The organism is Streptomyces sp. NPDC001514 (genome assembly GCF_053597075.1).
The window spans coordinates 55,933-113,399 of sequence record NZ_JBSFHO010000009.1; the positions used below are offsets into that span (position 1 = coordinate 55,933).

The 57,467-nt window shown below is 70.8% G+C and carries 51 protein-coding genes (2 of these 51 only partly in view); 42 read left to right on the forward strand and 9 right to left on the reverse strand.

The annotated features are described in order from the left end of the window. Together ACWCXB_RS12400 and ACWCXB_RS12405 are read right to left on the reverse strand one after the other, a co-directional pair. Positions 1–2,505, reverse strand: partial view of a tetratricopeptide repeat protein gene (locus ACWCXB_RS12400; protein ID WP_450721841.1) — the 5' portion only. The gene continues 396 nt to the left of window position 1, outside the view; 2,505 of the gene's 2,901 nt are visible here — the first part of the coding sequence; its start codon is at positions 2,503–2,505; its stop codon lies beyond the left edge, outside the window. After that, positions 2,502–4,346, reverse strand: coding sequence for an HSP90 family protein (locus ACWCXB_RS12405; RefSeq protein ID WP_450721843.1), 1,845 nt, complete (start codon positions 4,344–4,346; stop codon positions 2,502–2,504). The genes ACWCXB_RS12400 and ACWCXB_RS12405 overlap by 4 nt, the downstream gene beginning before the upstream one ends. 171 nt (positions 4,347–4,517) lie before the next feature. On the opposite strand from ACWCXB_RS12405, the gene recG reads away from it, so the two are divergent. The 8 genes from recG to mutM all read left to right on the forward strand — a co-directional run bounded on the left by recG (position 4,518) and on the right by mutM (position 12,126). Then, positions 4,518–6,701: an ATP-dependent DNA helicase RecG gene (gene recG / locus ACWCXB_RS12410; protein ID WP_450721844.1), complete on the forward strand. Its 2,184-nt coding sequence runs from the start codon at positions 4,518–4,520 to the stop codon at positions 6,699–6,701. After that, the gene (rsmD, locus tag ACWCXB_RS12415; RefSeq protein WP_450722082.1) at positions 6,685–7,362 is read left to right on the forward strand and encodes a 16S rRNA (guanine(966)-N(2))-methyltransferase RsmD; all 678 of its coding nucleotides are present in this window, start codon (positions 6,685–6,687) and stop codon (positions 7,360–7,362) included. The genes recG and rsmD overlap by 17 nt, the downstream gene beginning before the upstream one ends. Before the next feature lie 26 nt (positions 7,363–7,388). Next, the gene (gene coaD / locus ACWCXB_RS12420) at positions 7,389–7,868 is read left to right on the forward strand and encodes a pantetheine-phosphate adenylyltransferase (protein ID WP_450722084.1); all 480 of its coding nucleotides are present in this window, start codon (positions 7,389–7,391) and stop codon (positions 7,866–7,868) included. 156 nt (positions 7,869–8,024) lie between these two features. Beyond that, on the forward strand, positions 8,025–9,074 hold the full coding sequence (locus ACWCXB_RS12425; RefSeq protein ID WP_450722086.1) for an ATP synthase F0 subunit B: 1,050 nt from the start codon (positions 8,025–8,027) through the stop codon (positions 9,072–9,074). 117 nt (positions 9,075–9,191) lie between these two features. Beyond that, positions 9,192–9,830 (forward strand): YceD family protein, encoded by a 639-nt coding sequence (locus ACWCXB_RS12430; protein ID WP_450722088.1) that lies wholly within the window; start codon positions 9,192–9,194, stop codon positions 9,828–9,830. Between the two features lie 2 nt (positions 9,831–9,832). Then, on the forward strand, positions 9,833–10,006 hold the full coding sequence (rpmF, locus tag ACWCXB_RS12435) for a 50S ribosomal protein L32 (RefSeq protein ID WP_026165248.1): 174 nt from the start codon (positions 9,833–9,835) through the stop codon (positions 10,004–10,006). A 19-nt stretch (positions 10,007–10,025) separates the two neighbouring features. Further along, positions 10,026–10,835 carry a ribonuclease III gene (rnc, locus tag ACWCXB_RS12440; RefSeq protein WP_450721846.1) on the forward strand — a complete coding sequence of 270 codons (810 nt, stop codon included), beginning with the start codon at positions 10,026–10,028 and terminating at the stop codon, positions 10,833–10,835. A gap of 388 nt (positions 10,836–11,223) precedes the next feature. Continuing rightward, entirely contained in the window at positions 11,224–12,126 is a 903-nt protein-coding gene (gene mutM / locus ACWCXB_RS12445) for a bifunctional DNA-formamidopyrimidine glycosylase/DNA-(apurinic or apyrimidinic site) lyase (RefSeq protein WP_450721848.1), read from the forward strand. Here the strand turns inward: mutM and ACWCXB_RS12450 are convergent. Together ACWCXB_RS12450 and ACWCXB_RS12455 are read right to left on the reverse strand one after the other, a co-directional pair. Next, positions 12,039–12,488, reverse strand: a complete 450-nt coding sequence (locus ACWCXB_RS12450; RefSeq protein ID WP_450721850.1) for a winged helix-turn-helix transcriptional regulator — start codon at positions 12,486–12,488, stop codon at positions 12,039–12,041. The two genes, mutM and ACWCXB_RS12450, sit on opposite strands and share 88 nt — an antisense overlap. Positions 12,489–13,147: 659 nt before the next feature. Next, a complete protein-coding gene (locus tag ACWCXB_RS12455; protein WP_450721852.1) occupies positions 13,148–13,987 on the reverse strand; it encodes a CAP domain-containing protein in 840 nt (279 codons plus the stop codon). Between the two features lie 143 nt (positions 13,988–14,130). On the opposite strand from ACWCXB_RS12455, the gene ACWCXB_RS12460 reads away from it, so the two are divergent. The 4 genes from ACWCXB_RS12460 (at position 14,131) to ACWCXB_RS12475 (ending at position 20,633) form a co-directional block, all read left to right on the forward strand. Then, on the forward strand, positions 14,131–14,412 hold the full coding sequence (locus tag ACWCXB_RS12460) for an acylphosphatase (protein ID WP_450721854.1): 282 nt from the start codon (positions 14,131–14,133) through the stop codon (positions 14,410–14,412). Positions 14,413–14,806: 394 nt separating this feature from the next. Then, positions 14,807–15,025 (forward strand): hypothetical protein, encoded by a 219-nt coding sequence (locus tag ACWCXB_RS12465; RefSeq protein ID WP_093653542.1) that lies wholly within the window; start codon positions 14,807–14,809, stop codon positions 15,023–15,025. A 192-nt stretch (positions 15,026–15,217) separates the two neighbouring features. Continuing rightward, positions 15,218–18,988, forward strand: coding sequence for a chromosome segregation SMC family protein (locus tag ACWCXB_RS12470; RefSeq protein ID WP_450721856.1), 3,771 nt, complete (start codon positions 15,218–15,220; stop codon positions 18,986–18,988). 223 nt (positions 18,989–19,211) lie between these two features. Continuing rightward, complete coding sequence (locus ACWCXB_RS12475) at positions 19,212–20,633, forward strand: sugar porter family MFS transporter (RefSeq protein ID WP_450721858.1); 1,422 nt, start codon at positions 19,212–19,214, stop codon at positions 20,631–20,633. A gap of 40 nt (positions 20,634–20,673) precedes the next feature. Here ACWCXB_RS12475 and ACWCXB_RS12480 read toward each other — a convergent pair whose 3' ends face one another. Then, a complete protein-coding gene (locus ACWCXB_RS12480) occupies positions 20,674–21,645 on the reverse strand; it encodes an LLM class flavin-dependent oxidoreductase (protein WP_450721860.1) in 972 nt (323 codons plus the stop codon). Between the two features lie 372 nt (positions 21,646–22,017). Between ACWCXB_RS12480 and ftsY the strand changes: the two genes are divergently transcribed. Further along, positions 22,018–23,235: a signal recognition particle-docking protein FtsY gene (gene ftsY, locus ACWCXB_RS12485; RefSeq protein ID WP_450721862.1), complete on the forward strand. Its 1,218-nt coding sequence runs from the start codon at positions 22,018–22,020 to the stop codon at positions 23,233–23,235. Between the two features lie 461 nt (positions 23,236–23,696). Here ftsY and ACWCXB_RS12490 read toward each other — a convergent pair whose 3' ends face one another. Then, on the reverse strand, positions 23,697–24,362 hold the full coding sequence (locus ACWCXB_RS12490; protein ID WP_450721864.1) for a bifunctional DNA primase/polymerase: 666 nt from the start codon (positions 24,360–24,362) through the stop codon (positions 23,697–23,699). Between the two features lie 439 nt (positions 24,363–24,801). On the opposite strand from ACWCXB_RS12490, the gene nsdA reads away from it, so the two are divergent. From nsdA to ftsH, 6 genes are all read left to right on the forward strand, one after another. After that, entirely contained in the window at positions 24,802–26,277 is a 1,476-nt protein-coding gene (nsdA, locus tag ACWCXB_RS12495) for a transcriptional repressor NsdA (RefSeq protein ID WP_450721866.1), read from the forward strand. Between the two features lie 390 nt (positions 26,278–26,667). After that, positions 26,668–28,026 carry an ammonium transporter gene (locus ACWCXB_RS12500; RefSeq protein ID WP_450721868.1) on the forward strand — a complete coding sequence of 453 codons (1,359 nt, stop codon included), beginning with the start codon at positions 26,668–26,670 and terminating at the stop codon, positions 28,024–28,026. Further along, on the forward strand, positions 28,023–28,361 hold the full coding sequence (locus tag ACWCXB_RS12505) for a P-II family nitrogen regulator (protein ID WP_101390346.1): 339 nt from the start codon (positions 28,023–28,025) through the stop codon (positions 28,359–28,361). Before ACWCXB_RS12500 ends, ACWCXB_RS12505 begins: the two co-directional genes overlap by 4 nt. A 14-nt stretch (positions 28,362–28,375) precedes the next feature. Beyond that, positions 28,376–30,826, forward strand: coding sequence for a [protein-PII] uridylyltransferase (locus tag ACWCXB_RS12510; protein ID WP_450721870.1), 2,451 nt, complete (start codon positions 28,376–28,378; stop codon positions 30,824–30,826). A gap of 110 nt (positions 30,827–30,936) precedes the next feature. Further along, a complete protein-coding gene (ffh, locus tag ACWCXB_RS12515; protein ID WP_450721872.1) occupies positions 30,937–32,490 on the forward strand; it encodes a signal recognition particle protein in 1,554 nt (517 codons plus the stop codon). A 209-nt stretch (positions 32,491–32,699) separates the two neighbouring features. Then, positions 32,700–34,613, forward strand: coding sequence for an ATP-dependent zinc metalloprotease FtsH (ftsH, locus tag ACWCXB_RS12520; RefSeq protein WP_450721874.1), 1,914 nt, complete (start codon positions 32,700–32,702; stop codon positions 34,611–34,613). Between the two features lie 91 nt (positions 34,614–34,704). On the opposite strand, the gene ACWCXB_RS12525 is transcribed toward ftsH, so the two are convergent. Beyond that, positions 34,705–35,553 (reverse strand): SAM-dependent methyltransferase, encoded by an 849-nt coding sequence (locus ACWCXB_RS12525; RefSeq protein WP_450721876.1) that lies wholly within the window; start codon positions 35,551–35,553, stop codon positions 34,705–34,707. Between the two features lie 211 nt (positions 35,554–35,764). Here ACWCXB_RS12525 and proS point away from each other — a divergent pair, with 211 nt between their 5' ends. The 18 genes from proS (at position 35,765) to ACWCXB_RS12615 (ending at position 50,857) form a co-directional block, all read left to right on the forward strand. Continuing rightward, positions 35,765–37,180, forward strand: a complete 1,416-nt coding sequence (proS, locus tag ACWCXB_RS12530; protein WP_450721878.1) for a proline--tRNA ligase — start codon at positions 35,765–35,767, stop codon at positions 37,178–37,180. Between the two features lie 240 nt (positions 37,181–37,420). Further along, positions 37,421–38,050, forward strand: a complete 630-nt coding sequence (locus ACWCXB_RS12535; protein ID WP_450721880.1) for a hypothetical protein — start codon at positions 37,421–37,423, stop codon at positions 38,048–38,050. A 228-nt stretch (positions 38,051–38,278) separates the two neighbouring features. Continuing rightward, on the forward strand, positions 38,279–38,722 hold the full coding sequence (gene rpsP, locus ACWCXB_RS12540) for a 30S ribosomal protein S16 (protein ID WP_450721882.1): 444 nt from the start codon (positions 38,279–38,281) through the stop codon (positions 38,720–38,722). A 2-nt stretch (positions 38,723–38,724) separates the two neighbouring features. Then, a complete protein-coding gene (locus tag ACWCXB_RS12545; RefSeq protein WP_040247777.1) occupies positions 38,725–38,961 on the forward strand; it encodes an RNA-binding protein in 237 nt (78 codons plus the stop codon). A gap of 138 nt (positions 38,962–39,099) precedes the next feature. After that, positions 39,100–39,648, forward strand: coding sequence for a ribosome maturation factor RimM (gene rimM, locus ACWCXB_RS12550; RefSeq protein ID WP_450721884.1), 549 nt, complete (start codon positions 39,100–39,102; stop codon positions 39,646–39,648). Continuing rightward, positions 39,648–40,469 carry a tRNA (guanosine(37)-N1)-methyltransferase TrmD gene (gene trmD, locus ACWCXB_RS12555; protein ID WP_450721886.1) on the forward strand — a complete coding sequence of 274 codons (822 nt, stop codon included), beginning with the start codon at positions 39,648–39,650 and terminating at the stop codon, positions 40,467–40,469. The genes rimM and trmD overlap by 1 nt, the downstream gene beginning before the upstream one ends. Before the next feature lie 130 nt (positions 40,470–40,599). Further along, positions 40,600–40,950: a 50S ribosomal protein L19 gene (rplS, locus tag ACWCXB_RS12560; RefSeq protein WP_450721888.1), complete on the forward strand. Its 351-nt coding sequence runs from the start codon at positions 40,600–40,602 to the stop codon at positions 40,948–40,950. Between the two features lie 72 nt (positions 40,951–41,022). Beyond that, positions 41,023–41,811, forward strand: coding sequence for a signal peptidase I (lepB, locus tag ACWCXB_RS12565; protein WP_450721890.1), 789 nt, complete (start codon positions 41,023–41,025; stop codon positions 41,809–41,811). Then, entirely contained in the window at positions 41,804–42,925 is a 1,122-nt protein-coding gene (lepB, locus tag ACWCXB_RS12570; RefSeq protein ID WP_450721892.1) for a signal peptidase I, read from the forward strand. Before lepB (ACWCXB_RS12565) ends, lepB (ACWCXB_RS12570) begins: the two co-directional genes overlap by 8 nt. Continuing rightward, positions 42,837–43,883, forward strand: a complete 1,047-nt coding sequence (lepB, locus tag ACWCXB_RS12575) for a signal peptidase I (RefSeq protein ID WP_450721894.1) — start codon at positions 42,837–42,839, stop codon at positions 43,881–43,883. Before lepB (ACWCXB_RS12570) ends, lepB (ACWCXB_RS12575) begins: the two co-directional genes overlap by 89 nt. Before the next feature lie 87 nt (positions 43,884–43,970). After that, complete coding sequence (gene lepB / locus ACWCXB_RS12580) at positions 43,971–44,720, forward strand: signal peptidase I (RefSeq protein WP_450721896.1); 750 nt, start codon at positions 43,971–43,973, stop codon at positions 44,718–44,720. Then, positions 44,713–45,315, forward strand: a complete 603-nt coding sequence (locus ACWCXB_RS12585) for an NUDIX hydrolase (RefSeq protein WP_450721898.1) — start codon at positions 44,713–44,715, stop codon at positions 45,313–45,315. Before lepB (ACWCXB_RS12580) ends, ACWCXB_RS12585 begins: the two co-directional genes overlap by 8 nt. A 55-nt stretch (positions 45,316–45,370) precedes the next feature. Continuing rightward, positions 45,371–45,679 (forward strand): DUF2469 domain-containing protein, encoded by a 309-nt coding sequence (locus ACWCXB_RS12590; RefSeq protein WP_003965949.1) that lies wholly within the window; start codon positions 45,371–45,373, stop codon positions 45,677–45,679. Positions 45,680–45,763: 84 nt separating this feature from the next. Then, positions 45,764–46,141, forward strand: a complete 378-nt coding sequence (locus ACWCXB_RS12595; protein WP_450721900.1) for a YraN family protein — start codon at positions 45,764–45,766, stop codon at positions 46,139–46,141. Then, positions 46,141–47,772, forward strand: coding sequence for a YifB family Mg chelatase-like AAA ATPase (locus tag ACWCXB_RS12600; protein ID WP_450721902.1), 1,632 nt, complete (start codon positions 46,141–46,143; stop codon positions 47,770–47,772). The genes ACWCXB_RS12595 and ACWCXB_RS12600 overlap by 1 nt, the downstream gene beginning before the upstream one ends. A 166-nt stretch (positions 47,773–47,938) precedes the next feature. After that, positions 47,939–49,108 carry a DNA-processing protein DprA gene (gene dprA, locus ACWCXB_RS12605; RefSeq protein WP_450721904.1) on the forward strand — a complete coding sequence of 390 codons (1,170 nt, stop codon included), beginning with the start codon at positions 47,939–47,941 and terminating at the stop codon, positions 49,106–49,108. Positions 49,109–49,366: 258 nt separating this feature from the next. Continuing rightward, complete coding sequence (gene whiG, locus ACWCXB_RS12610) at positions 49,367–50,203, forward strand: RNA polymerase sigma factor WhiG (protein WP_450721906.1); 837 nt, start codon at positions 49,367–49,369, stop codon at positions 50,201–50,203. 93 nt (positions 50,204–50,296) lie between these two features. Continuing rightward, entirely contained in the window at positions 50,297–50,857 is a 561-nt protein-coding gene (locus ACWCXB_RS12615) for a TetR/AcrR family transcriptional regulator (RefSeq protein WP_450722090.1), read from the forward strand. Between the two features lie 11 nt (positions 50,858–50,868). Here ACWCXB_RS12615 and ACWCXB_RS12620 read toward each other — a convergent pair whose 3' ends face one another. Beyond that, positions 50,869–51,687, reverse strand: a complete 819-nt coding sequence (locus ACWCXB_RS12620; protein ID WP_450721908.1) for a M23 family metallopeptidase — start codon at positions 51,685–51,687, stop codon at positions 50,869–50,871. A 259-nt stretch (positions 51,688–51,946) separates the two neighbouring features. On the opposite strand from ACWCXB_RS12620, the gene rpsB reads away from it, so the two are divergent. The 5 genes from rpsB to ACWCXB_RS12645 all read left to right on the forward strand — a co-directional run bounded on the left by rpsB (position 51,947) and on the right by ACWCXB_RS12645 (position 56,600). Next, positions 51,947–52,825, forward strand: coding sequence for a 30S ribosomal protein S2 (gene rpsB, locus ACWCXB_RS12625; RefSeq protein WP_450721910.1), 879 nt, complete (start codon positions 51,947–51,949; stop codon positions 52,823–52,825). A 95-nt stretch (positions 52,826–52,920) separates the two neighbouring features. Beyond that, the gene (tsf, locus tag ACWCXB_RS12630) at positions 52,921–53,757 is read left to right on the forward strand and encodes a translation elongation factor Ts (RefSeq protein WP_450721912.1); all 837 of its coding nucleotides are present in this window, start codon (positions 52,921–52,923) and stop codon (positions 53,755–53,757) included. A 158-nt stretch (positions 53,758–53,915) separates the two neighbouring features. Beyond that, entirely contained in the window at positions 53,916–54,698 is a 783-nt protein-coding gene (gene pyrH / locus ACWCXB_RS12635; RefSeq protein ID WP_450721914.1) for a UMP kinase, read from the forward strand. Between the two features lie 202 nt (positions 54,699–54,900). Further along, positions 54,901–55,458 (forward strand): ribosome recycling factor, encoded by a 558-nt coding sequence (frr, locus tag ACWCXB_RS12640; protein ID WP_450721916.1) that lies wholly within the window; start codon positions 54,901–54,903, stop codon positions 55,456–55,458. Next, complete coding sequence (locus ACWCXB_RS12645) at positions 55,458–56,600, forward strand: phosphatidate cytidylyltransferase (RefSeq protein WP_450721918.1); 1,143 nt, start codon at positions 55,458–55,460, stop codon at positions 56,598–56,600. Before frr ends, ACWCXB_RS12645 begins: the two co-directional genes overlap by 1 nt. Positions 56,601–56,709: 109 nt before the next feature. Here ACWCXB_RS12645 and ACWCXB_RS12650 read toward each other — a convergent pair whose 3' ends face one another. Continuing rightward, positions 56,710–57,467: the 3' portion of a hypothetical protein gene (locus ACWCXB_RS12650; RefSeq protein WP_450721920.1), read on the reverse strand. Its footprint extends 58 nt past the window's final position; 758 of the gene's 816 nt are visible here — the last part of the coding sequence; its start codon lies off the right edge, out of view; its stop codon occupies positions 56,710–56,712.

The window sequence follows — 57,467 nt, forward strand, 5'->3', positions numbered from 1 at the left end:
ACCCGCCTCCGGCCCCGCCTGCCCCTCACGGACCGCGATCCACGCCCGCACCCGCAGGGCCCGTACGACCCCGTGGACGTCGCCCACCTCACGCCAGAGCGCGCACGCGCGCTCGTACGCGCGGTCGGCCTCCGCGTTGAGCCCGGCCCGGTACAGCGCCTGGCCCGCGAGGGTGGCGAGCATCGCGTGGTCGCGCTGCTCGGGCCAGCCGCGGGCGATGTCGGCCGCCTTGAGCCAGTGCTCGGCCGCCTGCCGCGGCTCCCCGAGCTCGGTCAGGCAGTCGCCGAGCCACCACAGGGTCTGGACGACCATGCCCTCGCCGTGGTCGTCGACCGTCAGATCTGGAAGCACGGCTTCCAGAACGGCCGCCGCCTCCTCCGCACGGCCCGCACGCAGCAGCCAGCCGCCCAACTGGTGCCGCGCCCAGGCGCCGATGCCGACGCTCTCCCCGGCCTCGTCGGCCCAGTGCGCGGCCTCCAGCGCGTGCTCGGCCGCGTCCCCGAACAGGCCCGCGGCGCCGAGGACTTCGGCGAGCTGGAGGTGCAGCCGGGTGCGCCCGCCCGCCTCGACGTACGCGGCGCCGTGCTCCAGGGCGGCCCGGGCGGCGCGCTCCGCGGTGTCCAGGTCGCCGAGATGGCGGGCCACCGCGACGAGGCGGGCCTCGGGGTCGACCGAGTACCAGGGCAGCCCGGCCGTGTGGAAGAGCTCGGCCGCTGCCGCGTACCGCTCGGCAGCGGCCGCGATCTCGCCGCGGTGCGCGGCGAGATCGCCGAGCATGGCCTCTGCCTCGGCGATGCGGTCGGCGACCCTCGGGTCCGCGCGGTGCGGCCCGGCGAAGTCGAGGAGGTCCGCCACGGCCTGCTCCAGCGCCTCGCCCCGCTCGTCGGATCCGTCACCGTCGCGCAGCCGCTCCAGATGGATCCGGGCGCGGTTCAGCACAGCTCCGGCGGCCTGGCGCACGCCGGTCGCGCCCTCCGCGTACAGCGCGAGCGCACGGGCGACGGGCGCCTCGACGGCCGCGAGGGCCCCCTCCGGGTCCCCGCCGCACGCCGTCGCGTACGCGCCGCGGGCCAGCGCGGCCGCGGCCTCACCCGGGTCGCCCGCGCGCTCGTACCGCTCGGCAGCCGAGCGGAAGAGCCGGACGGCCTCCTCCGGGTCGGTCCGCGGCGACATGGCGCGGTGGTCGTCGATCTCGGCGAGCGCCAGATCGTCCAGGTCCCCGTCCCCGTCCCCGGCCGCATCGGCGACGGCCTCCCACGCGGCGTCCGCGTCCGGGTGCAGTGCGTCGGACAGCCGCCGCGCCTCGGCGACGAGCTGCTCCAGACCACCTGGTTCCACGGGACGCGGGGGCGCGGGTGCGGGTGCGGGCCGCTCCGCAGGAGCGGAAGATGTCAGCCGCACCGCCCGTACACCCAGCGGCAGCCGCTCCACGAGCGGCTGCTGCCCGAGCCGCTCCCGTACGAGCGTGCTCACCGCCGCCGACCCGTTGCGCGCGTCGAAACGCGCGGCGATCGCGAGCGCCTCCCCGCGCGCGTGCTCCGCGAGCGTCCGCGCCGTCCAGGCTGTCCCGGCGGGCCCCGGCACGGTCTGCTCGCCGTGCCCGAGGGTCACGAGCCGGTCCATCAGCAGTGCGGTGACGGCGAGATGGTCCATCAGGGAATCGGGGTCGCCGCTGTCCGTGAAGTACGCGGGCCGGTCCGAGAGGATCTCCAGGGCCCGCGCCTCATTGCCGGTGAGCGCGCAGAACTCGACATGCATCGCGACCCAGCCGCGCATGCTCTCCATGGGGCGGACCATGCGGTAGCCCCGCAGATGATGGGCGCGTGCCTCCTCCGCGCGGCCGAGTCGCAGCAGCGGCAGCAAGGAGGCGGCCAGCACGGCGTGCGGCTCGTGCGCGCACGTGTACTGGCCGGCCAGGACCGGACGCCACAGCTCCAGCGCCTTCTCGTCGTGCCCGAGACGGGCCTGCCAGGAGCCCTGGTCGTGCAGCTCGCACGCATGGCAGTCGGCCATCCGGTCCCGGTCCGCGGCCAGCCACGCCGCGTACGCCCGCTCGGCGCGCTCCAGGTCGCCGATGTGCCGGGCGAGGCAGAACTCGCCCTGTCGCACGGCCCGTTCGGAGTGCCCGGCCAGCCGGTAGCGGTGCTCCATCTCGCCGAGCCACTTCTCCATGGAGGCGAGCGGGATGTGCGGCTGGTCGAGCATGTCCGTGGAGACCCACTTGAAGTACCAGTGCAGCGAGTGGGCCGCCTGCTCGTCGAACTCCCCGGGCTGCTCGTCCCACAGCCGCAGCAGCCGGGCGAACGGCACGAACAGCTTGTCCCGCTCCGAGCTGTAGTTGTACGCCTGGAGGAGATGCGAGAGGGCCTCGACGAGCAGGGGCGTGTCACCGGTCTGCTCGGCCTCGGCGAGCAGCCGCTCCGCGCGGGCGTTGCGCGCGGCGCCCTCCGGCGCCCGGTAGTTGTCGTGCAAGGCCTGCCGTATCGCGGCGAAGTCGTGGCTCATCGGCTCTCCTCCTCCGGGTCGGTCTCGTGGTGGGTGGCCCATTCGAGCAGGCCGATGAACGCGCGGTTGAGCAGGGCCGAGTCTCCGGGGCGCAGCGGACGCTGCGCCATGAGCAGGGCCTGCCCGTAGAGCGACTCGACGGCCGTGCCCGCGAGCTCCGGGTCGTCGAGAGCGCTGATCCGGCGGACCAGCGGGTTGAGGTGGTTGAGGACGAGACGGGCCCGTGGCGCGCTGCCCCGCAGCGAGCCGAGGATGCCCGCCCACAGATCGTCCGCCTGCTCCTCCGCCTCCGCGCGGGCCTGCTCATGGCGGGCCGCCCGGTCGTCGAGGTGCAGTGCGGGCACGGTCAGGGGGTGGAAGGAACGCAGGGACACATCACAGCCGAGTGGGTCCAGCGTGGCACGCGCCACTGACAGGAAGCCCGCGAGCGCCAGTTCGTCGGCCGGGTCGACCGCGTCGAGGTGTGCGGTGACGGTGTCCGCGTCGAGTTCGGCGACCGCCGTTCCGGGGCGGACCGAGGGAAGCCGCTCGACGAGCTCGGAGTCGTACGTGTAGCCGCCGTTGATGACGCCGATGCCCTGCGCGGACGCGATAGGGGCGACCTGCCGGTACTCCTCGACGGTTCGCGTGAAGTGCACCATCCGGTGCCGCTGGGCGAACTCCTCCAGCGACAGGCGCCCGTCGGTCGTCTCGAACGGCAGCCACGGCAGCATCGTGCGCAGCATGTCGTTGTCGTGCCGCGCCAGCGATTTCACGCCCAGGTGGTGCACCGACAGGAACTGCGCGAGCCGTTCGGGATCGCCCGCCGCAAGACCGGTCAGCCAGTCGCGCATACGGGCCCCGAGCGCGTCCCGTACGGCGGCGAGGGTCTCGTCCGCGTACAGCGACTCGCGCGACGCCGTGGGCCGCAGGCTGTCGGTGTCCAGGACGCAGCGTACGAAGAACGCCCAGTCGGGCAGGAGTTCGTCCGCGCGGTCGGTGAGCAGCATTCCCTTGAGGTGCACACGGTGCCCCGCGCGCTGCGCGGGACTCACTGCCGAAGGCAGGACGTAGGCGACGCCCCGGACGCCGGCGAGCGGCAGATCCAGGTCGATCGAGTCGAGCGGAGTGAACCCGAAGAGGTCATGGCAGTGGCGGGCGAGCGCGACGCGGCGCGCGGCCGGGCTCGGGTACGGCCGGTCCCACGGCGCCGGCAGCTCGGTGACGGGCTCCTCGCCGACGCGGACGTCGTACGGCAGGAGGGAGCCGAAGTCACGTGCGAGGGCCCGTACGCGGTCCTCCGTCAGCCAATCGCCGCTGCCGGGGCGGGCGGTGAGGTACACGGTCGTCCCGGGCTCGGTGCGGGCGTCGTCCGGGAGCGTACGCACGGTGTACGAACCGTCGTCGCGCGCCGCCCACTCGACGGGGCGCGCATCCGGTGTCCGCGCGGAACGGCTGACCACCCGTATCTCCGCCGCGACGACGAAGCAGGCGAGCAGCCCGATCCCGAACTGGCCCAGGAACTCGGCCCGCGCCGACTCCAGGCCGCCGTCCCGCTTCGAGCTGCGACCGATCGTGGCGAGGAGGCTGTGCACGTCCGCCTCGGTCAGGCCGATGCCGCTGTCCTCGACGCGCAGCGTGCCTCCCCCGGCGTACAGCCGCACCCGGGCGGGCGCGTCCGGCTGCACGGAGCGGCGTGCGGTGATGGCGTCCACGGCGTTCTGCAGCAACTCGCGCAGATAGACCTTGGGACTGGAGTAGAGGTGGTGGGAGAGAAGATCCACCAGGCCGCGCAGATCGACCTGGAAGGTATGAGGAGTGGTCTCGGACGTCTCGGAAGTCTCAGAGGTCTCAGCAGTCATCGTCGCTGCGCCGGTGGGGGGACGAGCGGCGGCGCGGGTCGGGCGATCCCGTTACGTCGGTGATCGCGGCGTGGGAAGGCGGGGGAGACCGCGCCATCCTAGGGGTCGCGGCACCGTTGCGACCAGCGGATATCGATCGGTGCGCGACGGTTGTCGGTGAGGTGGTGTGCAATGGATCGCGTGTCCGCGCTCGACGAACCCCTCAAGAAGACCCTCGGCCCCGCGACCGCGAAGGTCATGGCCGAGAACCTCGACCTGCACACCGTCGGTGATCTGCTCCACCACTACCCGCGGCGGTACGAGGAGCGGGGCCAGCTCACCCGGCTCGCGGATCTGCCGCTCGACGAGCACGTCACGGTCGTCGCCCAGGTCGCGGACTCCCGCGTGCTCACGTTCAACGCCGGGCGCGGGCAGCGGCTGGAGATCACCATCACCGACGGCAGCGGCCGGCTCCAGCTCGTCTTCTTCGGCCGGGGCATCCACAAGCCGCACAAGGACCTTCTGCCCGGCAGCCGCGCGATGTTCGCCGGCAAGGTGTCCATGTTCAACCGCAAGTTGCAGCTCGCCCACCCCACCTACGAGCGGCTGGACGCGGACAGCGGCGACGGGGCGGTCAGCGCGTTCGCCGGGAAGCTCATCCCGATCTATCCGGCCTGCAAGGGCCTGGAGTCGTGGAAGATCGCCAAGGCCGTCGACGCGGTCCTTCCACAGGCGCAGGACGCCCTCGACCCGCTGCCGCCCGCGCTGCGCGAAGGCCGGGGTTTCGTTCCCCTCCCCGAGGCACTGCTCAAGATCCACCGCCCGCAGACCAAGGCGGACATCGAGGACGCCAGGCAGCGCCTCAAGTGGGACGAGGCGTTCGTCCTCCAAGTCGCCCTCGCCCGGCGGCGTTACGCGGACACGCAGCTCCCCGCGGTCGCCCGCAGGCCCGTCCCCGACGGCCTGCTCGACTCGTTCGACGCCCGGCTGCCGTTCACGCTCACCGAGGGCCAGCAGAAGGTCTCCGCGGAGATCTTCGGCGACCTGGCCACCGAGCACCCCATGCACCGGCTGCTCCAGGGCGAGGTCGGCTCCGGAAAGACCATGGTCGCCCTGCGGGCCATGCTCGCCGTCGTCGACGCGGGCGGCCAGGCCGCGATGCTGGCACCCACCGAAGTCCTCGCCCAGCAGCATCACCGCTCGATCGTCGAGATGATGGGCGACCTCGCCGAGGGCGGCATGCTCGGCGGCGCCGAGCAGGCGACCAAGGTGGTGCTGCTCACCGGCTCCATGGGCGCCGCCGCCCGCCGCCAGGCCCTGCTCGACCTGGTCACCGGCGAGGCCGGGATCGTCATCGGCACCCACGCGCTCATCGAGGACAAGGTGCAGTTCCACGACCTGGGGCTGGTCGTCGTCGACGAGCAGCACCGCTTCGGCGTGGAGCAGCGCGACGCCCTCCGGGGCAAGGGCAAGCAGCCCCCGCACCTGCTGGTCATGACCGCCACGCCCATTCCGCGGACGGTCGCGATGACGGTCTTCGGCGACCTGGAGACCTCCGTACTGGACCAGCTGCCCGCCGGACGCTCCCCGATCGCCACCCATGTGGTCCCCGCAGCGGACAAGCCGCACTTCCTGGCGCGGGCCTGGGAGCGGGTGCGCGAGGAGGTCGAGGGCGGCCATCAAGCGTACGTCGTGTGTCCTCGCATCGGTGACGATCAGGACGAGCCCAGGAAGAAGTCCGCGGAGGACGAGGCCGAGAAGCGGCCCCCGCTCGCCGTCCTGGACGTCGCCGAGCAGCTGACGGCGGGCCCCCTGAAGGGCCTGCGGGTGGAGGTGCTGCACGGTCGGATGGCGCCGGACGACAAGGACGACGTCATGCGCCGCTTCGCCGCGGGCGATGTGGACGTGCTGGTGGCCACGACGGTCATCGAGGTCGGTGTGAACGTGCCGAACGCGACCGCGATGGTGATCATGGACGCCGACCGCTTCGGTGTCTCGCAGCTGCACCAGCTGCGTGGCCGCGTCGGGCGCGGCTCGGCCCCCGGGCTGTGTCTCCTCGTCACCGAGATGCCGGAGGCGAGTCCCGCCCGGGCCCGGCTGGCCGCGGTCGCCGCCACGCTGGACGGCTTCGAGCTGTCCCGTATCGACCTCGAACAGCGCCGGGAGGGCGATGTGCTGGGCCAGGCACAGTCCGGCGTCCGCTCCTCGCTGCGGGTCCTCGCGGTCATCGACGACGAGGAGGTCATCGCCGCCGCACGCGAGGAGGCCGTGGCGGTCGTCACCGCGGACCCGGAGCTGAAGGGGCTTCCGGAGCTGCGGACGGCCCTGGACGCGCTCCTCGACAAGGACCGCGAGCAGTATCTGGACAAGGGCTGACGCGCCCGCCGGTGGATATCGTGGAGGTGACCGGCCCGCATCGAACGGGACCGAACGAACGGCTAGAAGGACTCAGATGACCCGCGTGATCGCCGGCGCGGCCGGCGGACGTCGCCTGGCCGTGCCGCCGGGCAACGGCACCCGCCCCACCTCCGACCGGGCGCGCGAGGGCCTGTTCTCCACCTGGGAGGCGCTGCTCGGCACGCTGCAGGGCATCCGGGTCGCCGACCTGTACGCGGGCTCGGGAGCCGTCGGCCTGGAGGCACTGTCGCGCGGTGCGTCCCACGCGCTCCTCGTCGAGGCCGACAACCGCGCCGCCCGCACGGTCCGGGAGAACGTACGGACGCTGGCCCTGCCCGGTGCCGAGGTCCGCACCGGCCGGGCGGAGCAGATCGTCCAGGGACCGGCGCCGACGGCCCCGTACGACATCGTGTTCCTCGACCCTCCGTACGCCGTCACGGACGACGATCTTCGCGAGATTCTCCTCACACTCCGCACCCGGGGCTGGCTCGCGGAGGATGCCCTCGTCACCGTGGAGCGCAGCACCAGAGGCGGGGAGTTCGTCTGGCCGACGGGCATCGAGCCACTGAGGGCCCGTCGCTACGGCGAAGGGACCCTTTGGTACGGTCGCGCCGCCTCTACGTGCGAAGACGCACCATGACCGGACCGGAGAGCGAGGGACTTCAGTTGCGCCGCGCCGTCTGTCCGGGGTCGTTCGACCCCATCACCAATGGACATCTCGACATCATCGCCCGCGCCTCCAAGCTGTACGACGTCGTGCACGTCGTGGTGATGATCAACCAGTCCAAGCAGGGACTGTTCACGGTCGACGAGCGGATCGAGCTGATCCGCGAGGTCACCGCGGAGTACGGGAACGTCGAGGTGGAGGCCTACCACGGCCTCCTCGTCGACTACTGCAAGCAGCGGGACATCCCCGCCATCGTCAAGGGCCTGCGCGCCGTCAGCGACTTCGACTACGAGCTGCAGATGGCCCAGATGAACAACGGCCTGTCGGGCGTCGAGACGCTGTTCGTGCCCACCAGCCCGACCTACAGCTTCCTGTCGTCCTCCCTGGTCAAGGAGGTCGCGGCATGGGGCGGTGACGTCTCCCACCTGGTTCCGCCGCCGGTCCTCGAGGCCCTGAAGGGCCGGCTTCCGAAGAAGTGACCGAGGAGGTGACGTCGGATGTCGCGCCGGGCGCCGCGTCGGACGTCACCTCCTGACTGACCGTCACCCGGTGTCGGGAGGGCTCCGACTGCCCGTACAGTCGTCCCGTCCGTCTCCAAATCGGCTGTAGTGACTGTAGAGAGTGGCGAGCACACGGTGGACGTGCAGAAGAAGCTCGACGAGATCGTCGAGGCGGTCGGGAACGCCCGGTCCATGCCCATGTCGGCCTCCTGCGTGGTCAACCGCGCCGAGCTGCTCGCGATGCTCGAAGAGGTACGGCAGGCCCTGCCCGGCTCGCTCGCCCAGGCGCAGGAGCTGATCGGCGGCCGGGAGCAGCTCGTCGAGCAGGCCCGCCAGGAGGCCGAGCGGATCATCGAGGCCGCCCACTCCGAGCGCGGCTCGCTGGTCTCCGGCACCCAGATCGCCCGGCAGTCCCAGGAGGAGGCCGACCGCATCCTCGCCGAGGCCCGCCGGGAGGCCGAGGAGATCCGCGCCGAGGCCGACGACTACGTCGACTCGAAGCTCGCGAACTTCGAGGTCGTCCTCAACAAGACCATCGGCTCGGTCGACCGCGGCCGCGAGAAGCTGCTCGGCCGCGGTCCTGGCCTGGACGAGCAGGGGTATGCCGATGAGGACGCCCCCGAGTACAGCGCGGACCCCCAGACGCTGATCCAGCGGGCCGACGAGTACGTCGACGCCAAGCTGGGCGCCTTCGAGGCGGTGCTCTCCAAGACTCTGGAGGCTGTGGGCCGCGGCCGGCAGAAGCTGCACGGCCGCATCGCCACCGACGAGCTCGGCGCGCACATGGCCGCCCAGGACGCGGCCGGGATGCAGCACACGAGCGACGCGGACTATCTCGCGGGGCTTGCGGAGCTGGCGGACCCGAACCCGGAGCCGCAGCCCCAGCACCAGCCCCTGCAGCAGCCGCAGCACGCCCAGCCGGTCCCGGCCCAGGCTGACCCGTACACGTACCAGCCGCAGGACGTGTACGCGTACCAGCAGGATCCGTACGCGTACCAGCAGCAGGGGTACGAGCAGGGCTACGCCTACCAGCAGCAGGACCCGTACGCGTACCAGCAGCAGGCCGAGCACCAGCCTCAGCACCAGCCCCAGGTGCAGACGCAGCCGCAGCTCGACGAGACCAGCTTCTTCGACACGAGCATGATCGACCTGGAGCAGCTGCGCCGCTACGAGCAGGGCCGCTGACCGGATTGGGCCTACAGCGAACGGTCCAGTATCCTGGCTCTTCGGTCGCGCGTGCGCCGCATTCGATGCTGCGCTGATTTCGCGGCCCCCCCACACGATCCGAAAGCAGGAAGAACCCTGAACGCCCGCCTCGACCACCGCAACCCACTCGTGTTCGACACGCACGAGCTGGGTCGGCGGCCCGGTGCGCTCCAGCGGCTCTCCCGCTCGGTCGCGGCCCCCAAGGACTTCGGTATCGAAGGGGTCGTCGGTGTGCCCGAGGGCGCGCCGATGGAGCTGGAGCTCCGTCTCGAGTCGGTCATGGAAGGTGTGCTCGTCACAGGCACCGCCCGTGCGACGGCCGAGGGGGAGTGCGTAAGGTGTCTGGAGCCGCTGCACCAGGAGGTCGCGGCGGACTTCCAGGAGATGTTCTCGTACCCTGACGCCGACGACCGGGGCCGCCCCAAGGCGGAACCTGTCGACGACGCCGAGGACGACGAGGACAGGCTCTTCCTCGAGGACGGCTTGCTCGGCCTCGAACCCGTGCTGCGGGATGCGGTGGTGCTCGCACTGCCGATGCAGCCGGTGTGCCGGGAGGACTGTGCAGGCCTGTGTCCCGAATGCGGGATCAACCTGAACGAAGACCCGGACCACCATCACGACGCCGTCGACATTCGTTGGGCGGCACTGCAGGGACTCGCCGGTTCACTCGGAACCGATGAGAAGGACAACATGAGCGGCGCCGAAGCGGGCGTCGACGAGAAGCAGGAGAAGTAGCCGTGGCTGTTCCGAAGCGGAAGATGTCGCGCAGCAATACGCGCCACCGCCGGTCGCAGTGGAAGGCTGCGGTCCCCACCCTGGTTTCGTGTGAGCGTTGCCAGGAGCCGAAGCAGCAGCACATCGCGTGCCCGAGCTGCGGCACCTACAACAAGCGCCAGGTCCTCGAGGTCTGAGCGGCTGGTGAGAGGCTCCATGTCTGACGCCGGCAACAGTAAGCAGGCAGACAACGCAAGCGCAGCCTCGTCCCACACGCTTCTGGAAGGGCGGCTCGGGTATCAGCTCGAGTCCGCCCTTCTGGTGCGTGCACTGACCCACCGTTCGTACGCGTACGAGAACGGCGGCCTGCCCACCAACGAGCGGCTCGAGTTCCTCGGGGACTCGGTGCTCGGACTGGTGGTCACGGACACGCTCTACCGCACCCACCCCGACCTGCCCGAAGGCCAGCTGGCCAAGCTGCGGGCCGCGGTGGTCAACTCGCGTGCGCTGGCGGAGGTCGGACGTGGCCTCGACCTGGGCTCCTTCATCCGGCTCGGCCGGGGTGAAGAGGGCACGGGCGGCCGGGACAAGGCGTCCATCCTCGCCGACACCCTGGAAGCGGTGATCGGCGCGGTCTATCTCGACCAGGGCCTCGACGCGGCGTCCGAGCTGGTGCACCGGCTCTTCGACCCGCTGATCGAGAAATCCTCGAACCTCGGCGCAGGCCTGGACTGGAAGACCAGCCTCCAGGAGCTGACCGCGGCCGAGGGTCTGGGCGTGCCCGAGTACCTGGTCACCGAGACCGGTCCGGACCACGAGAAGATCTTCACTGCTGCCGCCCGCGTCGGTGGTGTCTCGTACGGCACCGGCACCGGCCGCAGCAAGAAGGAAGCGGAGCAGCAGGCTGCGGAGTCCGCGTGGCGCGCGATCCGCGCCGCCGCGGACGAACGCGCCGCGGCGGCGAAGGCCGCCGCCTCTGAGGCCGAAGGGCCCGCCGACACCCCTTCGCCCCAAACGACAGCCTGACGACACACCGCTCCTGCCCCTCGCCGCGCTCTGCGCGGCGGGGGGTTCTTTCCTTTCCGGCCGACCGGCTCGCCCCGCCCCGAATCGGGGCTTCGCCGCCGGACCCTGGGGCGTGCCCGGTTACCGGCGAGCGGGCGGGAGTGTCCGTCCTCGAACGCCGGACGGGCTGGGAACGGGCGGAGCCCCCCGAGAGGACGGCGTCCGGGGCGGAGCCCCCCACGCGGCGGAGCCGCAGATCGACACCGCGGGAAGGGGCGGGGCCGTGTCCATGTGCGGCTCCGCCGCGTGGGCCCGCCGCAGGCGCCCAAGGCACAGCCCCCGGCCCCGCACGGGCGGCGCCCGGAGGTAGGCTGCGGGCGTCGTTCCGTAGCTCCTCCGGAGGAGACCCGTGCCCGAGTTGCCCGAGGTTGAAGTCGTGCGGCGAGGCCTCGAGACCTGGGTGGCCGGCCGGGTCGTCGCGGAGGTGCAGGTCCTGCATCCGCGGGCCGTACGCCGACACCTCGGCGGCGGGGAGGACTTCGCGGCGCGGCTCAAGGGCCATCGGATAGGGGCCGCACAGCGGCGGGGCAAGTACCTCTGGCTGCCGCTGGAGGACAGCGGCGACGCGGTGCTCGGGCATCTGGGCATGAGCGGGCAGCTGCTCGTCCAGCCGGAGGCGGCCGCCGACGAGAAGCATCTGCGGATCCGGGTCCGGTTCGCCGACGACCTCGGCACCGAGCTGCGCTTCGTCGACCAGCGCACCTTCGGCGGTCTTTCGGTGCACGACACCACGCCCGAAGGTCTCCCGGAGGCCATCGCCCATATCGCGCGGGACCCGCTCGACCCCGAGTTCGACGACGACGCGTTCGTCACCGCACTGCGCCTGCGCCGCACGACCGTGAAGCGCGCCCTGCTCGACCAGTCGCTGATCAGCGGCGTCGGCAACATCTACGCCGACGAGGCCCTGTGGCGCGCCAAGCTGCACTACGACCGGCCGACGGCGACGCTGACCCGGCCCCGGTCCGCCGAGCTCCTCGGGCATGCTCGTGACGTCATGAACGCCGCCCTCGACGCCGGCGGCACCAGTTTCGACAGCCTCTACGTCAATGTGAACGGCGAATCGGGGTACTTCGACCGCTCCCTGGACGCGTACGGCCGCGAGGGCGAGCCGTGCCGCCGCTGCGGCACCCTGATGCGGCGGCGCCCCTGGATGAACCGGTCCAGCTACTTCTGCCCGCGCTGCCAGCGCCCGCCGCGCGTCGCATCGTCACCCACGCGTGTCGCGTCGCCACACCCGCGCACCGTGTCGTAACGATCGCGCGCGGTCAGCACCTCGGGCATGCGGCTCTCCACGAGCTGGATCAGGCCCAGCAGCCGCTCGGCGACATCCCGCCCGAGCGGCGTCAGCTCGTAGTCGACCCGGGGCGGATTCGTCGGCTGTGCCTCGCGGTGCACCAGCCCGTCCCGCTCCAGGGCCTGCAGCGTCTGCGACAGCATCTTCTCGCTGACGCCGTCGACGCGCCGCCGCAGCTGGTTGAAGCGGAAGCCGGACTCGTACAGAGCGCCCAGCGTCAGGCTGCCCCACCGCCCGGTCACATGCTCCAGCGTGCCGCGCGACGGGCACTGCCGGTCGAACACGTCGAAGGCGAGGTCGTCGTCCACGACAGCCACCATACGCCTGCGCTTACTGGAAGTTAGTGGTCGGGAAGACGTGGCCATGACAGCGCAACTTGTTGACCTGCGGTGATCTCGTGACTGGTTGTCGGCATCTGTCACCACTGGCCACCCTCGCACCGCCCCGAGACGGTCCGGACCGAAGGAGTGTTGGACGAGGTGAGACCCCGACCGGGTGCCCGGTCGGCGTCTCGTGCCTTACTTGCCCGGGTCGTCCGCCCAGCGAATGAAGTAATAGGGCCCGTAGAGCAAGCACAGGACCAGGACGGCGATCCCCGCCGTCAGCACGATGATCGTGATCTTCCATCGTCGTGACATGTCCATCCCTCCCCTCTGAGTGCCCATTGTGTGGTAGCCACTTCAGTCTCGGAAGCAGGGAATCCGCCCCACTGCCGTCCGGTTTCCACGAGTCCTGAGGGCCTGTCGCTGAATCGGAATCGGTTCAACGATCGGCAGTGGCGCCCGGCAGTCCGCGCCGCTGGTGTGAGTAGTGGGCGGGACAACGGCATGCACGCGTTACGGCACTTCTATGCGTCCGTGCTCCTGGACGCGGGGGAGAGCGTCAAAGCCCTGGTGGACGCAGTCTGGGCCGCTTCGGGCGCCAATGGTGGCCCCGAAACGGCCCAGGAAGGTTCACAGGTCGCTGACCTGCGGAAATCTCAGAAGCCGAAGTCCTGGGTCCACCACGGACCGCCGTCCGCGAAGTAGACACCCACGCCCATCGTCCGGTAGTCGCAGTTGAGAATGTTCGCGCGGTGGCCGTCGCTGTTCATCCACGACCGCATCACCGTCTCCGCGTCGGCCTGCCCACGGGCTATGTTCTCCGCGGCCATCCCGGTGACTCCGGCCTGCGCAGCCCGGTCCCACGGGGTGTCGCCGTCCAGGTCGGTGTGGTCGAAGAAGCCACGGGTCGCCATGTCCGCGCTGAACGAACCGGCGAGCGCCGCCAGCGACGCATCGGCGCGCACCGGGCTGCAGCCCACCTTGGCGCGCTCCTCGTTCACGAGCCTCAGCACCGCCGCCTCCGCTGCAACCGCGCCGGTCGGGGCCTTGGACCTGGGCGGCTTCGGGGGAGTGGCCGGGGCCTTGCGCTCCGGGGCCTTGGTCTGCTGGGCCGGCTTCTCCGGCGTCTTCTTCGCCGGGGCGGCGGGCTTCTTCGTCCCGGGCGCCGTCGTCTTCGGCTTCGACGGAGTCGCGGACGCCTTGCCGGACGTCGAGGACGCGCCCTTCGACGCCGAGGCCCCGGCGGTGGGGCTCACGCTCGCCGACGGACGGTCGGAGGGCGTGGCGGAGGCGCCGCCCTGCGCGCTCAGCTGTCCGGAGGCCGACTCACGCACCTGCTGACCGCTGGTGCTGCTTCCGCCCATGACGAACTTCTCGCCGCCCGGCAGCAGACCGGAAGCCACGGCCACGGCGCCCACCGCCATGGCGGCGGAGGCTCCGAGCAGTCCGGTACGTACGGGCACTGCAGCCCGCTTCTTCCGGCGGTGGCGTCCCATCCGCTCGCCCTTTCTCTATTCGACTTCACACTCGATGACAGAGGGACTCACCCGAACGAGTGAGGCCCATTGCGTCGCGACTGTACGCGAAGAGTCGGGAGGGCGATGTGATCCGAAAATAATTGGTCGGTTAGCTTGCGCGCATGAATGAACATGCACGGCTCACCGCCTGGGTACGCGGCCGAGTACAGGGAGTGGGCTTCCGTTGGTTCACCAGGGCAAATGCTCTGGAGATCGGCTGCCTTCACGGCTTTGCACTCAATCTCGACGACGGCAGAGTGCAGGTTGTGGCAGAAGGGCCACGTGAGAATTGCCACCGTCTGCTGGACTGGCTCTGCTCGTCCGACACGCCCGGCAGGGTCGACGGTGTCACCGAGATCTGGGGCACCCCGCGAGGGGGGTATGACGGGTTCGCGATCCGCTGAGCGAGAGCCCCGGGGAGGCCCGTGCGGGCGGCCACACGGTGTGTTCAGATGACTGCCGACAGCACGCGTGTTCGGGGGAAACGGCCTGGTGGTTGCCAATGACGGTCTTGCCGTGCCAGGCTGCGGAAGGAAGGATGATCTCCACGCCCCCAGGGCCCCGCTGGAGCGCCGCCGCCGTCACTTCGACGGCCGTGAGCCCCCGGGCTGTCCGTTGATGCGGGGCGTGATCGTGTTGACCGTCAAACTTTTTGGTGAGACGCTGGAAGCCCCGCGCACCTTAGCTGTTTGGCAGTACGAACCGCGTGATGACAAGCCGCTGCCAGGCACCGCGGGTGCGAATCCCTCACGACCCACACCGCATCGGTCGGTCACTCAGTGTGGAGGACCATCCATCATGGCAAAGGCGCTTCTCGGTTACGTCGGCGGTTCCGACCCGCGACTCCTCGCCGAGATGCGACGGCTTCAGCAGCGCGTCCAGGACCTGGAGTCCGAGCTCGTACGGATCCAGTCCGAGAACGACGCGCTGAGCGCTGCCGCCGCACAGCACCATGGCGAGTCGCTGCTCGAAGGCATCGACATCGACGTACCCAAGGGCGAGCCGGCGCTCACCTGACTCCAGTCCCTGTCGGGATCAGGTGAGAAACACTCTCGCAAGTAGGTATGCAAGGGACGCTTCGGCGTCCCTTCTTTCTTTCCTCCCCCTTTTGTCTCCCCGGGTGTTGGGCTGCGTTCACCGTGCTTTACCGTCTGATGTGCCCTGCACCTTCATAGGTGAAACCGAGACCGAAAGGTAGAGTCCTCGGGCGTGCATCTCAAGGCCCTGACCCTGCGTGGGTTCAAATCCTTCGCGTCCACCACGACGCTGCGTTTCGAGCCGGGCATCACGTGTGTCGTGGGGCCGAACGGCTCAGGCAAGTCCAATGTGGTGGACGCGCTGTCGTGGGTCATGGGCGAGCAGGGCGCCAAGTCGCTGCGCGGCGGCAAGATGGAAGACGTCATCTTCGCCGGGACGACCGGGCGGCCCCCGCTCGGCCGCGCCGAGGTGTCCCTGACGATCGACAATTCCGACGGCGCGCTGCCCATCGAGTACGCCGAGGTCACCATTACGCGGATCATGTTCCGCAACGGCGGCAGCGAATACCAGATCAACGGCGACACCTGCCGATTGCTGGACATTCAGGAACTCCTCTCCGACTCGGGAATCGGTCGGGAGATGCACGTCATCGTCGGGCAGGGGCAGCTCGACTCGGTCCTGCACGCGGATCCGATGGGACGCCGTGCATTCATCGAAGAGGCGGCCGGGGTCCTCAAGCACCGCAAGCGGAAAGAGAAGGCGCTGCGGAAGCTGGACGCGATGCAGGCGAACCTCGCCCGTGTCCAGGACCTGACCGACGAGCTGCGGCGGCAGCTCAAGCCGCTGGGACGGCAGGCCGCGGTGGCGCGGCGGGCGGCCGTCATCCAGGCCGATCTGCGCGACGCCCGGCTGCGGCTGCTCGCCGACGACCTGGTACGGCTGCGGGAGGCGCTGAAGTCCGAGATCGCCGACGAGGCCGCGCTGAAGCAGCGCAAGGAGGCCGCGGAGGCGGAGCTCAAGGCCGCGCTGGCACGCGAGGCGGAACTGGAGGACGAGGTACGGCGGCTCGCACCGCGGCTGCAGCGGGCCCAGCAGACCTGGTACGAACTGTCGCAGCTGGCCGAACGGGTGCGGGGCACGGTGTCGCTGGCCGACGCACGGGTGAAGAGCGCGACGTCGGCGCCCACGGAGGAGCGGCGCGGCCGGGACCCCGAGGACATGGAGCGCGAGGCCGCCCGGATCCGTGAGCAGGAGGCGGAGCTGGAGGCCGCGTTGGAGGCGGCCGAGCGTGCCCTGGACGACACCGTCGCGCATCGCGCCGAACTGGAGCGCGAGCTCGCGGTCGAGGAGCGCCGGCTGAAGGACGTGGCCCGCGCGATCGCCGACCGGCGCGAGGGTCTCGCACGGCTGAACGGCCAGGTCAACGCGGCCCGTTCGCGCGCGGCCTCGGCCCAGGCGGAGATCGGCCGCCTCGCTGCGGCCCGCGACGAGGCACAGGAGCGGGCGGCCACGGCGCAGGAGGAGTACGAACAGCTCAAGGCCGAGGTCGACGGCCTGGACGCGGACGACTCGGCCCTCGCGGACCAGCACGAAGCGGCCAAACGTGAACTGGCGGAGGCGGAGGCCGCGTTGTCCGCGGCCCGCGAGGCGGCCACCGCGGCGGAGCGCAAGCGCGCGGCCCTCGCCGCCCGCCACGAAGCCCTCGCCCAGGGCCTGCGCCGCAAGGACGGCACCGGCGCGCTCCTGGGGGCCCGCGACCGTCTCACCGGCCTGCTGGGCCCCGCCGCCGAGCTTCTGACGGTGACCCCCGGCTACGAGATCCCGGTCGCGGCGGCGCTCGGCGCCGCGGCGGACGCGATCGCGGTCACGGACCCGTCCACGGCGGCAGAAGCGATTCGCCTGCTCCGTAAGCAGGACGCGGGGCGCGCGTCCCTGCTGCTGTCCGTCCCGGCGCAGGGCGGGTCCGACGCAGGAGAAGTGACGGGCAGTCCGGCCGCCGGCCGCCCGGTCACGGCGAGCGGGACCGGGCCTGATGCCGCGGCCGCTCCCGCGTCCGGCGACCCCTGGCACCGTTCGGCGCAGGCCGGCGTCCCCGCCCAGGCGACCGACGACGGCTCGACGCCGCCTGTCGGCCCGCCCGGAGTGCCGGGCTCCGCCGCGCCCGCGGACGGCTCCGCCGTTTCCGGCGGCGGACACGACACGACGCCCCGCGTCGCCGCGCTGGTTCGTGGGCCTGTGGAGCTGATGCCTGCCGTAGAGCGGCTCGTGCGGGACATGGTGGTCGTCGGGACCCTGGAGGACGCCGAGGACCTCGTGCAGGCACAGCCGGGCGTTGTCGCCGTCACCGCCGAAGGCGATGTGCTCGGCGCGCACTTCGCGCACGGAGGGTCGGCGGGGGCACCCAGTCTGCTCGAGGTGCAGGCGGCCGTCGACGAGGCCGCGGCGGAGTTGGAGGAGCTGGCCGTACGGTGCGAGGAGCTGGCCGGGCGGCAGCAAGAGGCCGGGGCGCGGCGTACCGAGTGCGGCGGGCTCGTCGAGGAGTTGGGGGAGCGGCGGCGGGCGGCCGAGAGGGAGAAGGCCGGGGTCGCGCAGCAGCTCGGACGGCTCGCCGGGCAGGCGCGCGGCGCCGCCGGGGAGGCCGAGCGGACGGCCGCTGCGGCAGCCCGCGCCCAGGAGGCGCTGGAGCAGGCGCTGTACGAGGTGGAGGAGCTCGCCGAGCGGCTCGCCGTTGCCGAGGAGACGCCGGTCGAGGAGGAGCCCGACACGTCCGTACGGGACCGGCTCGCGGCCGACGGTGCCAACGCCCGCCAGACCGAGATGGAGGCCCGCCTCCAGGTCCGTACCCACGAGGAGCGCGTCAAGGGGCTCGCGGGCCGCGCCGACGCGCTCGACCGCGGGGCGCGCGCCGAGCGCGAGGCACGGGCGCGCGCCGAGCAGCGGCGCGCCCGGCTCCGCCACGAGGCAGCCGTCGCCGAGGCCGTGGCCAGTGGCGCGCGCCAGCTCCTCGCCCATGTCGAGGTCTCCGTCGTACGCGCCGAGCAGGAGCGGACCGCGGCCGAGGCCGCCAAGTCGGCCCGTGAGCGGGAGCTGACGGCCGCCCGGTCCGAGGGCCGCGACCTCAAGAGCGAGCTCGACAAGCTCACCGACTCCGTCCACCGCGGCGAGGTGCTCGGCGCCGAGAAGCGTCTGCGCATCGAGCAGCTGGAGACCAAGGCCCTGGAGGAGCTCGGCGTCGAACCCGCGGGCCTCGTGTCCGAGTACGGCCCGGACCAGCTCGTACCGCCGTCGCTGCCCGCGGAGGGCGAGGAGCTCCCCGAGGACCCGGAACATCCGCGGAACCAGCCGCGGCCCTTCGTCCGCGCCGAGCAGGAGAAGCGCCTCAAGTCCGCCGAACGGGCCTACCAGCAGCTCGGAAAGGTGAATCCGCTCGCCCTCGAGGAGTTCGCGGCCCTGGAGGAACGGCACAAGTTCCTCTCCGAGCAGCTCGAAGACCTGAAGAAGACCCGTGCCGATCTCCTCCAGGTGGTCAAGGAGGTCGACGAGCGCGTCGAGCAGGTCTTCACGGAGGCATACCGCGACACCGCACGCGAGTTCGAGGGCGTCTTCTCGCGCCTCTTCCCGGGCGGCGAGGGCCGGCTCATCCTGACCGACCCCGACAACATGCTCACCACGGGCGTCGACGTCGAGGCCCGCCCGCCGGGCAAGAAGGTCAAGCGGCTGTCGCTGTTGTCCGGCGGCGAGCGTTCGCTGACCGCCGTGGCCATGCTGGTGTCGATCTTCAAGGCCAGGCCCAGTCCCTTCTACGTCATGGACGAGGTCGAGGCGGCCCTGGACGACACCAACCTCCAGCGGCTGATCCGGATCATGCAGGAGCTCCAGGAGAGTTCCCAGCTGATCGTGATCACGCACCAGAAGCGGACGATGGAGGTCGCGGACGCGCTGTACGGCGTGTCCATGCAGGGCGACGGCGTCTCGAAGGTCATCAGCCAGCGACTTCGCTGAGCCGGGTCACCTCGTCTCCACTGGATCTTCAACACTTGAACTAAAAGTGCCCAACCCGGAGCTCTCTCGACTGCTGACGCCCGTGTTGACTTCGAAACTTGAAGGCATAGTCTCTGCAACGTTGCTTTTACCTTCAAGTGGTGGGCGGCGTGATCTTGTGCGCCACTGGAAGGGCTCGCCCCACAACGTCCGGCGCCGCTGCCGGGCGGCCCCAGGAGTACACGTGACCAGCACACCGCAGGCACCCGAAGGCCGTAAGGCCAGGCCGGAGCATCTCAGCCACGTCATCTTCATCGCGGCGGCGGCGGCGATGGGTGGCTTCCTCTTCGGCTACGACAGCGCGGTGATCAACGGAGCCGTCGTCGCGATCCGCGACCGCTTCGACGTCGGCTCCGAGGCCCTGGCCCAGGTCATCGCCGCCGCACTTATCGGCTGTGCCATCGGTGCCGCGACGGCCGGCCGGATCGCCGACCGCATCGGCCGCATCCGCGTCATGCAGATCGCCTCCGTCCTGTTCACCGCCAGTGCGCTCGGCTCCGCGCTGCCGTTCGCCCTCTGGGACCTCGCCATGTGGCGTGTCATCGGCGGCATCGCCATCGGTATGGCCTCGGTCATCGCCCCGGCCTACATCGCCGAGGTCTCCCCGCCCGTGTACCGAGGCCGCCTCGCCTCCTTCCAGCAGGCCGCCATCGTCACCGGCATCGCCATCTCACAGCTGGTCAACTACGGCATCCTCAGTCTCGCGGGCGGCGAACAGCGCGGCAGCGTCGGCGGCTTCGAGGCCTGGCAGTGGATGCTCGGCATCATGGTCGTCCCGGCCGTGCTCTACGGACTGCTCTCCTTGGTGATCCCCGAGTCGCCCCGCTACCTGATCTCCGTCGGACGCTTCGACCAGGCCCGCAAGGTGCTCCGCGACGTCGAGGGCAAGGCGGTGAACCTGGACACCCGGGTCGCCGAGATCGAGCGGAACATGCGGCACGAGGTGAAGCCCTCGTTCAGGGACCTGCTGGGCGGCAAGTTCCTCTTCCTGCCGATCGTCTGGGTCGGTATCGGCCTCTCCGTCTTCCAGCAGCTGGTCGGCATCAACGTGATCTTCTACTACAGCTCCTCGCTGTGGCAGTCGGTCGGCGTCAACCCGGAGAGCTCGTTCCTCTACTCCTTCGAGACGTCCATCGTGAACATCATCGGCACGGTGATCGCGATGCTCCTCGTCGACCGGATCGGCCGCAAGCCGCTCGCCCTCATCGGGTCCGTCGGCATGTCGATCTCGCTGGGCGTCGCCGCCTGGGCCTTCTCGTACCGGAGCGGAGTCGGCAAGAACGTCTCGCTGCCCGACCTCCAGGGCGCCGTGGCGCTCTTCGCCGCCAACTTCTTCGTGCTCTTCTTCGCCCTCTCCTGGGGCGTCGTGGTGTGGGTGCTGCTCGGCGAGATGTTCCCCGGCAAGATCCGCGCCGCCGCGCTGGGTGTCGCCGCCTCCGCCCAGTGGATCGCCAACTGGCTGATCACGGTGACCTTCCCGAGCCTGTCGGACTGGGACCTGTCGGGCGCGTACGTCATCTACACGGTCTTCGCCGTGCTCTCGATCCCCTTCATCCTCAAGTGGGTGCCGGAGACGAAGGGCAAGGCGTTGGAGGAGATGGGCTAATCCCCGCTGCCCCTCTCCTCGGTCACGGAACTGCCCCGGTTCAGCCCTTGAGCCGGGGCAGTACCTGTTCGCAGAACAGATGGATGCTGCGCCAGCCCTCGTCGACGGGCATCCCGCCACACAGCGGATGCAGTACGAGACTGTCGGCGGTGAGCGATGCGCACTCCTCCGGCGTCAGCACCCGGTACACCCCCTCCGCCCGCAGCTCCTCCACCGTCGTCGCCGCCGACTTCACCGCCGAGCGGATGTCGCCGGACTGCCAGGAGGCGTACGTACGCGCCTCGTGCAGGAAGTGCTCCCCGTACCGGGCCCAGGTCTCGTCCGGGTCCTCCGCGATGTGCAGCAGCGGCGTCTCGGCCGCCGGCATCATGCAGAAGCCGTCCGTTCCGTACTCCTCGCGCAGCTGGTGGTAGTACGCCTCCAGCTCCGGCAGATGCGCGCTCGGGAAGAACGGCAGCCCGCGGCGGGCGGCGCGCCTGGCCGCCGGTTTCGACGAGCCGCCGACGAGCAGCAACGGGTGCGGCTGGGTGTACGGGCGCGGGGTCACCCGGACCGTACGCCCCTGATGGATGAACTCCTCGCCCGTCCAGGCCGCGAGCAGGGTGTCCAGGAGTTCGTCCTGGAGCGCGCCGCGGCGCTTCCAGTCGACACCGTGGGCCGCGTACTCCTCGGGCCGGTAGCCGATGCCCGCGACCGTGATCAGCCGTCCCTTGCTCAGCAGATCGAGTACGGCGATCTCCTCGGCCAGCCGCAGCGGATCGTGCAGCGGGCCGATGATCGCCGAGACGGTGACCGCGATCCGCCGGGTCGCGCCGAAGACCGCGCCCGCGAAGGCGAAGGGGGACGGCAGCCAGTTGTTTGCGGCGCCGTGGTGCTCCTCGGTCTGGACCGTGTCGACGCCACGGTCGTCGGCGTACGCGGCCATCTCCAGGGCGGCCCGGTAGCGGGCCGCGAGTGACTCGGGGGTCGCTGCGGGGTCGACGAGGTTGAACCGTACGACTGTGAAGGCCATGACGAGACGTCCCCCTCTGCCGGGTGCCGGTAGCGAAGAGGGACGTTAGCTGACGTTGTGTCAGATGGAAACAGCCGCGGGCTCGCGCTCTTCCGCGGTCCGTCGTGGCGGCCGTACTGGTGCGCGGCAGCACGGTGCGTACACGTGCGGGCACGGCGTGCAGAAGCGCCGCGACGAGGATGGTCACCGCCAGCCGTTGATGTTCATGGCCAGGCGCGCGGCAGCCTGATACCCCCTGAACGGGTTGTGACCCCGCCCTCACAGGCTTCTCACGACACCAGGCCGGGCGACGGACCAGCCCGGCCCGCAGGGTCGGACACCCCCTGCCAGGAACGAATCCTCAGGCGGGAGGTCACGCATACTTGATGCGTTATGGAATTCGTCATCCTTGCTGTAGTCATCGCTCTGGTCGCGGTCGGCGCGATCAGCGGGCTCGTCGTCAGCAGCCGCCGGAAGAAGCAGCTGCCGCCGTCCGCCCCGTCGAGCACGCCGACCATCACTGCTCCGCCCGCCGAGCCGCACGTCGGCGAGGAGGCGGAGACCCCGCGGGAAGAACCACGCCGCACCATCGAAGAGGTCGACCTCCCGACGGCCGAACCGGCCGTGGAGGCGCCGGTCGCGGTCGAGGAGCCGGAGGCTCCCGCCGCCCCCGAGATCGAGATCCCGGAACCGACCGCGGGCCGTCTCGTACGGCTGCGCGCCCGGCTGGCCCGCTCGCAGAACACGCTCGGCAAGGGCCTGCTGACCCTGCTCTCCCGCGAACACCTCGACGAGGAGACGTGGGAGGAGATCGAGGACACGCTCCTCACCGCGGACGTCGGCGTCGCGCCGACGCAGGAACTGGTCGAGCACCTGCGTGAACGCGTGAAGGTGCTGGGCACCCGCACGCCCGAGGAGCTGCGCGGCCTGCTCCGGGAGGAACTGCTGCTGCTGGTCGGCACGGACTTCGACCGCGCGGTGAAGACCGAGAACGGCTCGGGGACCCCGGGCATCGTGATGGTCGTCGGCGTCAACGGCACCGGCAAGACCACGACCACCGGAAAGCTGGCGCGGGTGCTGGTGGCCGACGGCAAGTCGGTGGTCCTGGGTGCCGCCGACACGTTCCGCGCCGCCGCCACGGATCAGCTCCAGACCTGGGGCGACCGGGTCGGCGCGCGCACGGTCCGCGGTCCGGAGAACGGCGACCCGGCGTCGGTCGCCTTCGACGCGGTCAAGGAGGGCATCACCGAGGGCGCAGACGTCGTCCTCATCGACACGGCCGGCCGGCTCCACACGAAGACCGGCCTCATGGACGAGCTCGGCAAGGTCAAGCGCGTCGTGGAGAAGCACGGACCGCTGGACGAGGTCCTGCTCGTGCTCGACGCGACGACCGGCCAGAACGGCCTGGTCCAGGCCCGTGTCTTCGCCGAGGTCGTCGACATCACCGGCATCGTCCTCACCAAGCTCGACGGCACGGCGAAGGGCGGCATCGTCGTCGCGGTCCAGCGCGAGCTGGGCGTCCCGGTGAAGCTGATCGGCCTGGGCGAGGGTCCGGACGACCTGGCCCCGTTCGAGCCGGAGGCCTTCGTCGACGCCCTGATCGGCGACTAGGTCCTGTCCGGCCGATCTTGCCGGGCTCGCGTGCCCTGGCACCGCACCTCGCTGCGTTGTCGTCGGTCACCGACTCCCCCGTAGCCCTTCGGGCACGGGAGGTGCCCCCACCGCGTCGATTTCTCCCCCTGCCTCGGCGGGGGGACCCCCACCTCCGCCTTGCGATGTACGGCACCAGACCCCGCTCACTGATCCGGCCTGATCGACCGGACAGGACCTAGGGGTTCCTCGCAGGAGCACCACCTCCGCACCCCCGGCCCCGTGTCCGCCCTCGGCGGCGCGGGGCCGGTTTCGCGTTCGGGCATTTCGATCCCGTCCGGCGATCGGGGACGGACACGCGGGACCACCTGACGGTGCCGGTCATGTCCACGGGGAGCCGGGGCGAAGCCCCCACGCGGCGGAGCCGCACATCGACACAGCGGGCGGGGCGGGGAGGGGAAGAGCCCCGCCCAGCGGGTGCGTCACGCCGTCGCGGACCGGTGGCAGATGTATGCCAGGGTGCCCAGCAGGAGCCGGGCCTGGGGCGGGGCGGCGGTGGTGTCCAGCGACGGCGGGCGGAGCCAGTACGAGGGGCCGAGGCCCGCGTGGTCCGAGGGGGGCGCCGTGATGCAGGTGCCGGGCTTCAGGCAGTGGAGGTCCAGGTCCGCGTCGTCCCAGCCCATGCGGTAGAGGAGCTCGGGAAGCTCCGAAGAGGCGCCCGGCGCCACGAAGAACTGCGCGCGGCCCGTCGGCGTCGCGCAGACCGGGCCGAGGGGCAGGCCCATCCGTTCGAGGCGGACCAGCGCGCGACGCCCCGCCGCGACCCCGACCTCCAGCACGTCGAACGTGCGCCCCACGGGCAGCAGAATCGCGGCCCCCGGCACCTGGGCCCATGCCTTCGTCGCGTCGTCGAGCGTCGCCCCCGCCGGCACCTCGGGCGCGAAGTCCAGCGGATGCGCCCCCGGGGCCGTACACGCGGAATCCCCGCACGAGCAGCGCCCCGCCGAGGCCCTGGCGCCCGGGACCACGTCCCAGCCCCAGAGTCCGGTGTACTCGGCCACCACTGTGCACTCCGTCGCGCGCCCGCGGCGCCGTGAGCCGGTCCGGATCTCCCGGACGCCCCGGCTGCCGCCGATCGTGAAGCCCATGCCCCCTCCAACGGGTCGAACTCGCCGGTGGTTACGACCCGGAGTGTTCCGATGACGCAGAGTGTCCATCCGCTCGGCTCGGTCCGGACCTGGCGGCGTCTCGCGGCACTCGGGGTGGTGCGTCCCGGTCCGTGCGCCCTGGCACGCAACGCTCCGCCCACTCCTGCTCGTCGCATGTCAAGTGAATCGCCCCTGGCGCCCGGCGAGTTCATTCGAAGGGGTGGCGAATGGTGGCGTTTATGGAATCGCCATGGCCGGAGCGGTGATCGTAGGATTACTTTCGGTACACGAACCCTGGAAATCTCCGCGCCGGCGGGTATGCCGGAGGCAAATCGATTTCCCGTTCGATGGAGTGCAACCTCCCTACGGAGGGCAGCAGTTCACGGCATTCTGGTACGGGTTCGCGCGACGAAGGCATCATGCGGATGGGGGCATTCCAGTGAGTGGCAGCGGCGCAGACGGTACGGCCACCGGCAAGCGCCCCAACGAGCAGCTGAGCTCGTGGTTCATGCGCAGCGGCTGGTCGAAGGGCGAGCTCGCACGGCAGGTGAACCGCAGGGCACGCCAGATGGGCGCGCACCACATCAGCACGGACACCTCGCGCGTGCGCCGCTGGCTCGACGGCGAGCAGCCCCGTGAGCCCATTCCGCGCATCCTCTCCGAGCTGTTCTCCGAGCGCTTCGGCAGTGTCGTCGCCATCGAGGACCTCGGACTGCGCACGGCCCACCAGTCGCCCTCCGTCTCCGGAGTGGACCTGCCCTGGGCCGGCCCCCAGACCGTCGCCCTGATCAGCGAGTTCTCGCGCAGCGACCTCATGCTGGCCCGCCGCGGCTTCCTCGGCACCTCGCTCGCGCTCTCCGCAGGCCCCGCCCTCATCGAGCCCATGCAGCGCTGGCTCGTCCCCAGCCCCGCCGCCGAGCCCGGACCGACCGATTCGGCAGCGGTCGTCCGCCGCCCCTCCCGGCTCTCCAAGCCCGAGCTCGACCTGCTGGAGTCCACCACCGCGATGTTCCGCCAGTGGGACGCCCAGTGCGGCGGCGGACTGCGCCGCAAGGCGGTCGTCGGCCAGCTGCACGAAGTGACCGACCTGCTCCAGGAGCCCCAGCCCCAGGCCACCGCCACACGGCTCTTCAAGGTCGCCGCCGAGCTGGCGGAGCTGGCCGGCTGGATGAGTTACGACGTGGGCCTGCAGCCCACGGCCCAGAAGTACTTCGTCCTCGCCCTGCACGCCGCCAAGGAGGCCGGCGACAAGCCCCTCGGCTCGTACATCCTCTCGTCCATGAGCCGCCAGATGATCCACCTCGGCCGGCCCGACGACGCCCTGGAGCTGATCCACCTCGCGCAGTACGGCAGCCGCGACTGCGCCACCCCCCGCACCCAGGCGATGCTGTATGCGATGGAGGCCCGTGCGTACGCCAACATGGGACAGCCCAGCAAGACCAAGCGGGCCGTCCGCATGGCCGAGGACACCTTCGCCGACGCGCTCGAGGCCGCTGAGCCCGAGCCCGACTGGATCCGCTTCTTCTCCGAGGCCGAGCTCAACGGCGAGAACGCCCACTCCTACCGCGACCTGGCCTACGTCGCGGGTCGCAGCCCCACTTACGCCTCGCTCGCCGAGCCCGTCATGGAGCGCGCCGTCGAGCTCTTCCACGACGACAACGAGCACCAGCGCTCGTATGCACTGAACCTCATCGGCATGGCCACGGTCCATCTGCTGAAGAAGGAACCCGAGCAGTCCACACAGCTCGCCGAGCAGGCCCTGCACATCGCCAAGCGGGTCCGCTCCGAGCGGGTCAACACCAGGCTGCGCAAGACCGTCGACACGGCGGCCAGGGACTTCGGTGACATCGCCGAGGTCGTCCACCTCACCGATCTGCTCACCGCCCAGCTGCCCGAGACCGCCGAGGCGGTCTGACCACGGGCCGCCATCCCCGGACCCCGGCGCGACGGTCACCCCGAACAGCCCGACTCGGCCCCCCACGCCAGGTCAGCCGGGTGACCGTCGCGACCGGTCAGGGTCTGTCCTCCGGATCCGGAAGACAGACCCCAGGGCGCTCCCGAACTGCTCGCAGAGGGTACGCGCGTGATGTTCCCGTGACCCTTCAGTTCATGAGCGCGTAACACGCCCGACCTCTTCGTCACTGCGGTGAAACATCGAGCGGCATCGGCGGAAACCGCGGCGCGCCAACCTCATGGCGCATAACCGGCCGACTCCAAAGGGCAGCCGCACCGGACCCAGCCGCACGGTTGTCCAGCCGAACAGGCTCCCGCCCCGCACAGGCCGTACGACGACGAGGAGACGCCGATGCCTCCAGGCATCACGACGCTTGCCGCAGACGCCCCCGAGCTGTCTGCCGCGAACACCGGGTTCATGCTCATCTGCTCCGCACTGGTGATGCTCATGACACCGGGCCTGGCCTTCTTCTACGGAGGCATGGTCCGCGTCAAGAGCACCCTCAACATGCTGATGATGAGTTTCATCAGCCTCGGGATCGTCACGATCCTGTGGGTGCTGTACGGGTTCAGCCTCGCCTTCGGCACCGACTCGGGCTCCCTCATCGGCTGGTCCTCCGACTTCGTCGGATTCGCCGGCATCGACAAGGCCCAGCTGTGGGACGGCTACACCATCCCGGTGTTCGTCTTCGCCGTGTTCCAGCTGATGTTCGCGATCATCACGCCCGCGCTGATCAGCGGTGCCCTCGCGGACCGCGTGAAGTTCACCGCCTGGGCGCTCTTCGTCGCCCTGTGGGTCACCGTCGTCTACTTCCCGGTCGCGCACTGGGTGTGGGGCACGGGCGGCTGGCTGTTCGAGATGGGCGTCATCGACTTCGCCGGCGGCACCGCCGTCCACATCAACGCCGGTGCCGCGGCGCTCGGCGTGATCCTCGTGATCGGCAAGCGCGTCGGCTTCAAGAAGGACCCGATGCGTCCGCACAGCCTGCCGCTGGTGATGCTCGGCGCCGGTCTGCTGTGGTTCGGCTGGTTCGGCTTCAACGCCGGCTCGTGGCTCGGCAACGACGACGGCGTCGGCGCGGTGATGTTCGTCAACACGCAGGTCGCCACCGCCGCCGCGATGCTCGCCTGGCTCGCCTACGAGAAGATCCGGCACGGCTCCTTCACCACCCTCGGCGCCGCCTCCGGCGCGGTCGCGGGCCTGGTCGCCATCACCCCGTCCGGCGGTGCGGTCAGCCCGATCGGTGCCATCGCCATCGGTGCCATCGCCGGTCTGCTGTGCGCCATGGCCGTCGGCCTCAAGTACAAGTTCGGCTACGACGACTCCCTCGACGTCGTCGGTGTCCACCTCGTCGGCGGTGTCGTCGGTTCCCTCCTCGTGGGCATCTTCGCCACCGGCACGATGCAGTCCGACGTCAAGGGCCTCGCCTACGGCGGCGGATTCGAGCAGCTCGGCAAGCAGGCCATCGGTGTCTTCTCGGTCCTGGCCTACTCTCTGATCGCCTCCGCGATCCTCGCCTTCCTGCTCGACAAGACGATCGGGATGCGGGTCAGCGAGGACGACGAGATCTCCGGCATCGACCAGGTCGAGCACGCCGAGACCGCGTACGACTTCAGCGGAGCGGGCGGCGGTGCGGGATCGCGCAAGGCCGCGCCCGCCCCCGCCGACACCGTGGCAGCCGCACCGAAGAACAAGAAGGTGGACGCATGAAGCTCATCACCGCAGTCGTGAAGCCGCACCGGCTGGACGAGATCAAGGAGGCCCTGCAGGCCTTCGGAGTCCAAGGGCTCACGGTCACCGAGGCCAGCGGCTACGGACGGCAGCGCGGCCACACCGAGGTCTACCGCGGCGCGGAGTACACCGTCGACCTCGTCCCCAAGATCCGTATCGAGGTACTGGTCGAGGACGATGACGCCGAACAGCTCATCGACGTGGTGGTGAAGGCGGCCCGAACCGGCAAGATCGGAGACGGCAAGGTGTGGAGCGTTCCGGTCGAGACCGCGGTCCGGGTCCGGACCGGCGAACGCGGACCGGACGCACTGTAGACGGGAGTTGCTGGGTGACGAGCCTCGATGTGACCACAGAAGCGGAAGACTCGGGACCCAGCGGCTATGCGGCGGCCCGGCTGCGCCTCCTCCAGGAGAAGGCGCGGTCCGGGCCGCCGCGCCGTGCCGCCCTGGCCCGGCTGACCGACGACTGGCTCTCCGCCCTGTTCACCACGGCGGCGCACGGCATCGGCGTGCGCGGGGCCGCACTCGTCGCCGTCGGCGGCTACGGACGCGGTGAGCTCTCCCCGCGCAGCGACCTCGATCTGCTCCTGCTGCACGACGGCAGCGCCGACGCGGGAGCGATCGCCTCACTCGCCGACCGGATCTGGTACCCGGTGTGGGATCTCGGGCTTGCCCTGGACCACTCCGTACGGACCCCCGGCGAGGCCCGCAGGACCGCGGGCGACGACCTCAAGGTGCAGCTCGGGCTGCTCGACGCCCGCGGCGTCGCCGGAGACCTCGGCCTCGTCGCCGAGCTGCGCACCGCCGTCCTCGCCGACTGGCGCAACCAGGCGCCCAAGCGTCTCCCCGAGCTCGACGAGCTGTGCCGCGAGCGGGCCGAACGCCAGGGCGAGCTGCAGTTCCTGCTGGAGCCCGACCTCAAGGAAGCCCGCGGCGGACTGCGCGACGCCACCGCCCTGCGCGCCGTCGCCGCATCCTGGCTCGCCGATGCACCCCGCGAAGGGCTCGCCGACGCGCGACGCGCGCTCCTCGACACCCGCGACGCCCTCCACCTCACCACCGGGCGCGCCACCGACCGGCTCGCCCTCCAGGAGCAGGACCAGGTCGCCGAGGAGCTGGGCCTCCTCGACCCCGACGCGCTGCTGCGGCAGGTGTACGAGGCCGCGCGGACCGTCTCCTATGCATCGGACGTCACCTGGCGCGAGGTGAACCGGGTACTGAAGGCCCGGTCGGCACGCCCCAGGCTGCGCAGCATGCTGGGCGGCCGCCGGCCGGAGCCCGAGCGCACCCCGCTCGCCGAAGGCGTCGTCGACATGGACGGCGAGGTCGTCCTCGCCCGCACCGCCAAGCCGGAGCGCGACCCGGTGCTGCCGCTGCGGGCGGCCGCCGCCGCGGCCCAGTCCGGGCTGCCGCTCTCCCTGCACGCGGTACGCCACCTCGCCACGGCCGCCAAACCGCTCCCCGTACCCTGGCCGGCCGAGGCCCGCGAGGAGCTCGTCACCCTCCTCGGCGCCGGCGAGCCCACCGTCGCCGTATGGGAGGCCCTGGAGGCCGAAGGGCTGATCACCCGGCTGCTGCCGGACTGGGAGCGCGTGCGGTGCCGCCCGCAGCGCAACCCCGTCCACACCTGGACCGTCGATCGTCACCTCGTCGAGGCCGCCGTACGCGCCTCGGACCTGACCCGCCGTGTCGGCCGCCCCGACCTGCTCCTCATCGCCGCGCTGCTGCACGACATCGGCAAGGGCTGGCCGGGCGACCACTCGGTGGCGGGCGAGACCATCGCCCGTGATGTCGCCACCCGCATCGGATTCGACAAACACGACGTGGGCGTGATCGCCACGCTCGTACGCCACCATCTGCTGCTCATCGAGACGGCCACCCGGCGCGATCTGGACGACCCCGCCACCGTGCGCTCGGTCGCCGACATCGTGGGATCCCTGAGCACCCTGGAGCTGCTGCACGCGCTCACCGAGGCCGACGCCCTCGCGACCGGCCCCGCCGCCTGGTCCGCGTGGCGCGGCTCGCTCGTCACCGACCTGGTCAAGCGGGTCGCCGGGGTCCTCGCGGGGGAGGCCCCCGCCGAACCCGAGCCCGCGGCGCCCAGCGCCGAGCAGGAGCGGCTCGCCATCGAGGCACTGCGCACCGGCGGGCCCGTACTCGCCCTGCACGCCCAGGCGGAGACCCCGCAACCGGACGGCGAACCGGAACCCGTCGGCGTGGAGCTGCTCATCGCCCTGCCCGACCAGCCGGGCGTGCTGCCCGCGGTCGCCGGCGTCCTCGCCCTGCACAGGCTCACCGTCCGCGCCGCCGACCTGCGCGCCATCGAGCTGCCGAGCGAGGTGGGGCAGGGCGCCGTCCTCGTCCTGAACTGGCGGGTCGCGGCCGCGTACGGGTCCCTGCCACAGGCTGCCCGGCTCCGCGCCGACCTCGTACGCGCCCTCGACGGCTCCCTCGACGTCCCGGCCAGGCTGGCCGAGCGCGACGCGGCGTATCCGCGGCGGCGCGGGGTCACGGCACCGCCGCCCCGGGTCACGGTCGCCTCCGCGGCCTCCCACCTGGCCACGGTCATCGAGGTCCGCGCGCAGGACGCACCCGGGCTGCTCCACCGCATCGGACACGCCCTCGAATCGGCGGCGGTGCGGGTACGCAGTGCGCATGTGTCGACGCTCGGCGCGAATGCCGTGGATGCGTTCTACGTCACAGGCCCCGAGGGGGCGCCGCTGCCGTCCGAGGAGGCCGCTGACATGGCCCGTACGCTCGAAGCCGCACTGCGCGGATGACGGATCCCGGGCGGGCGGGTGGACAGGGGGCAGACCCCATCCCACACGTCCGGATACCCTTGGGGGACATCTGTCCGCCCGCCCCCGAGACCTGAGGATCCGCGACCACCGTGTTCGATACCCTCTCCGACCGCCTTGCAGCGACATTCAAGAACCTCCGGGGCAAGGGCCGCCTGTCCGAGGCGGACATCGACGCCACGGCGCGCGAGATCCGGATCGCGCTCCTCGAGGCGGACGTGGCGCTGCCCGTCGTCCGTTCCTTCATCAAGCAGGTCAAGGAGCGCGCGCTGGGCTCCGAGGTGTCCCAGGCGCTGAACCCGGCCCAGCAGGTCATCAAGATCGTCAACGAGGAGCTCATCGGCATCCTCGGCGGCGAGACCCGCCGCCTGCGGTTCGCCAAGCAGCCCCCGACCGTGATCATGCTCGCGGGTCTCCAGGGTGCCGGTAAGACGACCCTCGCCGGAAAGCTCGGTCTCTGGCTCAAGGGCCAGGGCCACTCGCCGCTGCTCGTCGCCGCGGACCTCCAGCGCCCGAACGCCGTCAACCAGCTCGCCGTCGTTGCCGAGCGCGCCGGCGTCGCGGTCTTCGCCCCGCAGCCGGGCAACGGTGTGGGCGACCCGGTCCAGGTCGCCAAGGAGTCGATCGACTACGCGAAGTCGAAGGTCCACGACATCGTCATCGTCGACACCGCCGGCCGCCTCGGTATCGACCAGGAGATGATGCAGCAGGCCGCGGACATCCGTGACGCGGTCAGCCCCGACGAGGTCCTCTTCGTCGTCGACGCGATGATCGGTCAGGACGCGGTCAACACCGCCGAGGCCTTCCGCGACGGCGTCGGCTTCGACGGCGTGGTGCTGGCCAAGCTGGACGGCGACGCCCGCGGTGGTGCCGCGCTCTCCATCGCGCACGTCACCGGCAAGCAGATCATGTTCGCCTCGAACGGCGAGAAGCTGGACGACTTCGACGCGTTCCACCCGGACCGCATGGCGTCCCGCATCCTCGGCATGGGCGACATGCTCTCGCTGATCGAGAAGGCCGAGCAGACCTTCAGCCAGGAAGAGGCCGCCAAGATGGCCTCCAAGCTGGCGAGCAGCAAGGGCAAGGACTTCACGCTCGACGACTTCCTGGCCCAGATGGAGCAGGTCAGGAAGATGGGCAGCATCAGCAAGCTGCTCGGCATGCTGCCCGGCATGGGCCAGATCAAGGACCAGATCAACAACATCGACGAGCGTGACGTGGACCGTATGGCCGCGATCATCAAGTCGATGACGCCCGGCGAGCGCCAGGACCCGACGATCATCAACGGCTCGCGCCGCGCCCGTGTCGCCAAGGGCTCCGGTGTCGACGTCAGCGCGGTCAAGGGCCTGGTCGAGCGCTTCTTCGAGGCCCGCAAGATGATGTCGCGGATGGCTCAGGGCGGCGGTATGCCGGGCATGCCGGGTATCCCCGGTATGGGCGGCGGCCCCGGCCGCCAGAAGAAGCAGCAGAAGCAGGCCAAGGGCAAGCGCAAGAGCGGCAACCCGATGAAGCGCAGGGCCGAGGAGCAGGCGGCCGCCGCCCGTCGTGAGCAGGCCGCTGCTCAGGGCGGCGCGTTCGGCCTCCCGGCGGGCGGCCAGGCCAAGGACTTCGAGCTCCCCGACGAGTTCAAGAAGTTCATGGGCTGACCTGCCAGGACCTGTCAGGACAGCACGTGAGGAGGGCCCCGCGGTCACGGACCGCGGGGCCCTCCGCCGTGTGCCGGCTCGCCGGGACGCCCGGCGGGCGAGCGGCCCGGCTGCGGTGCTGGGCGCCCCGGTGGCGGGGACCCGTGATCTGTGCGGTCATGGGCAGGAGATATGGCCTGACCAGCGGAGCACCGGAGCAGGAGGGCAGCGTGGCCAATCCCGTACCCCCGCGTGACCGCACCGACCAGCCCTGGCGCTCCGAGGGGGCTCCGCCGCCGAAGAAGAAGATGCCCGGCGGCTGGCCCGGACTGGTCCTTGCCGCGTTCGTCGTCTTTCTCGCCGCGTTCCTGGCGCTGTCGTACTTCGGGGAGAGCGAAGAGCCGACGGTCTCGTACACCGAGTTCAGCAAGCAGGTCACCGCGGGCAACGTCAGCAAGATCTACGCCAAGGGCGACGCGATCCAGGGCCAGCTGAAGAACGAGCAGCCCCTCCCGGACGGCAAGGGCGACTACACCAAGTTCACCACCCAGCGGCCCGCCTTCGCCGAGGACGATCTCTGGAAGCAGCTCACCCAGAAAGGCGTGACCGTGACGGCCGAGCCGGTCGTCGTCCAGCGCGGCTTTCTGGCCAATCTGCTGATCTCGCTCGCGCCGATCGCGCTGCTCGTCCTCCTGTGGGTGTTCATCGCACGACGGATGGGCGGGGGGATGGGCGCCGGGGCGCTCGGACGCAAGGCGCCGCCGAAACCGGTCGAGCTGATGGCGGGCAAGCGCACCACCTTCGAGGACGTGGCCGGGATCGACGAGGTCGAGGGCGAACTCAACGATGTCGTCGACTTCCTCAAGAACCCGCAGGCGTATCGCGACATGGGCGCCAGGATGCCCGGCGGTGTGCTGCTCGCGGGGCCGCCCGGCACGGGAAAGACCCTGCTCGCACGGGCCGTGGCGGGTGAGGCGGGGGTGCCGTTCTTCTCCGCGTCCGCCTCCGAGTTCATCGAGATGATCGTGGGTGTGGGCGCCTCGCGCGTACGGGAACTCTTCGCCGAGGCCCGCAAGGTCGCCCCGGCCATCGTCTTCATCGACGAGATCGACACCATCGGACGGGTCCGCGGCGGCGGCGCGGGCCTTGGCGGCCACGACGAGCGCGAGCAGACGCTCAATCAGATCCTCACCGAGATGGACGGCTTCACCGGTTCCGAAGGCGTCGTGGTGCTCGCTGCTACGAACCGCGCCGATGTCCTCGACCCCGCGCTCACCCGGCCGGGGCGCTTCGACCGCATCGTGCAGGTCAGCCCGCCCGACCGGGGCGGGCGCGAGGCGATCCTCAGGATCCACACCCGGGGGATCCCGCTCGCCAAGACCGTCGACCTCGCCCAAGTGGCTCGTACGACACCGGGAATGACCGGTGCCGAACTCGCCAACCTCGCCAACGAGGCCGCGCTGCTCGCCGTGAAACGGCAGCAGCGCGAGGTCAGCCAGAGCGATCTCTCCGAGGCCCTGGAGAAGGTCCAGCTCGGTGCGGAACGGCCGCTCGTGATGCCCGCGGAGGAGCGCCGCAGGACCGCATACCACGAGAGCGGCCACGCCCTCCTCGGCATGCTCCAGCCGGGTGCCGACCCCGTCCGCAAGATCACGATCGTGCCGCGCGGGCGGGCGCTGGGTGTCACCCTCTCCACCCCGGAGGCCGACCGGTACGCGTACACGGAGGAATACCTGCGCGGCCGCATCACCGGCGCGCTCGGCGGGATGGCGGCCGAGCACGTCGTCTTCGGCATCGTCACCACCGGATCGGAGAGCGATCTCGAGCAGGCCACGCGGCTGGTCCGGGGCATGGTCGGCCGCTGGGGCATGAGCGAACGCGTCGGCCGGCTCACCGCGATCCCGGCCGACGGGCAGGAGCCGTACGGGCTCGTCGCCGCCCCGGCGACGCTGGACGTGGTGGACCACGAGATGCGCCGGATCGTCGACGAGTGCTACGAGAGCGCCTGCAGCCTGCTGCGCGACAACCGCGACCGCCTGGACGCGCTCGCGGAGGCGCTGCTGGCCAACGAGACGCTGGAGGAGGCCGAGGCGTACCGCGCGGCGGGCATCCCGCGCATCACGAAGAACTCCTCCGACGACTGACCGGCCCGTCCGGCGACCGAGGCACCGGCCACCCGGCGAACCGGTCAGGCTTCGCGGGCCGCCCGCCCGGCCCGCCCGGGCCGGGCATCGCCTACGGCGTACGCGCGATCAGGTATCGGAAGACGTTCGGCATCCAGACCGTCCCGTCGGCCCGCACATGCGCGTGCAGCGCCTCCGTGACCTCCTTCTCCACCTGCGCCTGGTCCGTCGCCCGTACCGCCGCGTCGAACAGCCCCGTCGACATCAGCCCCCGCACCGCGCTCTCCAGGTCCGCGTAGCCGAAGGGGCACGCCACCCGCCCGGAGCCGTCCGGCTTCAGCCCTGCCCGGGTCGCCACGTCCTCCAGGTCGTCCCGCCGCGTCGGGCGCCAGCCGCCGCCCCCGCGCAGCCGCTCGGTGAGCCGGCTCGCGACCCGCAGCACCGCCGAGGTCGCGCACCGCTCCGGCGGGCCCCAGCCCGCCAGCACGACCGGGCTGCCGCGCTCGGCGAGCGGAACCGCCGCCTCCAGAGCGGGTACGAGCCCTTCGGAGTCGCCCGCCGTACACCCGATCGGCTGAAAAACCGTGATCACGTCGAACCGGGGAAGCGCGGGATCGCCCGCCTCCTCCGGGCCGCCCTCCACCAGCCGCGCCTTTGCCTCGCCGGACCGCTCGGGCTCCGGCGCGAGCAGCCGCTCGCGGGCCAGCGCGAGCCGCGACCGGTCGGTGTCGACTCCCGTGACGCGCGCCCCGCGCGTCACGGCCATCAGCAGGGCGAGGCCCGAGCCGCAGTCGAGTCCCAGCAGCCGGGAGCCCTTGCCGACCTCCAGGTGCTCGTACACCGCCTCGTAGAGGGGCACCAGCATCCGCTCCTGGATCTCCGCCCAGTCGCGGGCGCGCGCCGCGGGATCCGCCGGTGTGGCGGCCGTACGCGGGTGGTGCCGGACGAGCGTAGGTGTCATCGAAAAGCGCCCCAATCCGCCGAGAGGTCAGCAGTGCCTTGAATGACAGCCCCCCGTGTACGTGCGCTCTTGCTCCCCCCGTATGCCAGAGAACTCCGCATCCGTCCGTACGTCCAGGGGTCGCGCCGCAAAGCCTGACGTGCCCCGGTCGTGCGCCCCCGCGCCCGGAACGATTCCCCATCCAGGGTGCAGCCGCCGTACGATTCCCGCCATGGCAAAGGCACCCGTTCTCACGCCCAGGGCCGAGGACTTCCCCCGCTGGTACCAGGACCTGATCAACAAGGCCGAGCTCGCCGACAACGGCCCGGTGCGCGGCACGATGGTGATCCGACCGTACGGGTACGGGCTCTGGGAACGGATGCAGCAGGAGATGGACGCCCGCATCAAGGAAGCCGGGGCGTCCAACGCGTACTTCCCCCTCTTCATCCCGCAGTCCTACCTGACGAAGGAAGCCGAGCACGTCGAGGGCTTCGCGCCCGAACTCGCGGTCGTCACGCACGGCGGGGGCAAGGAGCTGGAGGAGCCGGTCGTCGTCCGCCCCACCTCCGAGACGATCATCAACGACTACTTCTCGAAGTGGATCCAGAGCTACCGCGACCTGCCGCTGCTCATCAACCAGTGGGCGAACGTGGTCCGCTGGGAGATGCGCCCCCGGGTCTTCCTGCGCACCACCGAGTTCCTCTGGCAGGAGGGCCACACCGCCCACGCCACGTACGAGGAGGCCCGGGACTATGCCGCCCACATCCACCGCGAGGTCTACGCCGACTTCATGGTGAACGTCCTCGGCATCGATGTGGTGCTCGGCCGCAAGACCGCCAGGGAGCGCTTCGCCGGCGCCATCAACACCCTCACGCTCGAAGCCATGATGGGCGACGGCAAGGCCCTCCAGATGGGCACGAGCCATGAGCTCGGCACGAACTTCTCCAAGGCCTTCAACACCACGTACCTGTCGAAGGAGGGCAAGCAGGAGCTGGCCTGGCAGACCTCCTGGGGCTCCTCCACGCGGATGGTCGGCGGCCTGATCATGTCCCACGGCGACGACAGCGGACTGCGGGTCCCGCCCCGGCTGGCGCCCGTCCAGGCCGTCGTCCTCGCCATCAAGGGCGACGAAGCCGTGCTGGCGAAGGTGCGCGAGATCGGCGACCGGCTGAAGGCCACCGGCATCCGGGTCCAGATCGACGACCGCACCGACACCCCCTTCGGCCGCCGCGCCGTGGACTGGGAGCTCAAGGGCGTGCCGGTACGGATCGAGGTCGGCCCGCGCGATCTGGAGGGCGGCACGGCGATGCTGGCCCGCCGGATCCCCGGCGGCAAGGAGCCCGTCGCCATCGACGCGCTCACCGGGCTGCTGCCGAAGATCCTCGAGGACGACCAGGCGCTGCTTCTGCGCCAATCGCGTGAACGCCGCGAGTCCCGTACGGCCGACGTGACCACGATCGAGGAGGCCGCCGAGGCCGCGGTCGCGGGCGGCTGGGCGCGTATCCCGTGGGCGACGCTCGGCACCGAGGGCGAGGCCCTGCTCGCCGATCAGGCCGTGTCCGTACGGTGTCTGGTGGCCGAGGACGGGTCGGTGCCGGAGGCCGATGACGCCCCGGGTACGCTCGCGATCGTCGCGCGCGCCTACTGACGCCCAGGCGCCCGGACGCCCTGACACCGGGCGCCGGGGGCGCCTCCGGGCGCCCCTGAGCCCCCGACGGTCATCCGTGCTCCGGCGCGCGGAGCCCGGCTACGCGCCGGGTCGTACGCGCCGCTACGTACCACCTTGGTGTGAGCTGTGAGGCTTCTCCGCAGATCAGCGCACCCGCCCTCGTCGGGACGCATCAATGGCAACTGACGGGTACGTGCAAATTATTTGGGATGCCCCGGAATGGAACCCGCGGGCCGCCAGGCTCGTTATCACGACGTGAGCACGACACCACCTGTTCTCGCCGCAGAGCTGGCACAGGCGTGGGCCGATATTCAGCGGCACCACCCCGAGCTGCCGGATCTTGCCGCGCCAGAGTCCCTGATCGGAGAGTCCTCGTCCGCCTGCGGCCACGAGCTCTCCTTCGAACGACTGCTCCATGAGGCAGTCCACGGCATCGCCGCCGCCCGAGGGGTCCGCGACACCTCCCGCGCCGGCCGCTACCACAACCGCCGGTTCCTGGCGATCGCCGAGGAGATGGGCCTGGACCACCCCGAGGAGCCGCACCCGAGCAGCGGTTTCTCGCTGGTCACGCTCAATCCCGAGGCGAAGCGGCGGTATCGCCCGACGATCGAGAGGCTGCAGCGTGCCCTCGCCGCGCACTCGGTCGCGACGGCCTCCGACACCAAGCGGACCTTCCGGGGTCCGGCCGCCCGGCACGGCTCGTCCGGCGGCGGTGTGCGGGTGAAGGCGGTCTGCGACTGCGGCCGCAACGTCAGAGTGGTGCCGTCGGTCCTCGCCCAGGCGCCGATCGTCTGCGGCGGCTGCGGCAAGCCGTTCCGTATCCCGGAAGCGGTGGCCGCGGCCAGTTGAGACGGACGTTCCCCGAGCCGCGGGAGCGGGCGCCGGGCCATGGCCGGGAGGTCGGCCGGACTCGGGTCTTTCGCACGGGATCCGTGTGGCACAATGGCTAGCTGTACTCGACAGTCGCACAGGACCCCTCTCTCCTCCGGCTGACGCGTCCATCGGGCCATCGGGTCCGCAACCCCACGCGGCATCTCGTTGTGCCCAACCACGTCAAAACCAGGAGATTCCACTCCCGTGGCAGTCAAGATCAAGCTGAAGCGTCTCGGCAAGATTCGCCAGCCCCACTACCGCATCGTCGTCGCCGACTCCCGTACCCGCCGTGACGGCCGGGCCATCGAGGAGATCGGTCTGTACCACCCGACGTACAACCCGTCGCGCATCGAGGTCGACTCGGAGCGTGCGCAGTACTGGCTGTCCGTCGGCGCCCAGCCGACCGAGCCGGTTCTCGCCATCCTGAAGCTCACCGGTGACTGGCAGAAGCACAAGGGCCTGCCGGCCCCGGAGAAGCCGCTGCTGCAGCCGGAGACGAAGGAAGACAAGCGCGCCTCCTTCGACGCCTTCGCGAAGACGCTCGAGGGTGACGACGCCAAGGGTGAGGCCATCACCCCGAAGGCGAAGAAGACCGAGAAGAAGGCGGACGAGGCCGAGGCCGCTCCCGCCGAGTCGACCGAGGCCTGAGCATGCTCGAGGAGGCTCTCGAGCACCTCGTGAAGGGCATCGTCGACAACCCTGACGATGTGCAGGTCGCCTCGCGCAATCTGCGTCGCGGGCGTGTGCTGGAGGTCCGGGTGCACCCCGACGATCTCGGTAAGGTGATCGGCCGCAACGGCCGCACCGCACGCGCCCTGCGCACCGTCGTGGGCGCCATCGGTGGCCGTGGCATCCGCGTCGACCTCGTCGACGTGGACCAGGTCTGACTTTGCGGCTGAACCGCCACCGCTCTCGCGGAGGCGGTCGCCCGCCGTCATGGTTTCTCAATTGATGGCTGAAGTATCGGGGCCGGAGGTGGTGGATACCGCCTCCGGCCCCTGCCTTTCACGGAGCAGGAGCAACGCGTGCAGCTGGTAGTCGGACGGATCGGCCGTGCCCATGGCATCAAGGGTGAGGTCACCGTCGAGGTCCGCACGGACGAGCCGGAACTGCGGCTCGCCCCCGGAGCCGTACTGGCCACCGACCCGGCATCCGCCGGACCGCTGACCATCGAGACCGGTCGGGTACACAGCGGGAGGCTGCTGCTCCGCTTCGCGGGCGTACGGGACCGCAACGGAGCCGAGGCCCTGCGCAACGTCCTGCTCATCGCCGACGTCGACCCGGACGAGCTGCCGGAAGAGCCCGACGAGTACTACGACCACCAGCTGATGGACCTGGACGTGGTGCTCGCCGACGGCACGGAGATCGGCCGGATCACCGAGATCTCGCATCTGCCCTCGCAGGACCTGTTCATCGTGGAGCGGCCCGACGGCAGCGAGGTGATGATCCCGTTCGTCGAGGAGATCGTCACCGAGATCGATCTGAAGGAACAGAAGGCCGTTATCGACCCTCCGCCCGGGCTCATCGACGACCGCGCGGAGATCGCCTCCTCCCGCGACGAGGACGGGTCCTGATGCGGCTCGACGTCGTCACGATCTTCCCCGAGTACCTGGAGCCGCTGAACGTCTCGCTCGTCGGCAAGGCGCGGGCGCGCGGCCGGCTCGACGTGCACGTACACGACCTGCGGCACTGGACGTACGACCGGCACAGCACCGTCGACGACACTCCGTACGGCGGCGGCCCCGGCATGGTCATGAAGACCGAGCCCTGGGGCGACGCACTCGACCAGGCGCTCGCCGACGGCTACGAGGCCGGGGCGCACGGTCCCGTGATGGTCGTCCCCACGCCCAGCGGCCGGCCCTTCACCCAGGAGCTCGCCGTCGAGCTGTCCGAGCGACCGTGGCTGATCTTCACCCCGGCCCGGTACGAGGGCATCGACCGGCGTGTCATGGACGAGTACGCCACCCGGATACCCGTCTACGAGGTCTCCATCGGGGACTACGTCCTGGCCGGCGGCGAGGCGGCCGTACTGGTCATCACGGAGGCGGTCGCACGGCTGCTGCCGGGCGTCCTCGGGAACGCCGAGTCGCACCGTGACGACTCCTTTGCGCCCGGCGCCATGGCGAACCTCCTGGAGGGCCCCGTCTACACCAAGCCCCCTCAGTGGCGCGGACGGGGCATCCCGGACGTCCTGCTCAGCGGGCACCACGGGAAGATCGCGCGCTGGCGGCGGGACGAGGCGTTCCGCCGTACGGCCGAGAACCGGCCCGATCTCATCGAGCGCTGCGACCCGTCGGACTTCGACAAGAAGGACCGCGAGATCCTCTCCATCCTGGGCTGGGCACCGTCGCCCGACGGTCGATTTTGGCGCAGGCCACAGGCCGTGGAAGAATAGGCCGCTGCCGTGCGTCCGGCGTGCGCCCCTGCCACAGGGGGACACGACGCCCGCTCCGACGATGCGGCCCCTGAAACCTCATCTCTCTACCGCTGATGACCTGTGGCATCGGCGAAGAAAGCAGACGAACATGTCGCACGTGCTCGACTCCGTCAACGCCGCCTCGCTGCGGACCGACCTCCCCGCGTTCCGTCCCGGTGACACCGTGAACGTCCACGTTCGCGTCATCGAGGGCAACCGCTCCCGTATCCAGCAGTTCAAGGGCGTCGTCATCCGCCGCCAGGGCTCCGGTGTCAGCGAGACCTTCACGGTCCGCAAGGTCTCCTTCTCCGTCGGCGTCGAGCGCACCTTCCCGGTGCACAGCCCGATCTTCGAGAAGATCGAGCTCGTCACCCGCGGTGACGTCCGTCGCGCCAAGCTGTACTACCTGCGTGAGCTGCGCGGCAAGGCCGCGAAGATCAAGGAGAAGCGCGAGAGCTGAGCCACGGCTCACACCCGCGCGAGGCTGCGGCCTCATACGGTTCTTATGGCGGCCGGATAGCATCTGGCCCCGATGGACACCGAAGCACAGCACACGGAGCGTGGCCGCTCCTCCGCACCAGGGACCCAAGCGTCCGAGGCGGGGGAGGGGCCGCGCTCCGCGCGCGTTCCCGGCGTCGCGACCGGGCTGACGGCCGGGCTCTCGCTGCGGCGGGCCGGTCTGCTCGGGGTCGGCTGCGGCGTCGTCCTGCTGCTGCTCAGCCACTTCGTGGTGCAGCCCTTCCTGATCCCCAGCACCTCGATGGAGCCGGCCCTGGAGGTCGGAGACCGGGTACTGGTGAACAAGCTGGCGTACCGTTTCGGTTCCGAGCCCCGGCGCGGGGACGTGGTCGTCTTCGACGGCACCGGATCATTCGTCCGGGAAGCGCCGGAGGAGAACGCGGTCGCCGGGCTGATGCGGGGCGCGGCCGCTGCGCTGGGCCTGGCCGAGCCCGCCGAGACCGATTTCGTGAAGCGCGTCGTCGGCGTCGGCGGCGACCGGGTCGTGTGCTGCGACAAGGAGGGAAGACTCGAGGTGAACGGCGTACCGGTCGAAGAGCGTTACGTCTACTTCGGCGATGCCCCGTCCCGGGTGCCCTTCGACATCGTCGTACCGCAAGGCACCCTGTTCGTCATGGGCGACCACCGCAGCAAGTCCCGCGACTCCCGGGACCACCTCGGCGAGCCCGGCGGCGGGATGGTGCCCCTCGAGAAGGTGATCGGCCGGGCGGACTGGATCGGCTGGCCGGTCGGCCGCTGGTCCTCCCTGGAGCAGACCGGCACCTTCGGCCGCGTACCCGAACCCGGCGGCCGGCATGGGTAACCGCGGACGGCGCGCGAGTCACCGGGCCGACACACGGCTGCCCACCGGGACCCGCCCCACCGACGGCGCGCGGACTCTCCCGGGGCGCGCGGAGCGGCGCAAGCTGGCGCGCAAGGTGAAGCGTCGGCGGCAGCGCTCCGCGGTCAAGGAGATACCGCTCCTCATAACCGTGGCGCTGCTGATCGCGCTGGTACTCAAGACCTTCCTGGTCCAGGCGTTCGTGATCCCGTCCGGATCGATGGAACAGACGATCAAGATCGACGACCGGGTGCTGGTGGACAAGCTGACGCCATGGTTCGGCTCGAAGCCGGAGCGTGGCGACGTCGTCGTCTTCAAGGACCCGGGCGGCTGGCTGCGGCAGGAGCAGGCGCCCAAGCAGGACGATCCGGTCGTCGTCAAGCAGGTCAAGCAGGGACTGACCTTCATCGGACTGCTGCCGTCCGACGACGAGCAGGATCTGATCAAGCGCGTGATCGCGGTCGGCGGGGACACCGTCAAGTGCTGCGACGCGAACGGCAAAGTCACCGTCAACGGCGTGCCGTTGAACGAGCCGTATCTGCACCCCGGAAACGAGCCTTCCAAAATCAGGTTCGAGGTGAAGGTACCGGCCGGGCGGCTCTTCGTGATGGGGGACCACCGGTCCAACTCGGCCGACTCGCGCTTCCACCTCCAGGAGGCGTTCCGCGGCACGGTGTCGGAGGGGGAGGTCGTCGGCCGTGCGGTCTTCATCGCGTGGCCGTTCGACCACTGGAGCAAGCTGGAACAGCGGGAGACGTACGCGTCGGTCCCCGATGCGCGTGCCGGGGCGACCACGGCACAGGCCCCGTCGCATAGTGTGTCCTCCCGGGATCCCAATGGAATGATCCTGCTCCCGAGCCCTGCGGAACTCCCGCTCGTTATGGGAGTAATGGGCCTGCGTCTCGTTCGGCGCGGGTGGTCGCACGGAGTGAGGAGTGGATGTGGGGGATTTGGCGGTCGGCGCACGATCCGGACGCGACGAGCCGGAGGAGCGGCCCGAGCGGCTCATGGAGCGTTCCCCCGGTCCCGGCGGCTCCGGAGGCTTCGGCGGCCACGGTGGCCACAGTGGCTTCGGCGAGGCTTTCCGGAAGGCTGACGGCGGTCCTGGAGGGCAGGGCCCCGCGGACCACGACCCCACGTCGGGTGGCGGTGCTTCCGGCGGCGGTTCCGACGACGACTTCGGGGACGACGACGAGTCGGCCGACGGCGGTGCGGCGCAAAGGCACCGGTCGTTCTGGAAGGAACTGCCGCTGCTGATCGGTATCGCCCTTCTTCTCGCGCTCCTGATCAAGACCTTCCTGGTGCAGGCCTTCTCGATCCCGTCGGACTCGATGATGAACACCCTGCAACGGGGCGACCGGGTGCTGGTCGACAAGCTGACGCCATGGTTCGGCGCGGAGCCCGAGCGCGGCGAGGTCGTCGTCTTCCACGACCCGGGCGGCTGGCTGGAGACTGCGCAGACCCCCGAACCGAACGCGGTGCAGAAGTTCCTCAGCTTCATCGGCCTCATGCCGTCCGCCGAGGAGAAGGACCTCATCAAGCGGGTCATCGCGGTCGGCGGCGACACCGTCGAGTGCAAGCAGGGCGGAAAGGTCAAGGTCAACGGCAAGGAGCTGGACGAGACGTCGTACATCAACCCCGGCAGCACTCCCTGCGACGACGAGCCGTTCGGGCCGATCAAGGTGCCCGAGGGCCGGATCTGGGTCATGGGCGACAACCGGCAGAACTCGCTGGACTCCCGCTACCACCAGGAACTCCCGGGCAACGGCACCGTCTCGGTCGACGACGTCGTCGGCCGGGCGGTCGTGGTGGCCTGGCCGCCCGGCCGCTGGTCCACGCTTCCCGTGCCCAGCACCTTCGACCAGCCCGGTCTCGGTGCCGCGGCCTCGGCTGCTGCCGCTGTGGCGCCCGGTGCGCTCGGGCTTGCGGGTGCGGTGCCGATCGTCGTGCTGCGCAGGAGGAGGCTGGTCGCGGCTGCCGCGACGGCCGTCCCGACCGCAGGGGCAGCCGTCGGGACGAGCGCCGGAGGGACCGAGGAGCGGACCGCCGGGTAACCGGTGAGGGCTGACCCGCGGGTAGAGCGGCGGGTAGGGTGCGGCTCAGATCAGCGATCGTCGATCTCCGAGGTGGGGAGCGCTGGAATGAGCGGAACAGGACGTACGGAAGGCGGCCGCGGCCGTCTCGGCAGCGCGCTGTCGGGGCTGGCCGTGGCCGTCGGCTGTGTGCTCTTCCTCGGAGGCTTCGTCTGGGGAGCCGTCGAGTACCAGCCGTACACAGTGCCGACCGACTCCATGTCGCCGACCGTCGAAGCGGGCGACCGGGTGCTGGCGCAGCGCATCGACGGGTCCCAGGTGCGGCGCGGTGATGTCGTGGTCTTCACCGACAAGGTGTGGGGCGACATGCCGATGGTGAAGCGGGTCGTCGCGATCGGCGGTGACAAGATCGCGTGCTGCGACGCGGACGGTCGGATGACCATCAACGGCAAGGCGGTCGAAGAACCGTATCTGCGGAGCAAGGGCCCAGCCTCGCCGACAGCGTTCAACGCCACCGTGCCCGAAGAGCAGCTCTTCCTCCTCGGCGACGAGCGCATGGGCTCCCTGGACTCCCGGGTCCATCTGCGGGACCCGGGACAGGGCTCGGTGCCGCGGACGGCCGTGAGCGCCCGGCTGGACGCCGTGGCGTGGCCGCTGGGCGGCCCGGTGGAGCGGCCGGAGGGCTTCGCTGCGCTGCCGGGCGGAGTGTCGCAGCCGGGGCCGGTGAAGCTGGTCGCCGGGTCCGTGCTGGTCGGTGTCGTGCTGATTCTTGGCGGTGCGGCGTACGGGCCCGTCGCGGCGGTGCTCGGGCGGCGCAGGGCGCCCGGGGCGCGGGGCCGGGTGACGGCGGATGCGTGAGGTGCCGCGGCGGGAACCGGTCGCAGACACCGTTGAGGCTGTTGAGGTCGTTGACAGCGTTGAGACCGTTGAGACCTTTGAGAGCCCTGAGACCGTTGAGCGCCTGTCTGCGAAGGAGCTGCGGAAGGTCGCGCGGGTGATCCTGCTCGATCCGGAGGACCGCATTCTGCTGATCCACGGATACGAACCGGACGATCCCGACGACACCTGGTGGTTCACGCCGGGCGGCGGGATCGAGGGCGGCGAGACCCGCGAGGAGGCCGCGCTGCGCGAGCTCGCCGAGGAGACCGGAATCACAGATGTCGAGCTGGGGCCGGTGGTCTGGCAGCGCGTCTGCTCCTTCCCCTTCGACGGGCGGCGCTGGGACCAGGACGAGTGGTATTACCTGGCACGAACGGGACAGACCGCGACCAGCCTCGGCGGACTGACCGGGCTTGAGCAGCGCAGCGTCGCCGGCCTGAGGTGGTGGACCTCCGCGGAACTGTCGGCGGCGCGTGAGACGGTGTACCCGACCAGACTCGCCGAGCTGCTGCGCACGCTGCTCGACGACGGTCCTCCGAGTACGCCGGTGGTCCTGGCCCCAGAAATCGCCTAGGGGCACGGGAGGCTGGCGCACAATGGGGGGACGCACGGCTGAAGGGGAACATGCCATGAGCGCCGAGGACCTCGAGAAGTACGAGACCGAGATGGAGCTGAAGCTCTACCGGGAGTACCGCGACGTCGTCGGTCTGTTCAAATACGTGATCGAGACCGAGCGTCGCTTCTATCTCACCAATGACTACGAGATGCAGGTGCACTCGGTCCAGGGTGAGGTTTTCTTCGAAGTCTCGATGGCGGACGCCTGGGTCTGGGACATGTACAGGCCGGCCAGGTTCGTCAAGCAGGTCCGGGTGCTCACGTTCAAGGACGTGAACATCGAGGAGCTGAACAAGAGCGACCTCGAACTTCCGGGTGGCTGAGTTATCCACATCGGACGGGTTGTCCACCAAGATCCACAAGCTGGGGTGTGACGCGTCAGAGTCGGTGCCGGAGGTGGTGCCGAGATGAACGCGACGGGGGCACTGGGGCGGTACGGCGAGGAGCTGGCGGCCCGCCGGCTCACCGAAGCCGGAATGGCCGTGCTGGCACGGAACTGGCGGTGTGGACGGGTCGGTGAGATCGACATCGTCGCCCGGGACGGCGATGCGGTGGTCGTCTGCGAGGTGAAGACCCGCAGGGGCGCCCCGCCGGGCACAGGGGCCTTCGAGCATCCGATGGCCGCGGTCACGCCCGCCAAGGCGGACCGGCTCAGACGGCTGGCCGCGTGCTGGCTGGAGCGCCACGGCGGACCTCCGCCGGGCGGAGTGCGGATCGATCTCATCGGGGTGGTCGTGCCCCCGAGAGGCGCGCCTCGCGTGGAGCACGCGCGGGGGGTGGCCTGATGGGATTCGCGCGTGCGTGCTCGGTGGCGCTGGTCGGCGTCGAAGGCGTGGTGGTCGAGGTCCAGGCCGACCTGGAGCCGGGCGTCGCGACCTTCGCCCTCGTGGGACTGCCCGACAAGAGCCTGGTGGAGAGCCGGGACAGGGTCAGGGCGGCCGTGGCCAACTCCGACGCCGAATGGCCGCAGAAGAAACTCACGGTGGGGCTCAGCCCGGCCTCTGTGCCCAAGGGAGGAAGCGGATTCGACCTCGCCGTCGCCTGCGCCGTACTCGGCGCGGCGGAGCGCATCGATCCGAGGGCGATCGCCGATCTGGTGCTCATCGGGGAGCTGGGGCTCGACGGCAGGGTGCGGCCGGTGCGCGGGGTGCTGCCCGCGGTCCTCGCGGCTGCCGAGGCCGGCTACCGGCAGGTGGTCGTCCCCGAGCAGACGGCGGGGGAGGCCTCGCTGGTGCCGGGCGTCTCCGTCCTCGGCGTGCGCAGCCTGCGCCAGCTGATCGCCGTGCTGAACGACGAGCCGGTGCCCGAGGAAGAGCCGGACGGCGAGGGCCGGCCGGACGCCATGCTCGCCGGGCTCCTCGTGCCGGGAGCCGGGGTCGGCACAGGGCTCGCGCCCGGCGCGGCAGCCGGTGACGGGCACAGCCAGTGGCCGGACCTCGCGGACGTGGCAGGGCAGCACGCCGCGCGCACCGCCCTGGAGGTCGCGGCGGCCGGAGCCCACCATCTGCTGCTGCAGGGCCCGCCGGGCGCGGGCAAGACGATGCTGGCGGAGCGGCTGCCCGGGGTGCTGCCGCCGCTGACCCGGCAGGAGTCCCTCGAAGTCACCGGGGTCCACTCGGTCGCGGGCATCCTGCCGCCCGGCGAGCCCCTGGTGCGTACGCCGCCGTACTGCGCCCCCCATCACTCGGCGACGATGCAGTCCCTCGTCGGCGGCGGCCAGGGGCTGCCGAGGCCCGGAGCGGTGTCGCTGGCCCACCGTGGAGTGCTCTTTCTGGACGAGGCCCCGGAATTCTCCGCCAAGGCACTGGACGCGCTGCGCCAGCCGCTGGAGTCCGGGCATGTGATCGTGGCGCGGAGCGCAGGAGTGGTGCGGCTGCCCGCCCGGTTTCTGATGGTCCTGGCGGCGAACCCGTGCCCGTGCGGGCGGCACACTCTGCACGGCGCCGGGTGCGATTGCCCGTCCTCGGTGATCCGGCGCTACCAGGCACGGTTGTCCGGGCCGCTGCTCGACCGGGTCGACCTGCGCGTGGAGGTGGAGCCGGTCAGCCGCTCCGATCTGCTGGGGCAGGGCGGACGAGGGGAGACCACGGAGACCGTCGCCGACCGGGTCCGCGAGGCCAGGGCCAGGGCCGCGGCCCGCCTGGACGGCACCCCGTGGAGCGTCAACAGCGAGGTGCCCGGCCATGAGCTCCGCACCCGCTGGCAGGCCGCCCCGGGCGCGCTGGCCGCCGCCGAGCGGGACATGGAGCGGGGCCTGCTCACCGCGCGGGGCATGGATCGCGTCCTCCGCGTCGCCTGGACGATCGCCGATCTCGCCGGCCGCGACCGCCCCGCCAACCACGACGTCGCCCTCGCCCTGCAACTGCGCACCGGCATCTCGAGGGGCGCCCCGGCGGTGGTCGGAGCGGCACCATGACCGGCGGGAACGTGACCGGCGGCGGGACCGTGGGCACCGGTGGGCCCGGAGCCTTGTCCGGGCGACCGGGCAGTGCGGTGGCGCATCGGGCGGCGGAGGGTCGCGTCGGGGCGTGGGGCGACTGTCCGTGCCGGTGCCTGGACGGCGGGAAGAGCGAGGGCCCCGCATGACCGCCACGGGCGTCAACAACGAGGAGCGGCTGGCGCGAGCCGCGTTGACCCGGGTCGTCGAACCGGGTGACGAACACGGTGGGCGGTGGCTGCGCGAGCACGGCGCAGTGGAGCTCATGGCGCGACTCACCGCACCCAGGCTCCCCGAAGGCACGCTGCCCGGCGCGGGGGAGCGGCGCATCGATGGCTACCGGATACGGGCCGCGGCGGCCCGCCCGGATCGCGATCTCGAGACGGTGGCGGCGGTCGGCGGGCGCTTTTTGTGCCCCGGCGACCCGGAGTGGCCGCGGCAGCTCGACGACCTCGGAGACGCGAGACCCATCGGGCTCTGGGTCCGGGGCGGCCCGGACCTGCGGATATGGGCGTTGCGGTCGGTCGCCGTGGTGGGTGCCCGGGCTTGCACGCCGTACGGCGCCCATATGGCGACGAGCCTCGGCTCCGGGCTCGCCGAGCGCGGCTGGGTCGTCGTCTCCGGCGCCGCGCACGGCGTCGACGGCGCCGCCCACCGAGGCGCCCTGGCCGCCGGCGGCGCGACCGTCGCGGTGCTCGCCTGCGGGGTCGATGTCGTCTACCCCCGCTCCCACGCCGAGTTGATCGGCCGTATCGCGGAACAGGGTCTGGTGATCGGCGAGTTGGCGCCGGGCAGCCATCCGACACGCATTCGGTTCGTCCTGCGTAACCGCGTGATCGCCGCTCTCACCAGGGGCACCGTCGTGGTGGAGGCCGAATACCGCAGCGGCTCGCTGGTCACCGCACGGGCCGCGCAGCGCCTCGGCCGCTTCACGATGGGCGTTCCGGGGCCGGTGACCAGCGGACTCTCGGCAGGAGTGCATGAACTCCTACGGGGTGAGGCCGTCCTCGTCACCGACGCCGACGAAGTCGCGGAGCTGGTCGGCGACATCGGCGATCTCGCCCCGGAGCGCCGCGGCCCGGTGCTGCCGCGGGACCTCCTCGGACCCGCCGAGTCACAGGTTCTTGAGGTGCTCCCGGCCCATGGCGTCCTCGACGGGCGTGACATCGCCCGCCGAGCCGGGGTCACGGCCGACGAGGCACTCGGCAGGCTGTACGAACTGCATGCGCTGGGGTTCGTCGAACGGCACGGTGACGGCTGGCAGTTGGTCAGGTCCGCGATACCTCCGTCGAACGCCCGGCGAGGCGGTGCTTGACCTGGCGCATTCGGGTGAAAAGGTGATGCCGAAGACCTTCGCGGCTCCCCCGGCGACGCCCAGAGGGCCGACGCACACGGCGTCGGCCCTCGTTCGAAGGTGTGGCCGACAGGCTGTACCGCACAGGCGCCATCCGCTGGTCTTCGCGCACCGCAACAGTCCAGTCACGCTACGCTCACCAGGTTCCCCACCCAGCCATCCGACCGGAAACCCGTCCCCTCACACCCCACCCCACAGCAGAACGGCTCAAGGCAACGCATGCCCCAGCACACCTCCGGGTCTGACCGCGCGGCAGTGCCCCCAGCTGCACGTGGCGCCGTGCGGCCGCCCGCGCCCTCGTCACTCGACGAGTTGTGGCGGTCGTACAAGGCCACGGGCGACGGGCGGCTGCGGGAGCAGCTGATCCTGCACTACTCGCCCCTGGTGAAGTACGTGGCGGGGCGGGTGAGCGTGGGGCTGCCGTCCAACGTCGAGCAGGCGGACTTCGTCTCGTCCGGGGTGTTCGGGCTCATCGACGCCATCGAGAAGTTCGACATCGAGCGGTCGATCAAGTTCGAGACGTACGCGATCACCCGCATCCGGGGCGCCATGATCGACGAACTCCGGGCGCTGGACTGGATCCCCCGATCCGTGCGGCAGAAGGCACGCGCCGTCGAGCGCGCCTACGCCACGCTGGAGGCGCAGCTGCGGCGCACGCCGTCCGAGAGCGAGGTCGCCGCGGAGATGGGCATCGGGCTGGAGGAACTGCACGCAGTCTTCAGCCAGTTGTCCCTGGCGAACGTGGTGGCCCTGGAGGAGCTGCTGCACGTCGGCGGGGAGGGCGGCGACCGGCTCAGCCTGATGGACACGCTGGAGGACACCGCCGCGGACGATCCGGTGGAGGTCGCCGAGGACCGGGAGCTGCGGCGGCTCCTCGCCCGCGCGATCAACACACTCCCCGACCGTGAGAAGACGGTCGTCACGCTCTACTACTACGAGGGCCTCACCCTCGCCGAGATCGGCAACGTCCTCGGGGTCACGGAGAGCAGGGTCAGCCAGATCCATACGAAGTCGGTGCTGCAGCTCAGGGCGAAGCTGGCGGACGTCGGCCGGTGACCCATGGCCCGGGGTGCCCAATCGTCCCGTGCCCGTCCACTGTCGGCGCAGCGCCCGTAAAGTGGATCCGTGCCCAGGATTCGAGCGGCCTCCGTGGCCGAGCACCGGACCATGCAGCGCGGCGCCCTGCTGGATGCCGCGCGTTCCCTGTTGTCCGAAGGCGGTACGGAAGCGCTGACCTTCCCCGCCCTCGCCGAGCGCACGGGCCTCGCCAGGTCCTCCGTGTACGAGTACTTCCGCTCGCGTGCCGCTGTCGTCGAAGAGCTGTGTGCCGTCGACTTCCCGGTCTGGGCCGCAGAGGTGGAAGACGCGATGGAGCGGGCCGCGACGCCCGAGGGCAAGGTCGAGGCCTATGTCCGCCGACAGCTCGACCTCGTCGGCGACCGGCGCCACCGGGCCGTCGTCACGATCTCCGCGAGCGAGCTGGACGCCGGCGCCCGCGAGAAGATCCGCGCGGCGCACGGCGGCCTCGTCGCGATGATCGTCGAGGCCCTCGGAGAGCTTGGCCACCAGCAGCCTCGCCTCGCCGCGATGCTCGTCCAAGGCGTCGTCGACGCCGCTGTCCGCCGCATCGAACTGGGCGCGGCCGAGGACCCCTCCGACATCGCCGAGGCCGCGGTGTCGATGGCGCTCCGGGGCGTCTGCGGCGAGTGACCCCACCGGGGTCACTCGCGTAGGGGCGAATCCGCCGCCCCGCCGTCGGACGCCGAGGGCGGATCCGCGCCACTACCGTCCTTCTGGCCGCGTCGCCCACGACCCCGGTCGTCGCGCTCGCCCGTGCGCCTACGCACCCGGTGGAACCAGACCGCTGCCACGGCCAATGCCAACGCCTGGACCGGTTCCGCCCCCGCCCCCGCCTCCGCCTCCGCGGCCACGGCCTCGACCCCCTGCGCCGGCCCTGGTTCCGATTCCGACTCCGACTCCGCCACCGGCACCGGCACCGGCACCCCGAAGACCGGGAGCAGCCGGGACAGGCCCCGGCGCAGCTGTGAGGGCGGCAGCAGCGACAGTGGATCGAGGTACGCGTCCCCGCGGCGAAGCCCCCAGTGCAAACAGCCCTGCGGACAGTGCGACGGGCCCTCCGGCACGACGGCCACCACCTGCCCCGCGGCCACCTCGGTGCCCGGGCGGACCAGCGGGCGCACCGGCTCGTACGTCGTGCGCAAAGGAGGGTCGCCCGTACCCGACAGGGTGATGGACAGGACCCCTCGCCCGGCGACCGCCCCCGCGAACGACACCCGGCCCGCCGCGGCCGCCCGTACCTCTGTGCCCGGCGGCGCCGCCAGGTCCACGCCGCGGTGCCCTCGCCCGTACGGCGTCGCCGGCGGCTCCCAGCCCCGGACCACCGCAGGCCGCGGCGGCCCCACCGGCCATGTGCCTGCCCACGCCGCCCCTCCCCCGAGCAGCACCAGCAACGCCGTCCCCACGGCCACCGCCACCACGGTCACCGTCGCGACACGTACGCATTTCACGACACGTTTCATGGCACAGGACCGTCCCGCACCACCGCCCCATCCCGCTGATCATGGTCCGGATCTGTGGACAACCGGCCGGTTGTGGACAGCGCCGTCACCCGGCACTGCGCCGGTCCCGTACACTTCTTCTGGCGATCCGGGTCACCGGGTCGACTTCGCACGCCCCGCCACCAGCCTCAACCTCGGTCGGTGGCCGCGCCCCTCGGTCCCTTGTGGCACGGCGCGTCGGGGCGTCAGGACACAACCGAGAACTCAAGGAGATACGGCCATGGCCGTCGTCACGATGCGGGAGCTGCTGGAGAGCGGCGTCCACTTCGGTCACCAGACCCGTCGCTGGAACCCGAAGATGAAGCGGTTCATCTTCACCGAGCGCAACGGCATCTACATCATCGACCTGCTCCAGTCGCTGTCGTACATCGACCGCGCCTACGAGTTCGTCAAGGAGACCGTCGCCCACGGCGGCTCCATCATGTTCGTCGGCACCAAGAAGCAGGCGCAGGAAGCCATCGCCGAGCAGGCGACCCGCGTCGGCATGCCCTACGTCAACCAGCGCTGGCTCGGCGGCATGCTCACCAACTTCTCCACCGTCTACAAGCGCCTTCAGCGTCTGAAGGAGCTCGAGGCGATCGACTTCGAGGACGTGGCCGCCTCCGGCCTCACCAAGAAGGAGCTCCTGGTCCTCTCCCGCGAGAAGACCAAGCTGGAGAAGACCCTCGGTGGTATCCGCGAGATGCAGAAGGTGCCGAGCGCCGTCTGGATCGTCGACACCAAGAAGGAGCACATCGCCGTCGGTGAGGCGCGCAAGCTCCACATCCCGGTCGTCGCGATCCTCGACACCAACTGCGACCCCGACGAGGTCGACTACAAGATCCCGGGCAACGACGACGCGATCCGCTCCGTCACGCTGCTCACCCGCGTGATCGCCGACGCCGTCGCCGAGGGCCTCATCGCCCGCTCCGGCGTCGCCACCGGTGACTCGAAGCCGGGCGACAAGGCCGCGGGCGAGCCGCTGGCCGAGTGGGAGCGCGACCTGCTCGAGGGCGAGAAGAAGGCCGACGAGACCCCGGCCGCCGAGGCCGAGAAGCCGGCCGAGGCTGCTGCCGAGGCCCCGGCCGAGGCTCCGGCTGCGGACGCCGAGCAGGCCTGACACTCCAGGTTCGGAAGTTGACGGCGGGGGCCCATGAAGCCCCCGCCGTCGGCCCGTAGATCGTTCGACCTTCGACTTCAGAGAGATTCACAGACATGGCGAACTACACCGCCGCTGACGTTAAGAAGCTCCGCGAGCTCACCGGCGCGGGCATGATGGACTGCAAGAAGGCGCTCGACGAGGCCGAGGGCAACGTCGACAAGGCCGTCGAGGCTCTGCGTATCAAGGGCCAGAAGGGTGTGGCCAAGCGCGAGGGCCGCTCCGCCGAGAACGGCGCCGTCGTCTCCCTGATCGCCGACGACAACACCTCCGGTGTCATCCTCGAGCTGAAGTGCGAGACGGACTTCGTCGCCAAGGGTGAGAAGTTCCAGGCCGTCGCCAACGCTCTGGCCACCCACGTCGCCGAGACGAACCCGGCGGACGTCGAGGCGCTGCTCGCCTCCGAGATCGAGCCCGGCAAGACCGTCCAGGCGTACGTGGACGAGGCCAACGCCAACCTCGGCGAGAAGATCGTCCTGGACCGCTTCGCGCAGTTCTCCGGCGCCTACGTCACGGCGTACATGCACCGCACCATGCCCGACCTGCCCCCGCAGATCGGTGTTCTCGTCGAGCTCGACAAGGAGAACGCCGAGATCGCCAAGGGCGTCGCGCAGCACATCGCCGCCTTCGCGCCGAAGTACCTCTCCCGTGAGGACGTCCCGGCCGAGGTCGTCGAGTCGGAGCGTCGCGTCGCCGAGGAGACCACGCGCGCCGAGGGCAAGCCCGAGGCCGCCCTCCCCAAGATCGTCGAGGGCCGCGTCAACGGCTTCTTCAAGGAGGCCACCCTCCTTGGCCAGCCCTACGCGCTCGACAACAAGAAGTCCGTCCAGCAGATCCTGGACGAGGCCGGTGTCACCCTGAAGCGCTTCTCGCGCATCAAGGTCGGCATCTGAGCCGGTACGCGATCGACACGGGAGCCCGCTAGGGTTTCCCAGCAGTCGTCGGCCGCGTAGACGTCGGACGACCGCAGATCAGACGAGGAGGCCATTGCCGCAGGGACACCAGCACCCACCGGCAATGGCCTTCTTCGTATGTGCACGAGGAGATCTCCATGAACAAGGGCGCGGACGCCAATCCGGCAGCCGACGACAAAAGCGACCACACCGGCAAGAAGGCCGGCCGCTTCATGCTGAAGCTGTCCGGTGAAGCCTTCTCCGGCGGTACCGGTCTGGGCGTCGATCCCGACGTCGTACACGCCATCGCACGGGAGATCGCCGCGGTCGTCCGTGACGGCGCACAGATCGCGATCGTCATCGGCGGTGGCAACTTCTTCCGCGGCGCCGAGCTCCAGGTGCGCGGCATGGACCGGGCGCGCTCCGACTACATGGGCATGCTCGGCACGGTCATGAACTGCCTCGCGCTCCAGGACTTCCTGGAGAAGGAGGGCATCGACTCCCGCGTCCAGACCGCCATCACCATGGGGCAGGTCGCGGAGCCGTACATCCCGCTGCGAGCCGTGCGCCACCTGGAGAAGGGCCGCGTCGTCATCTTCGGCGCCGGTATGGGCATGCCGTACTTCTCCACCGACACCACCGCCGCCCAGCGCGCCCTGGAGATCGACGCCGAGGCCCTCCTCATGGGCAAGAACGGGGTCGACGGGGTCTACGACTCCGACCCGAAGGCCAATCCGGACGCCGTGAAGTTCGACGCGCTGGAGTACGGCGAGGTGATCACCCGCAACCTCAAGGTTGCCGACGCCACCGCCATCACCCTCTGCCGCGACAACGAGCTGCCCATCCTCGTCTTCGAACTGCTTGCCCCGGGCAATATCGCCCGGGCGGTCCGGGGTGAGAAGATCGGCACGCTCGTGAGCGCCCAGGGCACCCGGGTCTGATCCGGGCGACCGCCCGCTAGCCCCTAGTGGGGATGGACAAAGCCCTGCCGGTCGGACACCGTGCAGGGGGAACGCGCCGCCAAGATTCGCCGGCCTCGTACTCGTATTCGTCACGCGGACTCGCAAGCGCCAAGCTGACCGACACGCCAACTGACCGACACGCGTACACGCCGGGCCTACTCAAGACACGCAGGAGCAAGTGGTGATCGAAGAGACCCTCCTCGAGGCCGAGGAGAAGATGGAGAAGGCCGTCGTGGTCGCCAAGGAGGACTTCGCCGCGATCCGCACCGGGCGTGCGCACCCGGCGATGTTCAACAAGATCGTGGCCGACTACTACGGTGCGCTGACACCGATCAACCAGCTGGCCTCGTTCTCGGTGCCCGAGCCCCGGATGGCCGTGGTGACTCCGTTCGACAAGAGCGCGCTGCGCAACATCGAGCAGGCGATCAGGGACTCCGACCTGGGCGTCAACCCGAGCAACGACGGCAACATCATCCGAGTGGTGTTCCCCGAGCTCACCGAGGAGCGCCGCCGCGAGTTCATCAAGGTCGCCAAGGGCAAGGCCGAGGACTCGCGGATCTCGATCCGCTCCGTGCGCCGCAAGGCCAAGGAGGCCATCGACAAGCTGATCAAGGACGGCGAGGTCGGCGAGGACGAGGGCCGCCGCGCGGAGAAGGAGCTCGACGACACCACCGCGAAGCACGTGACGCAGGTGGACGAGCTGCTCAAGCACAAGGAAGCCGAGCTGCTCGAGGTCTGATGAACGACTCTTCCTGGGGGGCCCCGCCGAGCGCGGGTTACAGCCCCGGTTACTGGGGGCCGCCCGACCAGGGGGCCGCCCCGGCGGGTCCCGCTTACGATGAGCATGGCGCCCAGCACACTCGGCCCATGCCCGCCGTGCCGGTGCCGGACGTTCCCGACGCAGGTAGAGACGCAGAAGACCGCGAGGACCGCGACCGGGGGGCCGCTCGGTGGAGTGGCCCCCTGTTCCGCGACGAGATGCCGCAGGAGCCCATGCCCACCCCTCCGCCGCCTGCGGCGTCCGAGCCGCCGGAGTCGTCGCAGCCCTCGCAGCCGCCGCAGAAGAAGCGCGCCGGCCGGGATCTGCGGGCTGCCATAGGCGTCGGTGCCGGGCTCGGCGCCGTGATCATCGCGTCCCTCTTCATCGTCAAGGCCGTGTTCGTCGGCGTCATCGCCGTCGCCGTGGTCGTCGGCCTGTGGGAGCTGACCTCCCGGCTCGACGAGCGCAAGGGCATCAAGGCCCCCCTCGTGCCGCTCGCGGTGGGCGGCGCGGCGATGGTCGTGGCCGGCTATGTACGGGGCGCCGAGGGCGCGTGGGTCGCCATGGCGCTCACCGCGCTGGCCGTGCTGGGCTGGCGGATGACCGAACCGCCCGAGGGTTACCTCAAGGACGTCACCGCGGGCCTCTTCGCCGCGTTCTACGTACCGTTCCTCGCCACGTTCGTCGCGATGATGCTCACCGCCGACGACGGGCCGCAGCGCGTGTTCACCTTCCTGCTGCTGACTGTGGTCAGCGACACCGGCGCCTATGCGATCGGCTGGCGCTTCGGCAAGCATAAGCTCGCGCCGCGCATCAGTCCCGGGAAGACCCGCGAGGGTCTTGTCGGAGCGGTGACGTTCGGCATGGCGGCGGGCGCGCTCTGCATGCCGCTGCTGATCGACGGCGGCACCTGGTGGCAGGGCGTGCTGCTCGGCCTTGCGGTCGCCGCCAGCGCGACCCTGGGCGACCTGGGCGAGTCGATGATCAAGCGGGACCTCGGCATCAAGGACATGGGCACGCTGCTGCCGGGGCACGGCGGCATCATGGACCGGCTGGACTCGCTGCTGCCGACGGCGCCGGTGGTGTGGCTGCTGCTGGTGATCTTCGTCGGCTCCGGCTGACGCCACCGGCACGGCCGTACGACGAGGGGCTCACCGCCTGCGGGCGGTGAGCCCCTCGCCGCTTGCCGCGCGGCCGGCCACGCAGCTTCCCTCGTCGTACTCCGCGTGATCAGCTCGCCCGGGATGCGTCGTCCGACCGCGTCTTGCTGTCCCCCTTCAGAGCCTTGGCCGCCAGCACGCCCACGACGATCAGAGCCACTCCGAGCCAGGTTCCGGCGTCGTCGAAGATCAGCACGGCGATTCCCACGGGGACGAGCAGCCCGGCCAGTGGCAGCAACAGCCCGTTGACGGACGGAGCCGGCCCGGTTCCGCGTGCCCTGGCCCGCACGTAGTCCGGGTACCAATCGGTGAAGCGCAGCGCGGCGACGATCGCCAGGATCTGGATGATCCACGCGGTCCAGATGTTGTCCGGGTTGTGCAGGACGAGATCGCCGTAGCCACCGGCGATCGCGGCCACCAGGAAGGCGAGCCCCCACACGCCGGTGATCGCATAGTTGGTGCGGAGGAAGGCGGGCGAGTTCCAGTACGCGGGGTCGACCCGCTCCCTGGCGTACTGGACGGTGAAGGGCACCCGCACCGCCATGGAGCCGAAGGCGATGACGGCCAGGGCGATGTTCGAGAGCTCGCCCGCGTACGTCTCCAGCCAGAGGTGGGTCGCCTCGCTGGCGAAGGCCCCGACGACGGTCAGCACGGTGAAGAACACCAGGTCCGCCACTTCAAGGATCTTGAGCGAGCTCCGGGGGCGCACGATCCGCCCGGCGATGATCAGTACGAGCGAGGCCGCGAGCGCGAGCCCCACCGCAACCTCGAAACGTCCGGGGCCCACGAGGACCGAGAAGATGATCCAGGGAGCCATCCCGACGACCG

Excerpts from the sequence above, each read along its gene's own strand:
- ACWCXB_RS12585 (WP_450721898.1), top strand. The coding sequence starts at position 44,713 with ATGCGTGAGGTGCCGCGGCGGGAACCGGTCGCAGACACCGTTGAGGCT.
- lepB (WP_450721894.1), top strand. The coding sequence starts at position 42,837 with ATGGAGCGTTCCCCCGGTCCCGGCGGCTCCGGAGGCTTCGGCGGCCAC.
- ACWCXB_RS12500 (WP_450721868.1), top strand. The coding sequence starts at position 26,668 with ATGCCTCCAGGCATCACGACGCTTGCCGCAGACGCCCCCGAGCTGTCT.
- ACWCXB_RS12450 (WP_450721850.1), bottom strand. The coding sequence starts at position 12,488 with ATGGTGGCTGTCGTGGACGACGACCTCGCCTTCGACGTGTTCGACCGG.
- ACWCXB_RS12460 (WP_450721854.1), top strand. The coding sequence starts at position 14,131 with ATGAATGAACATGCACGGCTCACCGCCTGGGTACGCGGCCGAGTACAG.
- ftsY (WP_450721862.1), top strand. The coding sequence starts at position 22,018 with ATGGAATTCGTCATCCTTGCTGTAGTCATCGCTCTGGTCGCGGTCGGC.
- dprA (WP_450721904.1), top strand. The coding sequence starts at position 47,939 with ATGACCGCCACGGGCGTCAACAACGAGGAGCGGCTGGCGCGAGCCGCG.
- ACWCXB_RS12590 (WP_003965949.1), top strand. The coding sequence starts at position 45,371 with ATGAGCGCCGAGGACCTCGAGAAGTACGAGACCGAGATGGAGCTGAAG.
- ACWCXB_RS12645 (WP_450721918.1), top strand. The coding sequence starts at position 55,458 with ATGAACGACTCTTCCTGGGGGGCCCCGCCGAGCGCGGGTTACAGCCCC.
- proS (WP_450721878.1), top strand. The coding sequence starts at position 35,765 with ATGGCAAAGGCACCCGTTCTCACGCCCAGGGCCGAGGACTTCCCCCGC.
- rpsB (WP_450721910.1), top strand. The coding sequence starts at position 51,947 with ATGGCCGTCGTCACGATGCGGGAGCTGCTGGAGAGCGGCGTCCACTTC.
- ACWCXB_RS12490 (WP_450721864.1), bottom strand. The coding sequence starts at position 24,362 with ATGGGCTTCACGATCGGCGGCAGCCGGGGCGTCCGGGAGATCCGGACC.
- whiG (WP_450721906.1), top strand. The coding sequence starts at position 49,367 with ATGCCCCAGCACACCTCCGGGTCTGACCGCGCGGCAGTGCCCCCAGCT.
- ACWCXB_RS12600 (WP_450721902.1), top strand. The coding sequence starts at position 46,141 with ATGGGATTCGCGCGTGCGTGCTCGGTGGCGCTGGTCGGCGTCGAAGGC.
- lepB (WP_450721892.1), top strand. The coding sequence starts at position 41,804 with ATGGGTAACCGCGGACGGCGCGCGAGTCACCGGGCCGACACACGGCTG.
- pyrH (WP_450721914.1), top strand. The coding sequence starts at position 53,916 with ATGAACAAGGGCGCGGACGCCAATCCGGCAGCCGACGACAAAAGCGAC.
- trmD (WP_450721886.1), top strand. The coding sequence starts at position 39,648 with ATGCGGCTCGACGTCGTCACGATCTTCCCCGAGTACCTGGAGCCGCTG.
- rnc (WP_450721846.1), top strand. The coding sequence starts at position 10,026 with ATGTCTGACGCCGGCAACAGTAAGCAGGCAGACAACGCAAGCGCAGCC.
- ACWCXB_RS12405 (WP_450721843.1), bottom strand. The coding sequence starts at position 4,346 with ATGACTGCTGAGACCTCTGAGACTTCCGAGACGTCCGAGACCACTCCT.
- ACWCXB_RS12480 (WP_450721860.1), bottom strand. The coding sequence starts at position 21,645 with ATGGCCTTCACAGTCGTACGGTTCAACCTCGTCGACCCCGCAGCGACC.
- ACWCXB_RS12465 (WP_093653542.1), top strand. The coding sequence starts at position 14,807 with ATGGCAAAGGCGCTTCTCGGTTACGTCGGCGGTTCCGACCCGCGACTC.
- ACWCXB_RS12620 (WP_450721908.1), bottom strand. The coding sequence starts at position 51,687 with ATGAAACGTGTCGTGAAATGCGTACGTGTCGCGACGGTGACCGTGGTG.
- ACWCXB_RS12545 (WP_040247777.1), top strand. The coding sequence starts at position 38,725 with ATGCTCGAGGAGGCTCTCGAGCACCTCGTGAAGGGCATCGTCGACAAC.
- ACWCXB_RS12595 (WP_450721900.1), top strand. The coding sequence starts at position 45,764 with ATGAACGCGACGGGGGCACTGGGGCGGTACGGCGAGGAGCTGGCGGCC.
- ACWCXB_RS12535 (WP_450721880.1), top strand. The coding sequence starts at position 37,421 with ATGGAACCCGCGGGCCGCCAGGCTCGTTATCACGACGTGAGCACGACA.
- lepB (WP_450721890.1), top strand. The coding sequence starts at position 41,023 with ATGGACACCGAAGCACAGCACACGGAGCGTGGCCGCTCCTCCGCACCA.
- ACWCXB_RS12455 (WP_450721852.1), bottom strand. The coding sequence starts at position 13,987 with ATGGGACGCCACCGCCGGAAGAAGCGGGCTGCAGTGCCCGTACGTACC.
- lepB (WP_450721896.1), top strand. The coding sequence starts at position 43,971 with ATGAGCGGAACAGGACGTACGGAAGGCGGCCGCGGCCGTCTCGGCAGC.
- ACWCXB_RS12505 (WP_101390346.1), top strand. The coding sequence starts at position 28,023 with ATGAAGCTCATCACCGCAGTCGTGAAGCCGCACCGGCTGGACGAGATC.
- rplS (WP_450721888.1), top strand. The coding sequence starts at position 40,600 with ATGTCGCACGTGCTCGACTCCGTCAACGCCGCCTCGCTGCGGACCGAC.
- tsf (WP_450721912.1), top strand. The coding sequence starts at position 52,921 with ATGGCGAACTACACCGCCGCTGACGTTAAGAAGCTCCGCGAGCTCACC.
- recG (WP_450721844.1), top strand. The coding sequence starts at position 4,518 with ATGGATCGCGTGTCCGCGCTCGACGAACCCCTCAAGAAGACCCTCGGC.
- ACWCXB_RS12525 (WP_450721876.1), bottom strand. The coding sequence starts at position 35,553 with ATGACACCTACGCTCGTCCGGCACCACCCGCGTACGGCCGCCACACCG.